The organism is uncultured Microbulbifer sp., from assembly GCF_947489355.1.
GTDB lineage: Bacteria > Pseudomonadota > Gammaproteobacteria > Pseudomonadales > Cellvibrionaceae > Microbulbifer.
In genome coordinates this window covers 1-57,671 of sequence record NZ_CANLDD010000021.1, presented here as the reverse complement: position 1 = coordinate 57,671, position 57,671 = coordinate 1, and the positions used below count along the sequence as shown (strand labels likewise).

Sequence of the window (57,671 nt, the reverse complement as noted above, 5' to 3'; positions counted from 1 at the left end):
CATGCTCTACAAACAGTCGTACGGTCGCTTCCCCCATACCGCTTGCGCCCCCTGTAACTATGGCTGTTTTTCCAGCTAGTCTTTTCATATCATCGACCCATCTAATTTATAATATTTTTTGTTCTGGTATGATTTATACTATGGTTTTGCTCTTTTCGTAGGTAAACCATTTCTAATGTCGTATTACTTTGAATTTACAGATTTCAGCAATCCACTGACTTGATCGGATTATTTTCGACTAGAAAGTGGATCAGTGTATTCATAAGGTATTATTTTAATACATATAAGCAGCCGTTACACCGAAGGTTTTTGGATCACCAAAGTTTGCTAATTCATCTAAACCGAAAGGTACTGCGGTGCCACTAAAGTTGGTGGTGAGATACTCTTCATCGGCTAGATTTTTGCCCCAGAATGTGAGCTTGATTTCATGTTTATCTGCGTGGTTCAGCGTAAAAGACAAGGACGCATCGATAACTGCGTACGAATCCATCACGACACTATCAGCACTATTCACTGAACTGTGTCGACCCCCTCCCTGATAGTTATAGCCAAGATACGCATCTAGATTCCATTGATTGAAATTCGAAGTATAGTTGAAAGCAAGTGTGCCCGATTGATCAGGTGCATAAGCCAAGCCATCAATCAAAACGGCATCAGGCAGTCCAGGTATCGAAACGCTCCCAACACCCAAATCGCTCTCCAGTAAACCAAGACTCAAGGATGTTCTGAGGCTTTCGGTTAGGGCAATCTGTAAATCCGCTTCGGTGCCATAAATTTTAACGCCATTAATACCAATAAAGTCCCGATCAGCACTTCCTATGCCGGTTTGCACACTCGTTTGGTAATTATTGACTTCCATTTGAAAAACAGCTAGGTTCAGCCTCAGGCGAGAGTCGATAAAGTCGCCTTTAAAGCCAAATTCATAAGCTAACGTTTCTTCTGGTTTGAAACCGACTGTATACAATGCTAAATTCGATGATCGAGTAGATGTGCCACCCGATTTATACCCGGAAACAACCTTGGCATAAATGCTGCTATTTTCATCAATGTCATAGGTAACTGTGAAGGATGGATCAAAATTACTAAAATTCCGATCGTAGGATGCACCAAGAGGTGCACTCTCCGCGAAAGTAGGTGAATTCGGGTTGAATCGAAATGCTCGTCGACTATCCCTAGCAAAACGTGCACCTAAAGTGTATGTCCAGGGACCTTCATTTGGGGTGTAAGTTGCCTGCCCGAATACTGCAATAGAATCATTTTCAGAGTTGGTGAATTCAAATGCTCGTGCTATATTAAAAGAAGTGCCAACTAAATCAGAGTATGCTTTATCTGAATAGTAGTAGACACCCGCAATGTATTCGAGTGTATCCGTTGAACCAATCAATTGGATTTCTTGTGTCGTTTGTTCAAAATCCAGGGTACGACGTCCCTCTGAGGTTGCACCCAGAGGCACTGCAGGAACAAGAATAAACCCCTCTGGTAATCCTAATGCTGGCTCAGCCAGGGCGATCCCGATTGCACTTCTTACAGCTGGTGCACTATCATGGAAGAAACTGCTATTTACTGCTCGATAGCCTGTGATTGATTTAATGATTAAATTCTCAAAAACATTCCAGGTCAATGTGAGGTTGTGGCCATCCACTTCTAACAGGTTGTCCTGCAGTGGCCTCACTGCTGTTACGCTATCCAGGCGATCCATTTGCGCTGGAATGTCATGTTCCGCTACGCCAATAAGATTGACAAGGATATTGGGTGGGAGCGCCGGATTTAACAATTGTGAAAGAATTGGTCCTGCAAGCACTGAGGTCAGATCTCCCCCTGCAATCACCTGTTGATATCGACTGGTATCTTTTACATCAGAGGTATCGTAGGCATAATCCAGTATAAAGTTCTCAGAGATATCGCTGATAAATTCAAGCCTATAAGCCTCTCGATCTTCTTCACCATAGTCAAGAGAATCACCTATGGCTTCAACAGTGCCATCCCTTTTTGATATCAATGCTGATAGTTTAAGGGCAGATGTTTCCCCAAGTGGAAAATTGACGCTGGTTTTGGTTTTAAAATGGTCGAGATTACCGCCAGTTAATACCTGCTTAAAGCCAAATTCTTCCAGCACAGGTTTAGTAGTAATTAAATTAACAGCGCCACCGGTAGAGTTGCGGCCATACAGGCTTCCCTGTGGTCCTCGTAAGATTTCGACACGCTGAAGCTCAACAATTTCTGAGCCAGATCCAATCGAAGAACCAACATAAACTCCATCGATATACAATGCCACGGAAGGATCTTGTGTTATCTGTGTATCCAATTGACCAAGCCCGCGAATCATTAATCGGATTGTATTCTTGTCAGAAGGAAAAGGAGATACTGATAAGTTGGGCACATTAGTTCCAAGATCGTAGAGTTCATCTATACCACGTTGTTCAAGCCCCAGTTCGTCAAAAGCAGTCAACGAAATCGGAACCTCCTGTATCGATTCTGATCTACGTTCAGCGGTAACAGTTATTTCTTCGAGAGTAAGCCCCTCACCATAAGCGGGATTAAACACAAGTAGCGTTAGTAGTATGGCACCTGCCAGTAATGGGCAAAATGATATTATTGTTGTAATTTTCATACTAATTATCCCCTGTTCTATTATTATTAAAATATTAGTCAATGACTGCTCTATTATCCTGCTGTTCCAGTGATTATAAATCCTTATTATCTTCCTTGGCATGAAACATCAATGGCGCTGAAGAAAAATCATTATAAAGACCAAGTTTCTAACATGCCAGGATACTATCTTTGATTAATGTAAGATAATAATACTGCCCGCGAAAATCAGTAAAGCTATATTGTTACTCCGTAACTTCTCTAAGCTGTTTCCAGTTTGAATAAGAGCCCGCACTCTTAATGTGAAAGAAATACTGGAATATTGTATCTTATGCAAAATTTTATTCTGACTGTTTAACCAATTTTTGGATGGCTCTTGAAATGTTTAAATTTATCAGTCAGTTGTTCGATCTCTTTTAAATGATGCACAAGCTTTTAATTGCTTTTAGAATTCGTATCGCTTGGTACTTTTTTCAATGGGTGAAATTTCTTTGGCAGCTCATCGAATCTATAAAAATGTAGCATACTGGCTGCTGCTCTGGGTGCGCTTCAGGTAAAACTGTTTGCTATGCCCGGCTCACGGTCTGGCATCACATAATGTATTATAATGTTTTCAGTCGCATGAAGGATTTTTACAGATCCGTTTTCACTGACAAGCAGTTTTCGTTTCCGGGCAGGCAATTCAGCCTGATGAATATGAGTGATGAGCATTGCCGTATCAGCCAGTTGTTGGTTATTTAATGATTTCAGAATTAATCACAACCATTCTGGTAACGTGGAGATTTTATGGTATTAATCAGAGAAGGTGCCCCGAGTGGTTACTACCGGTTCAGAAGATACTCCAGAGCGCGCCGTGAATATAACCCTGTACGCTTGTAATCGACATCGATGCCTTATGTGATTCCGAGGAAGAGGCGTTTCTCCTCTCCTGTCTTACTAGTGGGTCAATGTTACAGCATTGTCTAACTCTTTAAACATTCAGAATTAGCCCACTCATGCCCGCTGACACCAGAACATGCTCAACATTCCTTACCTGATTAACGGCACTTCCACGCAACTGCCTCACCCCTTCAACAATGTTATTAACGCCGTGTATGTACGCTTCACCAATAAGGCCGCCATTCGGATTAACTGGAATTCGACCATCCAGGGCGATATTCCCTTCACTTACAAAGTTTTTACCTTGTCCGTAATTGCAAAAACCAAAAGCTTCGAGTTGCATTAACACAATCGGTGTAAAGTGGTCATAGAGCATCGCCACCTGAAAATCGCCTGAACTCAAATTCGATTGCCGATATAGTTCTTTGCTCAATAACAGCGCTTCCTTAAATATCGATAACTCTCCATGATAATAATTGGTGACAACTTCAACGCCGTGAGGCACCATTTGCGAGGCGGCCTTTATATTCACTGGTGTTTGCTTTAGCTCGTTCGCCCGATCATTACTGGTTATGACCATGGCAACTCCACCATCACTCTCTTGGCAACAATCAAGTAAACGCAGGGTTGGCTCTATAATCCACTTTGACGCCTGATGTTCTTCCAAGGTAATGGGTTTTTGATAAAACCAGGCTGCAGGGTTTGTTGCTGCATGCTTTCTCATTGTAACGGAGACATGACCAAGATCGACATTACTGACACCATATATATCCATGTACCGCTGTAGGTTCATTGCCATCCAACTGGCCGGCGTCAGTGCACCAAATGGCATACTCCAAGTCATGAAATCAGTACCAGAACCCGGCCCGCCTGCCGTCGTTTGTGCCTGGCCAAAGCGTTGCCCAGAACGTTCATTCATAGCACGCCAAACAACCACCACGTCAGCCAATCCTGCGGTTATTGCCGCCGCTGAGTGTGACACAACACCACAAGCTCCACCTCCACCGTGAGGTACTCGAGAGGAAAAACGTAGGTTTTCAATACCAAGCGATCGCACCAGGTCAATGTCTTCATTATTGTCAAGCGTAAACGTACTCATACCATCGACATCTGAAGGCGATAAACCGGAATCATCAAGTGCCTGTTTGATACATTCGCAAGCGAGTTGCAGCTCACTTCTACCAGAGTTTTTTGAAAACTCAGTTTGGCCGATCCCCACAATTGATGCATTCAGCTTAGTCATGGATACCCTCAGCGTCCGATTGCAGTGGGCGAAATTGATGAATAGTCTTACCACCGATTGTCTTTACAAAACAAACCTCAAGTGCCATTCCGGGCTTTAACTCACTAGTCTGGCACTCTATCAAATTACTTAACAAGCGGACACCACCAGATAAATCCACCAGGGCAGTAATTAACGGGTATTCAAACATCGGAATTTGTGGGTGGCGAGGTATGCACCAGCTATATAATACGGCCTTACCGTCTACTGTTATATGGTTGTGCTCAAGGCTATGACAATGGGGGCACATCGGACGCGGTGGGTGCAAGAAGGTTTGGCACTGAGCACATTGTTGAATCTGCAATTCATTGCGATTAAGCGCATCCCAAAAGAACTGGTTTGCAGGGCTCGGTATAGGATCTGGCCGCATCACTTTATTCAGTGCTCTTTTCGATTAATACTTAGTTAAAGATATGCCAACGGGAATCACTGAGCCCATAATATTTTTCCATAATTGCTCCCACCGGCCACTTGTTTGGGTGTGGGCTCTGATCCTTAATACAGCAGCGGCACTGCCATGCTTCCACCTCATGCCGGTATTACATAAACGCCGTTTAACCAGTGTTTTACTGGCAGATTCTGTGGCCCCCGAGCTTATTGGCCAGCTCTGTTTGACCGCTTGGGAATAACGCATAAGCGTATGATTAACCTTTAGATAGCTGATCGCTTGATAATGCTTTTCAATGAGTGAGATTGTTTTTTTTGGTAGCTCAGCTGACTCCAAATAGCATAGTAACCGACGGGCAGCGCCCTGCTTATGTTTCAATCGGTGCAGCCATTCCTCCAGCCATATTTTTCTCTGGGATTCATTTTTGGGAAACAAGGCGTAGGAGACATTCGAAATGTATTCAGATAAATGGTAAAAATCTAAAATCCGAAAAGCGGTATGTTTTTTCAGAAAAGACCAGTTGTCCCGAGTAGCATCTGTGATACCAATGTATTTGACTTCAGGATAAACCACTTTGACCTTCTCAATTTCCTGTTCTAGCTGATCCAGAAAACCCGCTCTGTCATCTTCAGAGACTGATGCCGTGTATATGGTGTGAAGCCGATGTCCGGAATCATCATACAAGCTAATTGTGCCGCATATTGCTTCACGCCATCCGTCATCGCACAGTAGCTTGCAAGTGCCATCAAGGCTGATAGAGATTGCAGATACAGATACATCCAGCTTGGGGAGTTCATACCCGGTTCCCTTATAGGTTTCAGCAAGAGAACCAACGTCATCTGACAACCGCTTGATGTATGAGCGAGCGAGATCTCGATTATGGTTGAGTGCCAGGTCTTCCTCAACAGCCGGGGCAGCCATTTTACTGTATTTCCAAGCCACCATTTTGGCCAGTTTCGGTGTTGCCGAACCCACAATTCTGGCATTAAAGTCAAGCGGTGAAAATGTAGAACCGCCACCACTGCCCTGATACACATCTCTTTTTAGTGAGACAGCCCCATAAGGTGTTTCATAACATTTAGCCACTTGATGCTTATAGGTTAGCTTACGTCCATTGACGATGACAGGCTTACGGCCTGGTATCTCGTAATGCGTCAGAATCTCAGCGGTACCCCGCTTGCCTGCCTCATTAAGGGCTTTTTGAAGATCTTCTTCACTGGCAAGCAGGTTGTCTTGCTGGATGGGAACTTCAATCTGAATGGTTATAGTGTGGCTGTTACGCGAAATTTGTGTTGTGCTCATTGCAGTATCAGGCAGTTGATAGTTATTTTATTGTATTATTCAGAGAGGACACTCACTTTGTTATAACTTGATATAAAATACTTAGCCTTGCTGAATTTTCAGTGGATACATATAAGAGGACTCATCCGAGACAACCTGTTGCTCAAATAACGCTGCCTGACCTGCTTCGTCATATCCCAATTCACTGAGGATCTCTCGAGTTTGCTCGCCGACGATCAATGGTCCACTTTTTGCCAACGCAGGGGTTGCGGAAAAATCATAGGGAACACCGACCTGACCAACCTTGCCAACCACCGGGTGTGGAAAGGATGTCAGCCAGTTGCGGTCCAATAGGAAGGAATCACTCCGCCACATATCACGGCTGAATTTGTTGTCGGCCATCTCGCAGGGAATACCTGCACTGTCGAGTCGGTCAAACCACTCTTTGGCGTTACGAGTTTGAAAACGCTCCATGAGTATTTCAGTCAGTGCCTGATCGTTTTCGCGACGTGCCTGGATACTGGCGAAACGTGTATCGATGTTTAATTCAGGAATTTCAAGCTGCACGAACAACTTTTCCCAATGTTGTTCATCACTGAGTGCTATACAAATATAATCATCCAGGGTCTTGTATAAACGGTAGCCTGCACTAAAACCCAGCGCATCGCGTGTCATATAAGGTCGCTGCACGGCGCTGCCGTCTTCTTTCGCAAGAATATGCGAGGCATTAAAGAGGTGGGCATTAATAATGGACGTATCCACAAATTGCCCCTTGCCGGTTTTCTCTCGCTCCAGTAACGCCTGGATAATAGCATTGGCTGCCAGATATCCGTTGCCTGTATCGCCAAGGGTTGTCAGGCTCCAATAGGGCCTTCCACCGTTACCACAGGCACCATCTTCCCATTGTACTCCGGTTAATGCTGAGCCAGTTTGATCATTTCCTGGCAAATTTTCTCTGCGGCTCTTCTCAAACCCTCGTGTATGGCAATAAATTAACCTGGGATGGGTCTCCCGTAAGGACGCGTAATCCAGACCTTTGTTCTCAACGGCCTTGTAGCGCATATTGTGAATCACAACATCGGCTTTGGAAATTAACTGCTTGATAATTTCAACACCCTGGGGATCACGCATATTAATGGCGATGCTATCTTTGCCGCGGTTGGCCGACATTGCGATTGCGTTAGAATGCCAATACCAATCGTAAGTGGCATTTACCTTGATAACGCGTGCGCCCAGATCAGATAATAACTGGGCGCCAAACGGACCTGCAATCGCCAGCCCCAAATCAATCACGGTAACGCCCTCGAGCGGCTGCTTTAACAACGCACTGCCAAAGTGGTCGGTCGCCAGCGTTTGCCCATCAGCCTCTTGCCGTACTTGTTCAGTATGCTGTCCAGATGCCGCATAGCCCTGCTTTACATATGCCTTATGGTTTTCCAGAGAGTAAAGGTTACCCACCTGATGTGTAACACCGTATGTTGGATCGTCAATTTTGGCCACACAGCCATCTTGTAAAAACAGCTCATCACTTAAAGCTTCTTCTGGTGAGCGTATTTTTTGGATACATTGTCCGGCTACCTCACCTGCTGCGACCCACTCGTCGGCAGTGAACTTCTTAAAAGCCTCTACCAACTGCGGATAATAGTGGTCAAGCACCAACATGTCGTCCATTGCAGGCATGATCCGATCCGGGTCGTTGCGTGATGACATATCCGGCGCTGGGTCCAATGCGCTACCACGGGAAGCGCCAAGCACAAACCGGGGATTTGGCACCCAATTAATTATCCAGCGGCCATCAGCACATTCAAAATTTCCGCGTGGTGAGCGACTATCATTGATCCATGTGGAAAAATGCGGCGCATCAGGGAATTCTCCATAGCTGTATGCCAGTGTTCCAGCCGTCAGTGCTCCCTGCATCAAACTGGTTTCAACCCACTGGCCAACCCCCGTTTTTTGGCGCACTAAAAGTGCCGCATTAATGCCAGTCATAGCGGCGTAAGCTGCGCCCAGACTGGGCCAATAGGTACCCGTAAAAAGCGGACCATCGCGGTCCTCATGACGAGGACCAACCACACCATCAGGCGCAAATTGAACGTCTGCGAATGGCGCTTCATGCCCTTTTACATGGTATTGCGCGCCAACACGACCACGTTGCTCAAAGTGCAAGCCAAGTTTGGCGGAAACCAGCGCATCGACAGCGGGGCGATCTGAATAAGGGGTATCCCGCCCGTAGCCTGTGATAGAACAGACAACTAATGCTGGGTTAATCCGCTGCAAGGACTCAAAATCCACCCCCAATTTTTTGGCAACACCCGGCGAATAACTCTCGACCAAAACATCTGCGCCCCTAACCAATTGATAAAACAGATCAAGCTCAACAGAATTTCTTAGGTCATAGCAGGCGCAACGTTTACCTCTTTGCCATACATGGTATCCGAGCTGTGACTCTCGATTGGAATCGCCGTCAGGTCCTTCTATCTTGATAACTTCCGCGCCATTGTCAGATAAAACCATAGTGGCCATCGGGCCAGCAATGCCCTGCGACAGGTCGAGAATTTTAATTTTATCGAGTACTCCAGCCATACTCTATTCCTAATATCCTTATCTGTTGTTTTATACGTCTTTTGACAACCATATCACTTTTCGTATAAATTTTGCAACTATTTTACGATTGGTATCACTATTTTTGCTAAAATGACATATGATCGTATTAATGCATCAAAATTAATGCAGCACATAACAACCAAAGGAAGGCCGGGCCCACAGACAAAAAACCTCGACCTTTGCCGGTTTTAGAGTGTTCTCTTTGATTAATACAATAAAACAGTCATCAACTGTCCGACACTGCAATGACCACAGCTCAAATTTCTCGTAACAGCCCCACTATAACCATTCAGATTGAAATTTCTGTCCGGAAAGGCAACCTGCTTGCCGAAGAAGACAGTCTTCATAAAGCTCTTGATAGGCATGATTATCAGGGCAGTGGCGGCAGATCTATATCCTCCATGCTTGATTTTAATAGCGGTGTTGTGGGTTGGGCAACGACGAGACCGGCAAAAATGATTGCCCCATCAACTGGGAATGACCTCGAAGGCAATCCGAATCGGAGGCTGATTCGTTTATACATGAAACAGTGGTCGGATGGCGTTGATTTAAATGCTGAAGTCTTTAAGACCGTTGAACGTGAACGCTCCAAACTCGAATCACCCGTATCGTCAATCTCTATCTGCCTTGATGGCACATGCCAGTCGCTATGCGAGAATGGATGGCAGGATGCACTGTGCGCCACAATCACCCTGTATGCTGCGCGCGGGCTGCGGCTTCACACCAACTACACGCCGTCATCTTCTGAATCTGGCACGGCTGGTTCTCGGGATCGGTTTGAACAGAGCCTTGAGAAATTAAAGCGCTTTATCTCGCGGCCATTTACATTGGTTTCGCAAATGGCAGTCGGGACAACAGGTCTTTGCTAAAAAATTACCTCTTTTCAAATTATACAGTTTAATCACATTAGGGGGGTGGTCCTTAGTCAAAGAAGAAGCCGATGGAAGCAGTTATGAGAAAATATTATTGACCCATTGATTCCCAATGGCATATCTTCAATGATGTATTAGGAAGAAAGAATACTCAATTCATTTAATTTGGTCTTTTGTGATTGGCTTTATCTTTAGCACAATCAGTCCACCTTAAAGACAAATATTATTTGTATTTCCAGTAGTTTATGCTTGTGTCAGTACCACTTAGATAAGTCTGGACAACTCTTATATATTCAAGTGCAATGATTATTAAGTTCAAAAAATAAAATACTTAAACACTTATAGCTTAAATGGCAAGTTAGAAAAAGTATGTAAGGTATGTAATTACCATATAGTGGTAATCAAATTAATTTAATTCGCCGCTACAGCGTCTCACTAGGGGAGGGACGTCTCTGGATACTAAATGGGAATAATGGCGCATAATAAAAGGTATAAAGATAAGGATAAATCACGATGCGGAAACTCCATAAACCACAAAATTTAAATATCAATTATATTCGTGAGAGTGACAAGGTCAGTTCTTTCGTATCTCCTTGGTATAACCCCACTGTATTTTATCTTGCAATGAGTGCTGCCGCGGTCAATGCTCAGAGTAATGAAGAGATAAATAATAAACACATGGCCATGGAAGAGGTAATCGTCACTTCGCAAAGAATAGAGGAGAACATCCAAACTGTCCCTATCGCCGTTACCGCGCTTACTGACAAAGCACTAGGAGAATTAAAGATTGAACGCGGGGATGAATTATTAAGAGCAACCCCTAATGTCACCTTCTCCAAAGGTAATTTTAATAGATACAACTTTTCCATCCGTGGCGTCGGTACCAAGTCCTTGTCTGCCAGTTCTGATCCCGCCGTAGCAGTGAGCTTTAACAATACACCGATGCTGCGTAATCGACTATTCGAGCAAGAGTTCTTTGATGTGGACCGGGTAGAGGTACTACGCGGCCCACAGGGGACCCTGTATGGGCGCAACGCCACTGGCGGTGTGGTAAATATGTTACCGCGGTTTCCAACACAGGAATTCGAAGCCGACATTAAATCGGAGGTTGGAAGCCACAACACCAGGCGCATTGGCGGCATGTTCAATCTACCTTTGGGAGACAACTTTGCTGCGCGTTTTTCTGGTGCGATGACCAAACGTGATGGCTATGATTACAACACCGTTACTGGCAACGATGTTAATGACCGAGATCTATTTTCGACAAGGGTCATTTTTGAATGGACACCCACGGAAAAAGTGAGGGCAAATTTAATTTGGCAGCATTTTGAAGAAGATGATAAGCGTTCCCGTACAGGCAAACAACTTTGCACTCGGGATGAAGGGCCTGCTAGTGTTGGAAATCAAGAAATCCCTGATGATAATGAAATTGCACTGCACTTTACTCAAGGTTGTAAGCCGGATTCTCTATTTGCGGATGAAGCCTATGGCGCGCCCAACGCTGATACGCTTGCGAATTATGCTTGGCTAAATCTTGCTGTAGAACTAAAGGGTATTGATAAGAATGGCCGTGCGCAAAGGCTATATGATGCAGATGGAAATCAACTTAGGTTGTTTAATGGAAATAAGCCATATGGCGGCGTTAATCAGTCAAAGGATCTGCGCGAAATTGCGACAAATTACGATCCTAAGTTTAACGCGGAAAACGATTTAATACAGTTAAATATGGAATTTGCTTTGGCTGATACGTTAACGCTGTTTACTCAATCTACTTATGCTAAAGATGATTACCAGAGCATTCAGGATTATAGTCGTTATCAATCCAACCCTATCTTTACCGAAGTGCCTGATGTTGTTTATGATAGAAGGGGCAGAGTGCTTGATATAGTGGAGTTTCCGACAACCTCTGGTGGGGTCTATATGGATCCACAGCTCGGCCCTTCCAGTGGAATAGAGGCAGTGGATTTAAGCCGGTCTGATAGCGAACAATGGAACCATGAGTTGCGTATACAATCGGCTTACGACGGTAATGTTAATTTCTCTTTAGGGGTAAACTATCTAGATTTCGAAACCTCGGATGATTATTTCTTATTTAATAATCTCTATAATGCTATGGCCGAATTCTATTTGCATCAATTTGATGAAGAATGCACTGACGAAGTTGAGGGCCCCTGTATGTATGTGGATAAAAATGATCTAGATAATATAGACGAAGAAGGGCATAACTACTTCTATGGTCCAAACGCCGTTGCGACCCGCTCCTATGCCGCATTCGGTGAGTTCTATTGGCAGCTTTCAGAGGATGTTAAACTCACTACCGGAGTGCGCTATACTGCAGACAGTAAGACGACGACACCTTACCCAACTCAAGTGTTACTGATGGCTGGACCTAATGGTGAAACGGATGAGGTAATTACTGGTGGTACTGTACGTCGTGGCCTGGAAGCTGATCCTGAGGTAGTACAAAGATGGGATGAATTTACCGGTCGTGCAGTATTAGACTGGCAAACAGAAACCCCTTTTACTGACGAGACGATGTTCTATCTGTCTGTTGCCCGCGGTTACAAGGGCGGTGGTACCAATCCGCCACGAATAGGTATTGATCCTGAAATAGCCCAATACCGCGAGGCCAAGAAAACTTTTGACCCGGAATATGTTAATGCGTTTGAATTAGGGACTAAAAATAGCTTGTTAGAGAATAGAATGACACTCAATGCCACAGTTTTCTATTATGATTATAAAAACTACCAGATAGCAAGGATTTCTGATCGCTCTACGATAAACGAAAATTTCGATACCACGTCTTTCGGTTTAGAGTTGGAAACGCTATGGCAGGCTACCCAGAATACTCGATTTAATGCGGCTTTGGGTTATTTGAAAACTCGTGTCGGAAAAGGGGAAAAATCTGTGGATGTAATGAATCGTACCAACGGAAATGAAGACTGGATACTGTTACGTCCTTTTTTTGCATCACCTTCAAGTTGTATCGCACCCACAGCATTGGTTGAGGAAATCCTTTCCGATCTTAAGGATAATCCGTTTGGAAATGCCCATGCGAATCTTTTCACGTTATGTCCAGGCATGAGTGGTGGTCTTGTGCTTGACCCCAAATACAATTACGATCCGCTTGTCGATGCCCCCAATCAAGGTCGTGGCTGGGATGCCGATTTGAGCGGCAACGAACTGCCTAATTCACCCAACTATACTTTCAACTTTGGGATGGAGCATATTGTTGGGATACAGAACTGGGACTTAAGGCTACGCGCCGACTATTACTATCAAGGAGAAAGCTATGCGCGTGTCTATAATACCGAGTACGACCGTTTAGAGGATTGGGACAATCTTAATGTTTCGGCGACGCTGGTCCAACCCGAGTGGGATTTACAGGTGGAACTTTACGTCAAAAATGTCTTTGACGATGCACCTATCGTCGATGCCTTTACCAATGCCGATGATGTTGGCCTTAGCACTAACGTGTTTACCCTAGACCCCCGTATTATTGGCTTAAGCGTATATAAAGCTTTTGGTAACTAAAAAACGCCGGCAGCTGTATTTGGACCATAACCGGTCACAGTGCCACTGTATTCATTTTAAACTGGCAGAGTGTTGGCCTACCAGTAGGGCAGGAGGGAAGAATACCCTTCGCCCAGAATCGTATGAGGCGTGGTTATCAATTACGGTCGTACAGGGATGTAGTCACTGTGCATCCTGGAAGAGGGGTATTCTTTCCTTCCGAACCGGTAGTAATTCTTTTTCAGGCTTGTTGATGGTGATCTGAATTTACGCTCTTGTGTTAATGAAGTAGTTAACCGGGAGCGTGATGTTGTGCCGCAGTATTTTACTTAACTAATAAGGAAAAAAATCATGCGTTTGAATAAAATATGCACCGCAGTGTTCTTATCTATCCTCGCCAGTTTGTTTGTCGGGAAGGCTTATGCGGAGACGTGGTCTCCTACTGGCAATGGCAATCTGGATGATATTGATGGTCTAGAGGTGAAAAAAGGAATAATCGAATTGACCTGCAAGCTAACAGGGGAAGTCACTTTAGATGGTTCAAATGCCACTGTTGATAATTTAGTGGTTTATGGTGGCTTCCTAAATATTTGCAATAACAGGGTCATATTAAAAAACATTGATCCTTCGATGGGAACTAGCTTCAATATGGAAGGTATGGCGAGTAATATCGTTACTATAGAAAGTGTCTATGCTGAAGCCCCCATCGGTGGTGACTGCTCTGGTGATTTAACCGGTACCTTTGATCAAGCTACAGGTATACTGACTTTCATCAATGCTACACTCCCTGGTGTTTCTGGTGCGGCGGACTGTGAATTTTCAGGCGAGCTGGCCACATTCCCCGAGGCTTCTTATACTATTCCATAATGAGTAACAAAATTAAGTAACTAATGAGCGTCGTTGGCTGTATGTGCCTGCGGCGTTTTTTATACTCAAGGGTATCTCAATAAACCTAGTTTTTCTTAATTTTATCGCCGTGTGCCTCCATTGTTCGATGTTTATGGGCACTAATAAGTAATTTTTTTAAAGGTACCCTTAATATACTTCAGGGGTTGGTATAAAAATGTTGGAAAAATATCTACACATCACATTCAATACTCAAGTATACCCACTGGAAAACCAGGAAGTTTCAGTATTTACAAAAAAATAGTGTGCCGATAGATTGTTCTACCCTGGTTGTCCGAGGTTCTGTTGTCAGAATTATAATTATCTTGCATTCACAGTAAGAGAGTATTGCGCTAAATTTATTTCTGATGTTGAACGTAAAAGGACTGACCTAAATTTAGCGACTGCCAATTAGACTTGGGCAAGGGGTTTGCGCTTGATGGGATTAAAGTTGCTGCTTAATCACCGCTAGGGCTTGATCGATATCTTCATCCAGTAGTCTCCCTTGCTTCAGGTACACGACTTCGCCACTGGCAGAGAGAACGATAATCGCGGCGCTCTCTTTTTTTAAACCCCACTGCGAACGGATTTTACCGTTATTATCCAATACAAACGTCGTTTTCGGGTGCTTGATTTTATTATGTTTGATCTTACTGGTCACTAGGTGACGAGTACCCCACAGAGTGTCGTCTAAATTAATAATCGTGGTGCTGTGGAGTTTATCGCTTGCAATATTCTCGGCAGTTAGGCGATCTGTAAATGGTTGAATCAACTTATTGGCCGAACTACGACCCGCCATATGTAAAATAAGATTGGCTTTGTCATCACTTAAAGCACTGACATCCCAAGGGCGATAGCGAATAACATGCTCTCTGTTAATGAGTAATTCACCTTTGTCGTTAACCGATGACATGGGTAATGGTTGATTGATTTCCAATGCTGAGAGCCCGTGACTGGTAATGAGGAAAGCACTTAATAGTACTATTTTTATCATTGTATTATCCATTGAATTTTTATTGAATTACCTTGAGGCAAACTTTCTTTTATTTGCTGGGCGCTATTATAAATCTGTTTCAGAATCATCATTTTGGTAGGGTTAATAGCACATTATTATTCTGCGGTTTCGATGATATTGTCAATATGGCATTAGCTATCAAGGCCACGTAGTAATGCTCGGTGCGCGAGCTGAAGCTACAGGTAACGCAATCTCCAATAGTCAGCTGAAGGTGGGGATGCGTTCTGAGAGTGCCCTGCAGTGGGTCTTGATGAAAGTCAAGGTGCAGGGATTATCTACTCGAAAATGGCCAAAGTCAGGGCGGCAGCGGAGTCGATTGCACGGTACTGTTAGTGATGGGTGTAGAAGACTCGGGGAAGCGGAATCTACGCAGTTGCTTTGTATCACTATCAGAAGCTGAGCCCCACTGGAGCGCTTTCTTACAGACATTGGTTAAGCGAAGCTTGCAAGGGATTACAATAATAGCGAGCCATGCACACGCAGGATCGCGTTCAGCGCGTAAGACGAATTTCAGCAGAGTTGTCTGTTCCACGTGTAGCCACACGCTTTCCCTACCAAAGTCGTGCTTACGCCGGGTCTCTACCGTGGCAATAGCAATCACTGAAGCCTGGCAGACTGGAAAAACGTAGCTAACGCAATAAAATTCGGCGATCAGACAAGAAAAATTGAGAGAATGAAAGTTGCTTTATCCGGGGGATTCTAATGACGCTCGGGTACTTGATCTGGCTCAAGGAGGCAAGGAGTTACCCAATTCGGCCAATGATATCATGAGTTTTGGGGTGGTTCATGTGATTGAAATACAGGATTGGGACTGAATGATACGCGCTGACGACGACTATTAAGGAGAGATTTATGCGCGTGTCTACTGTGTCATTGCGCATATTATGGAGCCCCTAATGAAAAAATATCTCGTTTTTAGCTTTTTAACGAGTGTCTCGACAGTTTAGCGGGAATGTACTGTGGGTAAGAACCAGGAGCATAGCGGATAGATACTACCGGCTCATAAGGAAAGAATTTCCCTCTCCCAGGACACGCTGTGAATACACCCTTGTACGCTCGTAATCGGCATCCATGCTTCATACGATCCTGGGAGAAGGGTATTCTTCCCTCCCGCTTTACTAATAGGTTTGACGCTGCAAATCGTACTTTTTTTGTAGAAAAAACCCACTTTTTATGCAACTATAACGTGACGCTTTACCATGGGGGCTTAACCCTTTGGTTGGTGGCTTGTGTTGCAATCACAAATCAATCAGATATGCTGCTTTTTCTTCGAATCATCCAACACCAGATGCAGTTATAATTCATACAATTTTCATGGGATATCAAGCTTGGAGCGTCAAAGAATGATCGTATTAAAACCAGGTACACGTTTAAAAAGCGCTGTTTGCGAGACACAGATCATGCTAGTGAAAGGGAGGGGTGAGCATGATCTTTGTTGCGGAGGCATTGCCATGCAAGCATTGAATGCAATGGGCTCACCCACGACCCAGCTTGATTTTGACTCCCCATTTGCCGCTGGAACACTTATGGGTAAAAGGTATGTCAATAGTGACGGTAGTATAGAAGCTCTTTGTACCAAAGCGGGCCTGGGGAGTTTATCATTGGGCCCCAATCTGGACAACTTATTACAAATAAAGCAGACAGAAGCGCTTCCGGCTTCTGACTGATAACACGCAACGAATCCAGCAATGAAATACTGGCCTGTCAGCTGGCCCATTGGAAGCAAGGGCGCTCGAAGCACAAAGAATAATCTACCAAAATAATGAAACTTTATCCTGGGAATTTTTTGATCGATCAGTTTCTATCTGGTGTGTCTGGAGCCTACGCAAATCAACTGCTAACCAATTTTGGCGTTGTAGTCCGCCGGGAATCCAACTTACCAGATAGTCATCCCGTTGACGATTGGTTAGCGAGTGGGCTGCTCGACTATAGGGATGGTTCACTAGCAGAACCTCTTTGTCCGGTTCCTTTAGCCAGTTGTGCTATCGCTGCCATGAAATGCTTTTGTGTCTTATCAGGTCTGCAAGCTCCGATTGCCGAACAGGGCGCAAAAATACTGGGCTGTCGCTCAATACTCACTGGATTCACGCCAAAGGGCACACAATCAGCTGGGAAAAGCTGCCACTTAATACCGTCTCGAGATGGCCAAATCGCGCTTAATCTTGCTCGTCACCAGGACTGGGAAGCCCTTGCGGCATTATTTTCCACTGAATCGTCAGTTTCCAGTTGGGTATCTGTGCGCCGGCACGCAAAACATTTTTCATCCAAACAATTGCTAGATACTGGCCGCTTACTTGGCCTGACGATTGCCGATGCACTCGCATCAGATTCGAGTACACCAAACTGGTTTCATATACCCTTTGCTATTCAGACTAAAGAGCAGGGATTTAACCAAAAACCCTCGAAACAATCACCCCTGATTATAGATTTGTCATCTTTATGGGCGGGGCCCTTATGCTCATACCTGTGGCAACAGGCTGGAGCCCATATTATAAAGGTGGAGAGCACTGCCCGCCCCGATGGTGCACGACAGGGAAATGCTGAATTTTATCAATTGATTAACCAAGGTAAGCATTCCGTCAGTCTGGCACTTGATACCCATCAGGGACAACAACAACTGAAAAACCTAATCAGACAAGCGGATATTGTTATAGAAGCTTCCAGACCCAGAGCATTGCGACAAATGGGAATCCACGCTGAAGCCCTGTTAGAAAGCAACCCCGGCTTAACTTGGCTTAGCATCAGTGCCTATGGTAGATGCAAGACCGCACAAAACTGGCCGGGCTATGGTGACGAGACGGCTGTAGCCGCTGGCCTCAGCCATATTATCTATCAAGTGTGCGGAGCATGGCGTTTTTGTGGTGACGCCATCGCCGACCCACTTACGGGGCTCCACGCTGCTCTGGCAGGCTGGGCTGGTTGGCGATCAGGGGGCGGCAAGCTCATTGAACTCTCCCTGTACAATGTTGTTAGACACTGTATTGCAGCCACCGCACCGCAAGATAACGACTACCGCCGCCGTTATCGAGCGTGGAGGCGTTATTTAGCGCAAATACCTGCTCGCCCAAGACCAAAAATACTGAAAGCACAGCGCGGCACCGCTGAACTCGGAAAACACAATCACTTGTACCTGCACCCAAAATCAACCTTAGTAAAAAACTTTTATGATTCCAATCTCGCTGCTATATGAAGAATTCCGCGCTCATTATAGACAATGTAAATCGATACTCGAAAAACGACATTGCGAGCGAATCGCGTTGTGCGGTACATATTTTGGGTGGCAAAATTGTGGACATCACTCCGCCCTTTCCTGAGCCTTGTGGCATCAATATAATCGACGCCAGGGGAGCAACTTTAATACCTGGTTTACATGATCATCATATCCACCTAAGTGCTTATGCAAGCTCTCTGACTTCACTAGCATGTGGGTCGCCGACCCTTGAAACCAGGCAGCAACTTATTGACCAAATCTGCCAGTATGGCAAACAACGTCCTGGCGAGTGGTTGCGTGGCTATGGGTATCACCCCTATCTCGCTGGCGATATTGATCGCGACTGGTTGGATCAACATGTTCCCGATAACCCGGTCAGAATTCAGCACCGCAGTGGCCGCTTATGGGTACTGAACAGCTTGGCTTTGCGCCAACTTGGACTGATAAAGCAAACTAAACTGGCTATCCCGCAGGCCATACCGAAGGGTGCCGAGATCATCAAAGGTCGTTATACAGGCCGGTTATTTGAAGAAGATGCCTGGTTGAGCGCACAACTCTCGCAGAAAATGCCGGGATTCAAACCTGCCAGCGAGAAACTGGCCAGTTTCGGCGTAACCGGCATCACCGATTGCAGCCCACGAAACTCTACTAATGAATTTGATTACTTTCAGCAATCGCAACTAAACGGAGAGTTGCAGCAATCAGTGCGCATGATGGGTGATAGTAATTTAATTCAGGCTGGCTATAGCCCACGGCTGAAAACAGCTGAATTAAAGCTGCATCTACTGGAGGCCAAGCTGCCGGAGTTTGACCATATTTGTCAACAGGTTCGAGTCAGCAGACAACAAGGCCGCAGGGTTGCAGTTCACTGTGTTTCTCGAACTGAGTTAGTGTTTGCACTCACAGTACTGCGCGAATGCGGCACATCGAAGGGGGACCGCTTGGAGCACGCCGGGGTTGTTCCCCCTGAGCTTATGCAACGTATCACTGAGCTGGAGTTATCCGTCGTCACACAGCACCATTTTCTCCGGGAGCAAGGTGACCGCTATCTTGAGCAAGTTGAGCAGGACGACCAACAGTGGCTGTACCTTGGGCAGAGCTTTCTATCTGCTGGGGTGCCGTTGGCGGCGGGTTCCGACGCACCCTTTGGCAGTGCCGACCCCTGGATTTCAATGGATTCTGCAGTGCGGCGGCAAAGCCGTAGTGGGGTTTTAATGGGTGCACAAGAGCGCTTAACGCCTGAACAATCTCTGGACCTGTTTATCAGTTGCCCACAGCTTCCAGGGCGACGATACCGACACATCGAGATAGGTGAACAGGCTGACCTGTGTTTGCTCGATGCGCCCTGGCATTTCGTACGTAACGATCTCAATAGTCGACACTGCCGTGTAACTATCAGCAGCGGTCAGATCATTTATGAAAAGGACAACTAAACGGTCGCTTCAATATCAGTGGGAAAAAGCACCCGCCAATACTGTTATTCCGTCGGTGCTTTTTACCGAGGCACCAGGGTGTGCAAGCTAGAACGTTTGTACGCAATTTGCCCCGTAGGGCTATGGAGATCGCCTGATGCTTCCGTACTCTGGCTGTGATGGAAAGGCCACTGAAGATAGATCTGGCTTAGGTGGTAATAACAAATCCTCAAATTATTTACTCAGGTTTATTCTAGCAAGGTCATACATTTCATTCAGTTTGTACAAACGGACTACTTTCAATCAACAATCGAGTCGATTAAGCCCCACTCCAGCGCCTTTTTTGTATTGATCTTCTTGCCCGACAGCGCCAACAAAGCCGTACGGTGACGACCTATTCTACGGGCAATACTAATACAGCCACCAGCACCTGGCATTAAGCCAAAGCGCAATTCCGGCAACTGAAAAAAAGTCTTGGTATTCGCGGTTAAATGACACGAAAATGCGGGCAATTCAATTCCTGAACCAATGCATGCGCCATGCAGGTGGCAGTGAATTCGATGACTATTGCGTGCAAACAGGTACGCAGGGTTGGTTTTACAACGAATACTATGCGCTGCTGCCGGGTCAGCCGCCAAGCCAAATTCCTTTAACGCGCCACCAATGCTGAAACATTGGCCAAGTCCACACATTTCCAGTCGTATGATCGATGTATCCACTTCTAGCAAGGTCAGCACTTCTAATAAGGCATCACGCAATTCAACTGTTAGAGCATTATGGAATTCGGGACGATTTAATTTTGCATAAACGATATCATTCCTGCGCTCCAACAAAATGGGTTCGCCTTTTGAGTCAGTAATTCTCTTTGGGGGCTCAGATCGCCCTGCAAGCCAATTTTGATAGTCACACCCGGACTGCAATGTCGAATAAGCCAGGGATTCAATCAATAAACTTTGCGCAATCGACATGCCCTCTGTCACACGCAATACCTGCACTAGTAACAGTGCAGGTATGGGAGCTTGGTTGATTTTGCCAGCTAATTGTTGCGCAGCAGGCAAGTCAGTGACGATCACATCCGCGTTGTTTATTTGCTCATGCGTATAGTTTATGCCTTGCGCAGACAATGCGATAACGGGCTCTGCCTGCTGGCCCAGCCAACCTTCGACCTTGGGTATCTCGCAGGCAGGAATAATCACTGCAGACGGTTGTGAATGAGATTAAATATCTACAACCTCTAGGCATCGATATAAAATTGTTGACTGAATTTTCGCCACAATCGAATGGGACCGTCACCGTCACATAACAATGGTTCTGGCCGATATTTTTTATTATTCCAGACAAGCATATCAACTGACTCAAAGCCGGCGGAATCTTTCCCTTCAGCTTCACCAATCGAATGTTGGTATAGAGTCTCGGCCACTTTACGTTCTTGTGAGTCTTCGGGGTAATCTTTAAAAGTAAAGTGCATTCGCGTCCGCGTCAGTTCAGAGTTTATCGGCAGTCCGGTAGAGAACATCAGCATTGAAACACCCTGCTGATTATGGCGAAGTTCTTGAATACCGGCACCATGACATTTTCCAACAATGTATCCACCACCTATGTCAAAGTTAAAATTGTGTCCATCTATCGACGCCTCTACCGGCGGAATGACTGGTGATCCATGTAAAAATTTTAAGTGCGCGTTATCAACACTGTTCTCTCCGATCTCCTGCAGGCAGGTCCCTATATCCCACTGGCCGTGCCTTACCGGAATATAACCTTCTGATTCAAGCTCTGGAATCGTCGGCACCTCAAACATGGGTTCTTCACCTTTTGGGTGATACCAGACAAATATCAAATCATATCGTTCCTGAGTGGGCAGGGAACGCAAGATTGGCTTTTTCTTTGCAATACCCGGCATCACTTTTCCATAGGGAATTTTTTTACACCAGCCCTGATTGTCATATTCCCAATGATGGAAAGGGCAGCGAATATTGTTCCCGACCACTTTGCCACCATGCCCTAAATGTGCGCCAAGATGCGGGCAAATAGGGTCAGTTACACCCACCGAGCCATCTTCGCCACGAAACATAACCCACTGCTGATCAAATGCTTCGATGTTTTGAATCTCACCCATCGCCAGATTTTCTGATAATTCTATCACGTACCATCCGTATGGTATGGGAAATGGGCAGCGCTCGAGCTCAGTGGAGGTTTGTACAATCTGGTCTTTCATATATTCACCTTTCACCTATTGTTGGTTTAGTGTTGTGAAGTGCGATCGGGGGCTTGGACCGCCATAAAAAACGCTATTGTCTAAGCTACAATTAAGACTCTAACGATGAATTAATCTTTTCGAGCAATGCATCAATCAAGAAATGCCCTGCATTTACGGCTACGGCTTTTCTGGGTGCGTTACCGTTTGAAATTCCAGCGCGTCTTTGTATTTGAGCCTCTAATTCCAACTCTGTAACTGCCGCGCCGATAGACGCCTGGCACACGGCTACATAAAGCTGTTCAGCATTCTCTGAAGACATACCTGCGTGGAGGATTTCCCGGTTAAAACCTGATTTCAGCCTTTGACTGGTTTCAACACCAAAGCCTCCCTCCATTAACTGGCTGATTACCTTGGGCTGCCGGATCATTGCCTGGCGTAAAGACTGGTAAAAACTCCGTATATACTCTTTGCGGTGATGCCCATCGCGTTGAGGTAAATCGAGATTGGTCAATAACTGGTCTACCACCAATTGCTGCAATTCATCTCTATTCGCTACATACTTATACAGCGTCGCAATACCAACGCCTAACTCGTCAGCCACCTGTTTCATAGTGATCTTGTCGGTACCCAGACGTAAGGCGGCATCAATGATTTTCTGGCGACTAATACTTCTTGGTCGACCAACTGAATTTGGGACTTGATTCTTTAGTTTTTGCATTTTTTGATAATACCGAATGCATTTCGGAAATACAATCACAAATAATAAACAACAGTGTGAATGCTGACCAAGTCCTCTTATCAACCAATTTGGGCACACAGCCATTGGAGCCAAAGGGGGTTAACCGGATGGATATAGGGTGGTGATGGAATACAGGCGTGAATCAAATGCTCAGGCAATCTGTAAGGTATTTAGTTCAGAAAATCAGGCCTGCGATACAGAAGTCCAATCTATATATCCGCCATGTTAATAAAACGCAGGAGAGTGAATCACAGTCAATAGATCTTGAATAAGGTAGCTGATATTGTGAGCCTGAGCGACGCCGACGCAACTCAATCCCATGGTACAGTTGCAGCACGTTTTTAAGTTTACGCCTTGCCCAATGGTCGCTGTTCTTCCCTTTAAAAAAAACCAGCAATTTCTGGGCTTTTCAGTCAATCATCAATTGCCTGGAAGTTGTAGCGAGCCTCTATGCCATAAGTGCGTGGATCACCAAAGTAACTAGTCGTCCAGCCAACACCGCTGCCGCCATTGGGGTCGATACGCTGATCAACACCACCAAAGGGGATAGTGTTAATACGGTAGTCCTCGTCGGTGAGATTTTGTCCCCACAGTGCAATTAGCAGAGTGCCACTGTCACCCAGCTTAATCTCGCTAATCGCCAGACGCGCATTGAGCAGTGCGCGATCACGCATTTTCGATGCCGCGTTCTGGTCTGGGTCAATGAAGGGCACGTAGTCATCGCGGTAGCTGTAATCTATGCGCAGATACCATAAGCCGAAGCCCGTCTGGGCAATGCGCCAGTCCATGCCGAGCGTCAGAGAGTTCTCAGGAGAGTAGGGTGTGCCGGCATCGTCTTTGTCGAAGTAAGTGAAGTCGCTGGGGAACTTCTTGTACTCTGCATCGAGGTAACCATAAGCCACAGTCAATTGCAGGCTTTCATGGACCAGCGCGACCGCTTCGACCTCCACGCCCTTTGTTTCGTATTCCGGTACGTTAAATATGACAGAGGAAGCGAATTTACCTTCAAAAACCGACAGCTGAAAATTGTCGAACTCGTTGTAGAACATGGCGCCGTTCAGCTGTAGACGTCCGTCCAGAAGCATCGATTTCAGTCCCGTTTCGTAGGCGGTGACTTGTTCATCGTTGTAGCCTTCATTGAACTCGGCGGGCACAGCAGCTTCGCCGTTAAAGCCACCTGACTTCCAGCCCTTGGCATAGCGTACATAGCCGTTGATTTCATCAGTGAAGACCCAGCTTAGCGCGACCGACGGTGAAGTGTTTTCGAAGGTGTCATTCGCTTGCGCGTCGAACATACCGGGGTGGACAATGTATTGATCCTTCCTCTCTTCGGTCCAGCGCAGGCCGGTAGTGACCGTCAGGCGGTCGCCGAACATTGCCGGACGCCAATCCAGTTGGCCATAGAGTGCAACAGAGTCTGTGTCCAGTCCATAGCGGTTATTTGAGGTTGGACTGCCAAAGGTGCCGAAGAAGGTAATGGGATTCAAGACGTCTGCATCTTCTTCAAAATAGTAAGCGCCGACCACGTAATCCAGCTGATCCAGACTGCCTGACAATTGCAGTTCCTGAGAGAGGGAGCTGTAGTCGACGTGTCGGCTTGAGTGGAAGATATCGATGGCAGTGCCGTCAATATCAATGGTGTCATCCCAATCCAGCTCCCGGTAGGACGTGATGGAACGCAAGGTGTAGCTGTCACCTCGCCACTGTAGGTCAAGAGCGTGGCCCGTTGATTTCGACGTTTCCTCTATCGCCCAGTCGTTGCTGCCTTTGTCGGCGCGCTCGTCGTCCTTGGTGAGGTAGGGCTCTTGCATGCCGGAGTAGAGGTAGGAGTTGCTGCTGGTCTGAGTCAACTGGCCAAAGCGAGGTTTGTTGTCCTGATCGCTGTGATCAAAGGTGTAGTTGACGCTCAGGTTGTCGTTGAGGTCCCACTGCAACGCCAGCCGCGTGGCTTGCTCGTCCAGGTTGTGAAATTCATCGCTGGAGGGTGATGCCGCCAGCGGGTTGCCAAGCTGGTCTGGGCGGTTGTCAGCGAAGCCGTCGCGCTTTGCCTGATAGAGCGTCAGGCTGCTTTTCAAGCCCTGCCAGTCGGGTGTGTTTATCGTCGTGCGCCCGGACCAATAGCCCTTGTGGCCCAATTCGGCGGTGAGGGAACCACCAAATTTGTTGCTTGGTTTACGAGTGATAAGGTTCACTGCGCCACCCACTGTATTTTTGCCGTATAGGGTGCCCTGGGGGCCGCGTAGCACTTCAACCCGTTCCAGTTCGGCGATGTCGAAGATGGCTCCCAGGTTCTTACCCATGAAAACGCCATCGAGGTAAATGCCTACCGAATTTTCCCAGGTAATGGCCGGGCTGATTTGTGAGGCGCCGCGAATAGCAATAGTGGCGGCAGTGGTGTTTGCGGGAGAGTCGACAATTTCTACATTGGGCGCATGCTGGCTGATATCTGTAACATTGGTAATACGCTGGCGTTCGATTGCCGCTTTGTCGAGTGTGGAGATGGCGATGGGAACATCCTGTACAGACTGCTTGCGCTTCTGAGCGGTAACTACCACTTCTTCCAGAGTGAGCATGTCTTGTGCGACTGCTGGCATTGCGAAAGTGGCCAGCATGGCGGCACTTGAAAGTAGTATCCGAGTGACCTGATGTAGCATAAAAAGTCTCCGGTTTGTCCTGTTTTTCTTATTTCCGGGGCATGATCGTGCACACGGGGCACGGACCCTGGAATACGTTATCAGCCCGCTGTTCTTTGTTCCTATTCAGGCAGTGGCAGATCGGCTCGCTCGGGATCAGAGGTTTGTGTTAAACGAGTCGTAATATAGAATCCGGCAGAGGCGGAGTGTATGTAAGTTTCATCAAATTTAACGTTTGAATTGGATGTATTGTTAGTGTCATTGACGGCCTCTGGGTTTTCTTTTCGAAATGACTCTCGGGTGGAAGGGTGCCGGAAGGGTTGCGCACTATGGATGTTCTTTCCGATTAATACAGAATTCAAGACAATCCAGCGGGAATCACTGAACCGATAATATGTGTCCATAGCTGCTCCCACCGGCTTCTTATTTGAGTGATATCCATTATTCTTATTACGACAGAGACGCTGCCGTGCTTCCATCTTTACCGAAATTTCATCAACGTTGCTTAATCAGCATTTTACCAGCAGCTTCTGCGACTCCCGAGCTTATTGGCCAGTGCTTTTTGGCAGATAAGTTGACTACAAATAGCACAACTGCCAATGGGTTGCCCCCTGCTTATACTGTAATCTATACAGCCATATCATCCGCAGAGCTTTATTTTTAGGAAGCAGGGCTTGGAAGGCATTCGATACGTCTTGAGCTTTTGACTGGTTTCAACATCAAGGCTACTCACCATCAACTGGCTGATTTCCTTAGATAGTCTGGTCAATGCTTGGCATAAAGACTGGTAAAAACCCCCTGGATAACCTTTGCAGAGATCCCCATCGTATTTGGGTAAATCAATATTGGCCAATAGCGGGTCCATCGCCAGCTACTGTCATTCACCTTTATTGGTCACTTACTTATAAAGTAGCGTTATACCAACGCCCAGCTTGTCAGCCACCCATTTTATAGCGCACTTATCGTCACTCAGGCGGCAACAACGATTTTATGGCGGCTAATACTTCTTGGATAATTAATCTAATTGGGGGTTTGACTCTTTAATGATTGCATGGTTTGATAATAACGAATACATTTCGGAAATACAATCTCAAATAAGAAGCAACAACTTGATTACTGACGAAGTCGACTGATAAAGCAACTTGGACACGCAGCCAATGGAAATAAAGGTTAAAACTCGAGAGGGTGAATCACAGTCAATAGAGGTCGAATCGGGTAGAAACCTAATGCAGGTATTGAGCGAAGATTTTGATGTGGCCGGAACCTGCGGCGGATCAGCATCCTGCGGTACCTGCCACATTTATTTGAATTCGATATGGGCTCCGATACTCGGAGAACAAACTGAGGATGAATCTTACATGCTGGAGGCGCTGGCCGATATGGTAGAAGTGCAGCCAGGCTCCCGTCTTGCCTGCCAGATCACGCTATGCGAGGAGCATAGCGGCCTGCAACTCGAGCTTGCACCGGAGGCATAACACAGCATCGCCACAGGTTGTCCTGGGTTGGCCTTGACCTGAGTCGCACCTTGGCTCGTGCCCTTTCCAGTGACTGAAGGTCTTTCTATGAATATATCCATGTTATTGCAGATGTCGGCACAAACATTTCCAAGCCGCATTGCGTTGACCTATAACAGTGAGCATTACAGTTACAAACAGATTTACGATGCTGCGCAGCAGGCAGCTCAGGTATTTCAATATTCGGGGTGTAGCTTTATTGCCTATCTGGATGTCAACACCCCGGCCGTTCCAATTGCAATTTTTGCTGCCGCCATCGCCGGCATCCCCTACGTGCCCCTTAACTATCGTTTGAGTAAATCCGAGCTTGAATCTTTGCAGGCTCGATTAGACAAAGCCTATGTTATCAGTAATCAGGTACCGGAATTCAGCTTACCTGACTACACGTATCAACTAACAGATGCGTTTTACCAAAACATGCTGGCGGCAGGTGAAACGGATGAAGCACTGCATCCGGCAACAGATTCAGAAGAGTCCATCGCCGTGCAATTATTTACCAGCGGAACCACAGGAACGCCGAAAGCCGCTTTGCTTCAGCATAAACATCTGATGTCTTATATCCTGAATACCGTTCAGTTTGCAGCAGCCGCTGAAACAGACGCAACACTGGTTAGCGTGCCGCCCTATCATATCGCGGGTATCTCAGCGATGCTCAGCAGCTTCTACTCCGGCAGGCGCATCGTCCACATGGAAAATTTTGACGCCATGGAGTGGATCTCCTTGTGCGACCGGGAAAAGGTAACCCAGGCCTTCGTGGTTCCCACCATGTTGTCGGAAATCATGGTCAAGCATAAACAAAAACGACAATCCCTAAACAGTCTGCAAGCTATCGCTTATGGCGGTGGAAAAATGCCCTTGCGCACCATCGAAGAAGCCTTGCAGCGCTTTCCCAATGTGAACTTTGCCAATGCCTACGGACTCACCGAAACCAGCTCCACAGTATGTCTGCTGAGTCCAGAACAACATTGGGAAGCATTCAAAAGCGATAGACCGGAAATGCGTAATCGATTGCAATCCGTGGGCAAACCAGTGCCCGGCATCGAATTACAAATTCGAAATGATGAAAATCAATCACTGGCAGCAGGCCAAGTTGGGGAAGTGTTTTTACGCGGGGATCAGATATCCGGTAAATATCGTGAAAAAGAATTGGTTCAATACGATGGATGGTTTCCCACCTGCGATCACGGTTATATCGACAAAGGGGGTTATCTCTATCTAACAGGTCGTGCAGACGACATTATTGTCAGAGGCGGTGAGAATATTTCGCCTGGTGAAATCGAAGCTGTTATCAGAGAGAGTCCGGCCATTTCAGATGTGGCAGTCGTCGGGATTGCCGACGAACATTGGGGCGAATCCATTGCTGCCGCCATTGTTCTCGCGGAAGGTCACTCGATTAGAGACGACGAAATATCCGTGGCGGTAACGGAAAAGTTGCGTTCATCCAGAGTGCCGAAAAAAATTGTTCGCATGAAGCATCTGCCCTATAACGAAATGGGCAAACTGCTTCGCCGAAAAGTCAAACTGTTGCTTGAATAACACCGGGCCAAATGCACCCATATACAATTAGGGAGGTAGAGGCACATGACAGACGAGCAAAACAATCAGTGGGACGAATCGGTTGACGTTGTGGTTGTAGGCACAGGTAACGGCGGTTTAACTTCCGCCTTATGCAATAAGCTTATGGGCGCTGGCGATGTCCTGATTTTAGAAAAGAGTGCCAAAATTGGTGGCACCAGCGCCACCTCGGGGGGTGGTATCTGGATTCCCTGCAGCCATTACGCCAAACAAGCGGGTGCCAAGGACTCTCTATCTGAGGCGCAGGAGTACCTCAACCAAACTCTGGCTGGCGAAGACGTGCCACCCAAATTAGTAACGGCCTACTTGGAAAATGGCCCCAAGATGCTTAAGTTTCTGCACGACAAAACCCATGTCCGCTATGAATCCCTTGGGCAATATCCTGATTATTACACAACTTTATCAGGTGCAAAACACGGGCACCGATCACTGGAGCCGCTCCCCATTAATGCTTCTGAGCTGGGTGATGACTATCGCAAGCTGACCTATACACACCATATGATGCGCCTGTTTGGCGTTATTCATTTCACTCAGGTAGAGGCACATCTGCTGGCGACCAAACTACCTGGATACCAAAAAGTTTTGGGTCGCATTATCTGGGACTATATCAAAGACATTCCCTGGCGCTTAAAGACTAGAATATCACGCAGGCTTTGTTGTGGCAGCGCAGGCATTGCCCGCTTGTTCCTGTCAACCAAACAGGCCGGCATTCCGATTTGGCTCAGAGCTCCAATGTCACGCCTGGTTGAGCAGGGCGGGCGTGTCGTCGGTATTGAGGTGAAGCGCGATGGTAGATTGACCAGAATTCAAACGCGCAAAGCTGTGGTGCTGGCAGCCGGGGGCTTTGAGAAAAACCAGAAGATGCGTGATCAATATCTGCCTAAGCCAACGAACACGGAATGGAGTGCTGGCACAACAGGTAATTCTGGCGATGCTATTACTGCAGGTCTTGACTTGGGCGCTGCTGCCCGCTTGATGGGTAACGCATGGTGGTGCACAACACTTTGTGTGCCAGATGAGCCGTCACCACGACTGAGCATTATAGAAAAATCTCTCCCCGGCTCGTGCGTGGTCAACAAAGCGGGGCACCGCTTTGCGAATGAATCACAAAATTATATGGCCTTCCAAAAAGCGCAATTTAAAGCACATTCTGATGACACCCCTTGCGCACCCGCCTTTCAGATTTTTGATGCACGCTTTCGCAGGAACTATATGGTGGGGCCGTTGATGACAAAATCAACCTTTCCGGATTGGCGTATTCCCAAAAAATGGTTTGACATGGGATTTGTGGGTAAGGCCAACACTATTGCTGATCTGGCAGTACAAATGGACATTGATCCCGCTGGGCTCGAAGCAACCATTAAGAAAATTAATCACTACGCAAGCACAGGTATTGATGAAGACTTCCAGCGTGGTGAAGCGGATTACGACCGCTATTATGCAGACCAAAAAATACAACCAAACCCATGCCTGGCAGCTATTGATGAAGGTCCATTTTATGCTATGCGTATTGATTCAGGCGACTTTGGCACCGCCGGTGGTTTGAGTACCAACACAGACGCTCAGGTACTGAGGGAAGATGGCTCGGCAATTGCTGGTTTGTACGCGATTGGAAACTGTTCAGCGGCGATATTACCAACTTACCCCGGACCGGGATCCACGCTGGGGCCAGCAATGACAATGGGTTATCAGGCCGCAAAAAAAATAACTGGTTACGCAGAATAAAGCCCGAGGGATTGCCGTGAGCGAGTACAAAACAATACCAACAAAAGCCATTAAGTTCAGCGAAGTAGAAGAGTGGCACTACAAAACGGATGTTTCGGTAATCGGTTACGGCGGCGCCGGCGCCTGCGCCGCAATTGAAGCTGCTGATGCGGGAGCATCAGTGACTATCATTGAGTTAGCCGCAGCCCCTGGCGGCTCCACCGCCCTGTCTTCTGCAGAAATTTATATGGGTGGAGATGGCGGTACTCGGGTACAGGCAGCCATGGGTTACAACGATACCAATCAGGCCATGATTGATTATCTCAGTGCCTGCGCTGGACCACAGGCCGATGCGGATAAGATCAAAGCCTATGTTGAAGGCAGCAGAGAGCATTTCAACTGGCTGGTTGAGCAGGGCGTGCCATTTAAAAATTCAGAATATAAGGAACGTGCCATCATGGCGCTAACCGACGATTGTTTACTATATACCGGCAGTGAAAAAGCCTGGCCTTTCAAAGATATTGCTACGCCATGTCCGCGTGGTCATAACCTTGAAGTCGAGGGTGACAATGGCGGCCCACTGTTTATGGAAATTATGAGCGCGGCGGTGACACGTAGAGAGATAAAGGTTCGCTTCAATTGCCGCACCTTGACTCTGATTCAGGACGAAGCCGGGTCGGTTCGTGGCATTCGTATTCGTGAAGATCTGCAAGAAAAAAATGTACTGGTTGAACGTGGCGTCATACTTTGTACTGGCGGTTTTGCAATGAACCGTGACATGCTCAAAAAATACGCGCCCAACCTGCTGCGCTGTAGCGAACCCATTGGCAATCCGGGCGATATGGGCACCGGCATTTTGATGGGCATGGGTGTGGGTGGTGCCGCTATCAATATGCACGAGGGGTTTGTCAGTGTCCCCTATTATCCGCCCGCCAGTTTAACCTTTGGTTTATTTATAAACGCGCAGGGACAACGTTTTATCAATGAAGATTGTTACCATGGCCGCGTAGGCGCTTATATTTTGCAGCAACCCGGTAATCGCGTATATCTGGTATGCAGTGGCGAGGATTATGGTGACTACGAGCAGATTTCCTATCTGGGCGCCTCGGTCGCGGGTACCGGTGAAACCATTATAGAGCTTGAGCAAGAGTTGAAGCTGCCAAAAGGCCAGCTTGTACAAACGCTGCAAACCTATAACAAACACGCTCAAAATGGCGAAGACCCTGTGTTTCATAAGTCCGCAGAATGGCTCAAGCCCCTGAATGCACCCTATGTTGGATTGGATGTCACACCTGGACGAGGTGCTTTTTACCCCTATTTTACTTTGGGTGGTTTGGACACCAAACCATCGGGTGAAGTCTTAAATCCTGAAGGTAATGTCATTGCTGGGTTGTATGCGGCCGGGCGTACCGCCTGCGGTGTACCGCGCCGGGGTGCAGGCTATAACTCGGGAATTTCTGTAGGCGATGCAACTTTTACTGGCCGAATGGCTGGCAGAGCTGCAGCTGCAAGAAACAAATACTAGTAAAGTAGGAGGGAAAAATACCCCTCTCCAAGGATCGTATGAGGCATGGATGCTGATTACGAGCGTACAAGGATGTATTCACAGCGTATCCTGGGAGAGGGGTATTCTTTCCTTCCGACCCGGTAGTAAGGTTGGAGAATACATCGGCTTGTTAGAAGAGGTACTAGATAATACAAGAAAAATATCATGCACCTATCCATCAAAATAATAGCGTTATTAACCCTCAATATTGTATGTTCTTCGTTAACGGCACTATCTGCCGATACACTGCTAAAATTTGAAATGCCAGCGCGCAATCCATATTTAGCAGATTCCAACAATGCGATGGCACACGGTGATTCCGCTCAGCAGGATGCCGTTTTACAACCGGGCCCAATGGGCCCAAGCAGAATCTTGAGCACGTCTGAATTGCAATATAACTTCAGTGGCCCCGGACTTATGGGTATCCTCACATCGGGTGAGTACGTCGATGGGCAGCGCGTTTTTTGGGGTAATGGTTTAGATCGTCTGGTGAAATTAGATTACCAAAGCTACCAGACAATCACTGAATTTTATTTACCCAACGTTGAACCCTATACCGAATCTCAAGCCGAAAAATCAATTGTCGGTTTCGACAAAAGTAATAGTGGATTGTTAGCCGTTATACGCGGTTTCATGGAAATATGGAAACTCAAAAATTTGTCTGGTTTATATACCGTACTTGATAAAGACCACAACTATTATGTCGGCAATAAGTCAGGTCTTATTCAGGTTTATGGCGACCAGAATCCGATGAACTCACGCTCTCCGATAATCAAACTCCGTCAATGGCAGCTACCTGATGAGGTAACAGGCCCTATTGTGGGTATTAATCTAACTTACGATGGGAGGTTAATCGTTGCTACTGAACATGGTTATCTGGTTGCAGTAAAGCGCGACTTTAGCGAGTATCAACGAGTTCGTATTCGACATAGCGAGGGTGCCGAGAACAAAGCAACACAACGCGCTGGTTATGGCTGGGTTCGCAACGGCTTTGCGATCGATCAAGAGGGTGGTATTTATATCGCCTCCCAGGAGCATATTCATAAAGTAGTATGGACTGGTGAGAAGCTGAGTACCGATATTTCCGATGGTGCCTGGACTGAACCCTACCTTAATCAGTGGAAACACGGCACTGGCGCCACCCCTTCGCTGATGGGTTTCGGAGAGGAAGATCAATTTGTGGTGATTACGGATGGCCAGCCCCAAATGAACCTTGTGCTGTTTTGGCGCAACGCTATTCCAGACAACTGGCAACAGTTGAGCAACACCTCCAGTCGCCGAGTTGCAGGGCAGTTACCGGTCAATATGGGTAAAACACAGGCATTCGAAATACAGACTGAACAATCTGTTGTTGTTGCCGGATATGGCGCACTGGTGGTCAACAATAATGCAAACAATAAACCCTGGTATCTACCCAAACAGGCAGTCAGCGTGCTACAAAGTTATTTGGGTAGCCATCCTGATCATCAGCCCTATGGTGCGCAGAAATTTAAATGGGACCCCGTTTCGCGCCAATTGCGAGAAGATTGGGTTAATCCATCAATTAGTTCTCCCAGTGCTGTCCCCATCGTTGGAATCGGTTCAAATATGGCCTATCTGATTGGCGCGCGTAATAATCAGTGGACACTCGAAGGATTGGATTGGGATACCGGTGTATCCAAATTCCATTACGTCATTGGTGGTCAACGCTATAACCCTTTATATTCTGCCACCTTAATAGATAATGACGGGAACATTCACTACGGCACCCCTTGGGGCCGCGTTCGGCTGATACCTGCGCAAGAGATAAGTGATGATTAGGCATTACGCCAATGTCAAAACCGAGAAACACAGATGAATAAAAAATGGTTTAAATATACAGTTCTTTTTTTAATATTGATTATTGCAGCGTATTTTTTGCTCTCTCGAACAACACGCTATAGCATTGACCGCAGCGAGGTCATTATCTCTCCCGATTCAATTAAGTCACAAGCCGAACATTATGCATTCGGCTACCAGCCTGAACTTAAATATTCAGAGGAGCGTAGCCCCTGTATTGTTCAATATCCACTAAAAAAAGCTTATTATGGCGATCTGCATGTGCATACCGCTATTTCAGCGGATGCCTATCCAGATGGGACACGTACCTACCCTGATGATGCTTACCGGTATGCCAAGGGTGCGCCCATCGCACTGCCTGTACCAGAGGGTAGCCCCCCACTCTCTGTGCAATTAGATCGGCCTCTTGATTTTGTCGCGGTGACTGATCATTCTGAAACAATGGGCGAAGGCTATATTTGTCGCAACGAAGGCAAGTTCCCCGGCTATTCATCCAAGGCATGTAAAACCTTTCGGCAGGGGGGGCAGCCGGGCATGCGTATATTTTTGACAGAAATGGCCCGTATGCGGCCTAAAAGAAATAGATCTGTATGCGGAGAAAACAACCAGGACTGCGAGGAAGCGACCAGAATTGTTTGGCGCGAAATGATTGAATCTGCTGAAAAGGCATACGATAAAACTGAAAACTGTAGCTTTACCAGCTTCGTTGGCTATGAATATACTCGCACGAGCAATAACAACCACTTACATCGAAATACCATATTTAATAATGCCTCCGTGCCGGATTTGCCTGCCACTTTTATTGGATATCCAGACTTACACAGTTTGCTCGGCAAGCTCGAAACCTCCTGTCGGCAAGATATTGAAACCTGTGATGTAATTTCAATACCGCACAATTCCAATCTTTCCGGGGGCAACGCCTTCAATCAAAAAGCTCTGCAAGGGTTTTCACAGGAAGCACAACAGGCTCACCGCAAACAGCGAAATGCATTTGATCGACTAGCAGAAATTACCCAACATAAAGGCACTTCCGAATGTCAAAACGGGTTTATAGATATTTTGAGTGATGAGGATGAATACTGCAACTATGAGGCAATCCGAAAACTCGGTAAGCTCGACAAAGCGATAGACCTCTCTACATACATTCCCCGTATGTATGATGTTATCACCAAAGAGTGTGAATCCGATGATATGGACCCCAAGGATAATTTCTATAAAGGTAACTGTCTTTCTTCCCACGATTTTTTACGCGGCGCGTTGTTAGAGGGTCTCCACGTGGAAGATCATCACCATGTTAATCCCTTTGAGTTTGGCTTCATTGGCAGTAGTGATACCCACCTCAGTACCCCAGGCCAAACAAATGAAGCGAATTGGTCAGGGCATATAGCTGATGAAACTACATTGGCGGACCGCTTAGGGGAGTCTATATTGGCCCGCTATAATAAGCGCAGCTCGAATCCTGGAGGTCTTGCTGGTCTTTGGGCAGTTGAAAATTCCCGCGATGCTTTATTTCAATCCATGAAACGTCGTGAAGCTTTTGGCACATCGGGCACACGGATAGCACCACGATTTTTTGTCGGCCGCTACCCTCCAAACCTATGTGAAGAAAAAAATTGGCTGGCGTTGGCTTATCAAAATGGAACGCCCATGGGCTCTAAATTGCCACCCCAAACAGAGGGGTTTCAGATGCTGGCACAAGCAACGCGAGATCCACACCCCTCTGCCAAGGGTTTGGAAAAACTACAAATTGTTAAAGGCTGGCTGGATCAGAGTGGACAAAAAAGAGTAAAAGTTATGGAGATTGCCACGATGGAACGAGCTGATTCAGAAGGCGATGATGTGCTGTGCGCTGTTTATACTGATTCAGACTACGATCCGTCCTTAAACACCTATTATTATTTGCGTGTTGCTGAAACCGAATCGAACAGATGGAGTTCTGCGCAATGCGAGGCTTTGCCTATACATGAGCGTCCCAAAGGTTGCAAAAACGATAGCCTTAAAAAAATACGTGAACTGGCATGGACATCACCCATATGGCTAACGCCTATGCAACCATAAAGCTATTACAATATTTTTATGAGAACTACCTATGGGATGCTTTTAAAATTAGCCGAAAAAAATAATACTCATAACTTATCGGGAAGGTTCCCCATGATGTAAGATTTTATTTTGACAATCCATTTTCGCAGTGATTCCAGCTATTCACTCATATACCATAGTCTTGAAATAGCAGTAAACATTCTTGCATCAGTTTAAACTTCACCTTCATTGAGGTGAAGTTCAAAAAAAGCGGCATCTTCTGCTTTGAGACCTGTGATCTTAAAGTGGATATTTCGAATATAAGTATCATCAAACCTCAATTGCTAAACCTGACATTGCCCCCATCTCAATCAACTTCATTGCGCCGATGCTGTCTTTTTGCATCATCAAATTGAAAGTGAGATTATATTGGGTGGTTTGAATCTTCCATTCATTGGCTTGTTTGCAGTAGCTGTCCAAATAATAACCGCCCATAAATTGGGTTACCTGTGCCTCTGTTTCGATCAATTGAAACTGCATGCGCCAACGGCCATTAGCGGAGTGTTGATCGGTTAATTTAATTTCTGGGGCAAGCCCGTGGTGCAAATCGATATGGCTTGGCTTACCTGTCATTTCGATAAAAAGCGCAATGAACTCGTTCAGATCAGTAAATTTTCCAATAAAACCAAAATCGATGAAAATATCATGCTTGGCAAAACAATCCTTAATTGCACTGACATCGCGTTGATCACAGGCAAACCAGTAACGTGCTTTTAACTGCTTGATTGCCTCAATATCTTCAAGAGTCTGAATTCGGTATTCTAAGTTACTCATTTCATACCCCAATAAATAAGAACCAGTATGGCTTGTATTTGGTAAGGTATTATTATCTTAGGATATTTTTTGTGCTTTACCCGTTTCATAATACTTTTTTTGTGAAATGACAATTTTCTTTTGCATCTGATGCATCGATTTCATAATAATTCTGTACAGAAGATCACCAAAAATGCCCCACTTCATTTCAAATTGCATGCAGTTGATTAACTTGGTTTCAAATTCAGAGACTGGCTCCAGTGCATATTGAAAACTGGCGTTTTTAAATAGAGGCGGTATGCCATCACCGCTATCACTGTGTAATTTCAGCGTGAAACCTCGACCCTCATCCCAGGCTGTTACTGTTTCTATCAGCGGCGCTCGATCACTGTAGACACGGCGGCTGGTGCCAACCCCTTCCTTTTGAATGCTGGTAATCTCAGCCCCCGTTAAACCGGGCACATAAAAATGTGGTTTGCCCAGGTCACGCATTTTCTTCCAGGCTTCCTCAACGCTCACATTGGCAACACAATTCACAGAAATAGTTTTCATTCAGTCGGCCTTGATCCTGTATCTGTCTGATTGTATTTAACCGGCCACTTCAAATAAACCGGCCGCACCCATACCACCGCCAACACACATAGTGCATACTACGTATTTTGCGCCTCGGCGTCTTCCTTCGATCAGCGCATGTCCCACCATCCTCGAACCGGACATGCCGTAAGGGTGCCCTATGGAAATTGCGCCGCCATTAACATTCAGTTTTTCATTGTCGATACGCAGATGGTCGCGGCAATATAAGACTTGACAGGCAAAGGCTTCATTGATCTCCCAGAGATCAATGTTATTCACCGACAAACTCTGTTGTTTTAACAACCTTGGGACAGCATACACAGGGCCGACGCCCATTTCTTCTGGCGCGCAGCCTGACACCGCGATACCACGATAAATACCCAACACCGGTAAATTGTACCGGGATGCATATTGTTCACTGGCAACAACACAGACTGAAGCTCCATCTGAAAGCTGCGAGGCATTGCCCGCAGTAATATACTTACCACGTTTGATGATTGATCCACCGCTATACACTGGCTCAAGCGAGTCCAGCGACGCCAGCGTCGTTTGTGGGCGATTGCCTTCATCGCGCGTCAGTTCAAGCTGCTCAAAAGACTCCTCACCCGTTTCTCTGTTGACGATTCTTTTATTTGTCGCAAAAGTAACCAACTCATCATCAAACAGCCCTTTCTCCTGAGCAACTGCCGTGCGGTGCTGACTTTGCAATGCATAGTTGTCCTGTGCGCTACGGCTAATGCCATACCGCTCGGCAACCAATTCTGCCGTTTCTATCATCGGCATATACATATGAGCCGATTGCTTAAGCACCGCTTTTGAAACTGCCCTATGGCTGTTTTTATATTTATTTTGGATTAGAGAAACTGATTCGACACCACCAGCGACTGCGACGTTCATCTCTCCAGCTAAAACACTTTTTGCAGCGAGACCAATAGCGATCATGCCAGAGGAACACATCCGATCGATTTGCATTCCGCTGACCGATTCAGGTAAACCAGCCGCCATCGCACTCAGTCGACCAATATTATAACCCTGTGTGCCTTGTGGCGCTGCTGCTCCCATAATCACATCATCAATATGTGCAGGCTCTAATTCTGCCCGTTTAACCGCTTCACGGATGACTGTACCGCCTAGTACAGGCGCTTCCGTATTGTTATAAGCTCCGCGATAGGCTTTGCCAATAGGGGTTCGAGCCGTTGCAACTATCAATGCATCACTCATAATTTTTTTAAACCCTTCTTTTACATTTCGCTTATAATCTTCTAATTGTAAAAGCGCGAGATGGTATCAACCACACAGGCTGGGCGTTCTTCACCTTCAATTTCAACAATGATTCGCACAACTACCTGCACGCTATCCGGCTTTGTTTCTGCTGCAATTACTTCACCCACACCACGAATTCGCTGCTCGACTTTGACTGAGTTAGGGAATCGAATTTTGTTGCAGCCATAATTTATTCCCATGCTATAAGTCTCAACTAGTAACAGCTCGGGTAAGAATTTACTCACCAGCGACAGCGTAAGATATCCGTGTGCTATGCACATTCCAAATGGGCCTATGGCCGCACGCTCAGGGTCAACATGAATCCATTGATGGTCGTCGCTTGCCTGCGCAAATTGATTGATTCTTTCCTGATTGATAACCATCCATTCGGTAGCTCCTAAAGATTGTCCGACCTGCTGCAATAAATCCCGGGGTTGTTTTACGCTTATCATGATTCACCCACCTTTTTCTCAGTTTATCTAGGCTCTTTGACTTGAAACCGATACGATTTCACCAGTCATATAAGAGCTGTAGTCAGAGGCCAAAAACATCATCACATTGGCAACCTCCCAAACCTCAGCCGCGCGACCGAAGGCTTCCTTACCGGCAAGCTCTTCAAGCAATTCCATCGGTGTGGTTTTCTTTAAAAATTCATGGAAAGCGATACTCGGTGAAACCGCATTGATACGCACCTTGTAATCGGCCGCCTCCATCGCCGCACAGCGGGTCAGAGCCATCACCCCGGCCTTAGCGGCGGCATAGTGGGTTTGTCCCTGCTGTGCGCGCCAACCCAGCACGGACGCATTATTGATAATGACGCCGCTTTTGCGTGCCTGCATTAATGGCAGTATCGCACGCATCATACGCATGGTACCCGTCAAGGTGATATCCAATATTTTGGACCACTGCTTATCGGGCATTTCAACCAGTTTACATGTGCCGCCCAAACCAGCATTATTGATTAACACATCAATACCACTATGTTGCTCCTCGGCCTTCTTGATCAATAACTGTACATCGCTTTCATTGGTGACATCACAAAGTTGACCAAACACCGGTATCTCCGGGTGGTTATTTCTTAATTGTGCCACTGCTTTGTTTAAGCGGCCCGCATGCGCATCACTGATTGTCAGGCCTCTACAACCTTCTTCAACAGCTCGTGTGGCTGCTGCAAAGCCAATACCCGCCCCAGCGGCGGCGGTGATCAGCACTGACTTGCCCGTCAGCAAATTATGACCTTCGACATAAGCAGGTGGTTCTTTTAATGCCATGGCTTTTTCTCCGAATTAGACTGCTGGTCTCGGTTCTCTGGGTAAGCCAAGTGCCCGTTCAGCAATAATATTGCGTTGAATCTGATTGGTTCCACCATAAATCGTGTCCGATCGGGTAAACAAAAATAGCGTTTGCAAGCGGCTTAAGTCATAGCCTTCGCTCTCGATAATATCTGCATCCGGCCCCAATATATCCATAGCCAAGTTGCCCAAATTGCGATGCCAAATTGACCAATAGAGTTTGTAAGTTATTGAGGCGCGATTCAGCCCGACATTGGTCGGGTCTGAAGACAAAGTACGCATTGCGTTATAACGCATAATCTTCAACCCCATATGGGCATCGGCAATACGTTGCCTAATACTTGGGTCTTTACTAGCGCCATTTTGTTTGGCAAGGAGAATAATTTCCTGTAACTCGTTTTGGAACAACATTTGCTGCCCCAGTGTTGAGACGCCGCGCTCAAAACCGAGTAGTTTCATGGCGACCTTCCAGCCTTCGCCAGGTTGTCCCACAATGCAATCCGCAGCAACCTGTGCGTCATCAAAAAACACTTCGTTAAACTCTGAAGTACCATTAAGCTGTTGTATTGGCCTGACATCGATACCGACTTGATCCATCTCAACCAGAAAAAAACCCAAGCCTTTATGAGCTTTACTCGTCGGTTCTGTACGGGCAACCACAAAACACCAATCAGATTCCTGCGCCAGGGAGGTCCAGACTTTTTGCCCATTCAAGCGCCATATTTGTGCGGCCGAATCGAACTCAGCCTTAGTGCTTACGTTGGCCAAGTCAGAGCCCGCACCTGGCTCCGAATAGCCCTGGCACCAAAACTCTTCGCCGGCGAGAATTTTTGGTAAAAAACGCTGTTGCTGCTGTTTGGAGCCAAATGCCATCAAAGTCGGTGCCACCAGGCCTTCGCCAATATGCCCGGCGCGCCCGGGGCCTCCCGCACGTGCATATTCTTCGTAAAAGATTACCTGTTGTTCCAGTGAGCAGCCACGTCCTCCAAAGTTTCTTGGCCAGCCCACGCCCGTCCATCCACCCTCCGCAAGCTTTTTCTCCCAGGCCACACGCTCTAAGAAAAACCTGTGCTCGTCGCCCGGTCCGCCACGAAACCGGATTGATTCGAATTCGCCACATAAATTTCTTTCTAGCCAGCTCGCTATTTCCTGACGAAACGCTTCATCCTCTGCGGTAAAACCAAGTTTCACCCGATATCTCCTAAGGAATAATCCTTAATTAAACACTCGATATCCCGCCGTCTCTCGAGTATGGTGATAAATTTTTACTTCGGTAATAAAGTATCGAAAACAATAGTTTGCAGTTTTTTAAATTAGCTGCATCTTCCGCCATCCGTAGCCATGAGTATGCAGCGAGGTTCTTATCGGATCGCGAATCAAGGGTGGCTAGTTTTTAGTGCGGTTGTCGGCGAGAGATGTTCGCCCATTTTATACTTTTTCGCTGATGCGCAACGTGCATTCCCGTTCTGAGTGCCGTTCAGTTATTTCGCCACGGATGTTATTTGGGTCACCACCAAGAGCAGAGTTGAACTCGATACCACTATGCCCGAGCTTGCCGCTTTCATTGCAGCTTAACGATAGAGATCCCGCACATAAAGAGAACGATACAAGTGATCCATTTTTGAACTTCCACACTCGCTGAATGGCTACTCAAGATCCTCTTCTGTATTCATACAGGGCTGATTATCACCGATCTCAGGCTCTGTGAAAACACGAAACTGAATTCGGAACTATTCCTTTTAATCCGGTGGTAATGTAGTGATGGTATATTGCGTACCCCTTCTTTTTCATGCCTATATTTAACCATCACAATATATTCGCCAGATTAACAAGCCGGTTTTCTATTGGTGGCGGCAATCCCCTTATTAGCTCATTTTTCGTCAATTTAGTTGTAGCAGGTAGTGCAGCTGAATGATCCACCGCGCTTGACAACAATGCCATCAAGCATATTATCTGTAGTGCCCTGCATAAGGCTGACTCCGCGACTGGGATTAAATGCGTTGTTGTAAATGTTGGCTTGTATGAAAGTTACTGTTGGCATGTCTAAACTTCGGTATTAAATGCCTTGGATTCAAATCCCAAGTACACCACAGCCTAAATAGCTATCAGTAAGGCACGAGGGAAGAATACCCTTTTGTCAGGATCAGATGAGGCATGGATGCCGATTACGAACCTACAGGGATATATTCACAACCCGTACTGGGAGAGCAGTATTTCGACATCCTCTTCGCGCGGTTTTGGCTGAACAGTTTCGTGTGCTCATCGCGGCTAACCGAGCTTTCTGCTAACCTCTTTTTCCACACCATTAAGTGATAAAGTTTAAGTTTGAACCTAAACTATTTTAAGGGGGTGAATCATGTATGTTAGAATTGTTGTTTTGTCAAGCGTTTGCAGTCACCGGGCTACTGGCCAGCAAGCCCCTCAGTGCAATATTTTCGTCTGCTAATTGTCCGGCATCCATAGAATTGCCTTGGAGGATAAGCCGCTTGCCAAGCATAAATTCCTGAGGGCTATTGACCGCATCCACAGCCAACAATTTATCCTCCTGAAGATAAAATACCGAAAAATGCCGGCTACCTTTTATATCTCCGCGTATCACTATATCAGTATAGCCTTGGCAAAGACCGGCGATCTGCAATTTCAGGTCATATTGATCAGACCAAAACCAGGGAAGGGCGGCGTAGGGTTTTAGCTTGCCGCACAGCGTGTTGGCAACCACCGAGGCTTGGTCTTGGGCATTTTGCACAGACTCCAAGCGCATTTGACGCTGATAAATAGGGTTGAAGTGTGAGGTGCAATCGCCTGCCGCTAAAATATCGACATCGTTAGTGCGTGCGTACTCGTCGACCTTTATGCCGTTGTCAATGTGCAGGCCGGCCTCGGCCGCTAATTCGACATTGGGGATCACACCAATGCCAATAATCACTATATCCGCTGGATAATCAGCTCCACTGAGACACTCCACCGATGCCACTTTTTTATCTCCGGTTATGGCTATAACCTGCTCATTGGTTACAATCTCTACACCTTCTTCACGATGTGTTCTCGAAAAAAAATCGGCGACCTCAGGAGCGGTAACTCGCTGTAGAATACCAGGCAAGGCTTCAAGCACGGTTACCTGCATATTTAGCTTGCGCAGTGCAGCCGCAGTCTCCAAGCCAATGTAACCTCCACCAATTATTACAGCGCGTTTATCACTGCCAGTAAATGGTTTAATTTTTTGGGCGTTATTAAGGTTGCGTAAATAAAACACCCCCTTTAAGTCGGAGCCGGGGATGTCGATTTTACGTACTCGTGCGCCAGTGGTAATCACCAGTTTGTCATACTCAAGGCTTGCGCCATCATCCAGAATCAGTTGTTTGTTGGCGCGATCAATGGAGGTTGCCGTCACACCCATGGAGATACTGATATTACTTTTGCGGTAGACTTCTGGTGAGCGGATTAGCATCTGTTCAAGGCTTTTTATGCCCGCAAGGTAGTCTTTGGATAACGGGGGACGGTGATAGGGCAGGTAGTATTCATTGGAAATCATTGATATAGTGCCAGCCCACCCTCTTTGGCGCAACACAGGGGCGAGTTGTGCTGCAGCATGACTCGCACCAATAATAATACATCTTTGTTTTGATTCCATTGTCGCGAGGCTTCCTGTTGGCAAAACAGAGTTGCGAGGGGCGGCCTATGGTTAATTACACCCAGCATACCCCTTTAATATAAAAGCAAACGCACTTATTTTACTCGGTTCTACAATTTTTATATTTGATAATCAAGCCGTATTCACAAAGCCATACTGTTTTGCCTGAGGCTTAAGTGAAGCAACGGTTTCATGCTTGCCCAGATCCCGTTCGACCATAAGGTGACTCGATTTGCGCACTGGTAGCGTGTCTTTCACGGCACGAGTCAGTGTTTCCAAAATATTTGCTGGGTCTTTGAGGTAGCCACTTCTTCGATAGTATCAACCAGCGCTTTAGCCTTGAGATGTTTTATCAGTCAGTCTGCGGGTATCCTGGACTTTTTTTTTACGGATTGGCGCATAAGTATTCAGATATGGATGCAATTTCGCTGCATAAGAGAATTAGACAGTAGAAAATTAGATCATGCAAGCCGTGAAAAATAGGCATTCGAGCGGTTCAGGGTGTAGAGGTTGGTGAAAGTTCGATGGTGGTGATAGCGGCGCTGGGGCGGCCGGGTCCCTGTATATACAATGGGATTGCAAATTAATGTAAAGGCAATATTGATGCCCTCACAGATTGTTGAAAAATCCCGGCATTGTCCATAAATGCCGTTTCCATTCTTGGGGAAATAAAAAAATACAGAATTTAATGATTTTGATGCCAAATTCACGATTTTCCCGGGGTGTCCTCGTGCGTTTTATTTTATCAGGCGGACCCTTCCGGCAGATTCACCCTCCGCGTTGAATTCCAACTGATGGATCTCATGTTGAAAAAGATATGGACCCGCGCCAATCCTCCCCCTTGATTTGACGGGTCAGGCTCACTGTTTTGCTCCAGCCAAATCCCTCTTCGATACGTCTTTTCACTTTCATACTAAGAAACCTAGCCGAGGCGTCAGCTGCTGCGGCTGTCGATGGCCGGACCACCGCGGCGCTTGTCGTTACGCGTTATGTGTGGGGGTACATTCTGCCGGAGCAGTTGCCCTCGATTGAATGCATGCACCCATTGAATCCCAATCCGGCAGCGTACATCGGGTGCGGGGCTATCTATAATGGGAACAGCCACCTTAAGCTGGGGGCAGTCAGGCAACATTCGATGGGAGGCTCTATGGAAACCACCGGGCATCACACCCTCAATGACCTCTTTGCGCAGCTGGGGCTGGCTTCAGAGGATGCGGCGATAGACGAGTTTCTGATCGCTCACAGCCTGCACCGGCACGAGAAATTGTCAGCGGCCCCCTTTTGGAGCCAAGGGCAGCGGGAATTTCTCGAGGACGCCATCAGGGACGATTCCGACTGGTGTGTCGCCGTTGACGAGTTGGACTCCCTGCTGCGCCACTGAAACGTTCCGGCTCCGGAGCGGGCTCTTCTCCATAGGGTATACTACGCCGAATTCAACCAATCAAGCCGGTGCCCGGGCGCCGGATGCTTAGTGATATCCGATGGAAAAACCGCGATTTCAAGCTGCCTTGCTGCACCCCCGTTACTGGCTGACCTGGCTGCTGTTTGCACTCTGGTTCCTGGTGGCGCAGCTGCCCTATCGCTGGCAGCTGCACATGGGCCGCGGCATCGGCCGGGCAATGCTGAGACTTGCGCCCAGCCGGCGTACCATCGCCGAGCGCAATCTCGCGTTGTGTTTCCCCAGGCTCGGCCAGGCCGAGCGCACAGAACTCCTGCACCGCAATTTTGAATCCAGCGGTATCGCCCTGATGGAAACCGGTATGGCGTGGTTCCGCTCGGCGCCCTGGCTGCGCAGGCGCGTTGCTATTGAGGGCCTGCAGGCCCTGCAGGCTCTCCAGGCAGAGGGGCGCGGGGTGCTGCTGATGGCCATGCATTTCACCACTCTGGAGCTGGGAGCGGCCTTGATGGGGATGAGTATTACACTGGATGGGATGTACCGGCCGCACAAAAATCCTGTTTATGACTATATGCAGCGCAAAGGGCGCGAACGCCATACCGCCGATGGCTGTGTCTACCAGCGCAAGGATGTGCGCGGGGTATTGCGCGCCCTGCAGCGGGGGCGTGCGGTCTGGTATGCTCCGGACCAGGACTACGGGATCAAACAGGGGGTTTTCGCCCCGTTTTTTGGTGTCCCGGCGGCCACAGTCACCGGTACATCGCGGTTTGCCCGGGTGGGGCGGGCCGAGGTGGTGCCCTATATGGTGACCCGCCTGGACGATGGTTTTGGGTACCGCCTGAAAGTGTACCCACCCCTCGAGCAGATCCCCTCTGGAGACGAGCAGCAGGATGCGGTCCTGGTCAACCAGTTTATTGAAGCGCGTATCCTGGAAGCCCCGGAGCAGTATATGTGGGTACACCGCCGCTTTAAGACCCGACCGCAAGGCGCGGCCAATATTTATGAAGGTGTGCGTAAGAAGAAAAAGAAACGCAGGCGCGTGGCGACCTAGTCGCACTGGCATAGATTCCGCGCCCTCAGTAACATACAGGTTCGATTCTGGCGGTGCTGTTCCAGGGCGAGCGCAAAGTATGAAGGAGTGAGAATGTTTACCGGCAGTATGGTGGCCTTGGCCACCCCAATGTTTGCAGACGGAAGCCTGGACTGGGATAGTTTGCGCAACCTGGTCGAGTGGCATATCGAGCAGGGTACCCGCGCGCTGGTTACCGTTGGCACCACGGGGGAATCCGCCACACTCGATGTGCATGAGCATGTGGAGATGATCCGGCGGGTCGTGGATCAGGTAGCGGGCCGCATCCCGGTGATCGCGGGAACAGGTGCCAACTCTACCACAGAGGCCATCGACCTCACGGAAAACGCCACCCGGTGTGGCGCCGACGCCTGCTTGTTGGTGACGCCTTACTACAATAAACCGAGCCAGGAGGGGCTGTACCAGCACTACCTGGCCATCGCCAGGGCGGTGGCGATCCCGCAGATTCTCTACAATGTGCCCGCACGCACGGCTGTCGACATGCTGCCTGATACAGTGCTGCGCCTGGCGACCATCGGCAATATTGTCGGTATCAAGGAAGCGACCGGTGATCTGGCGCGCGCCAGGGTGTTATTGGATACCCTGCCCGAGGGGTTTGCCGTGTACTCCGGTGACGACAGTACCGCTTTGGAGCTGATGTTGATGGGGGGGCACGGCGATATCAGCGTAACGGCCAATGTGGCGCCCGCTGCGGTGGCCCAGATGTGTGAGGCCGCACTGGCTGGCGATGCTGTCACCGCGCAGGCCATCGATCAGCGTATCCAAATATTGCACAAAGTGCTGTTTCTGGAGTCCAACCCGATACCGGTAAAATGGGCCTTGCGGGAAATGGGGCGTATCGACGGGGGAATTCGCCTGCCGCTGACCAGCCTTTCCCCCCAGCACCATGCTACAGTGCGCGAAGCCCTGCGCAGTGCCGGCATACTCTGAACCCGCGAATTGAGAACGAATCAGGATAAGCTTTCATGAACAAATTGACCGTTGGAGCCGCGCTCTGTATTTCCAGCCTTACCCTGGCAGGCTGCGGTGTATTCGGCAACGATGGCTATTTCCGTGACCGCAGCAACGACTATCAGCAGGCCGACAGCCTGCCGCCTTTGCAGATGCCTGAAGGTGTCACTGCCAAGCACCAGGAGGAGCTCTACGAGATTCCCCAGATCGCCGCAGACGAGCTGGGGCAGGGGGATTTTGAAGTGCCCAGACCCCAGGCGCTTTCCATCAATGCGGGCCTGGACAGGGTTAAAATTCAAAAGTTGGGCGGTAACCGCTGGGTATTGATATCGCAACCACCGGAGGAAGTCTGGCCACAGCTGCACTATTTCCTGCGCACTTCGGGCCTGCGCGTGGAAATGTCTGATGCCAGTGCCGGTATCTTGGAAACCGCCTGGATGACCTTCAATGAAAGTCCTGAAACCAAAGACAAATACAGGCTGCAGATTGAAACTGGCGTACAGCCGGATACCACGGAAGTCCATGTGCGCCACCTGTCCGTGTCAACGGAAGCACCGGTGGGCGGCATGGTGAACTGGCCTCAGCACTCCACGAGTCCCGAGCGTGAAGGCTGGATGATTGACGAGATGTCCACTGCCCTGGCAACCGATACTTCCGGTGCCTCGGCCTCTTTGGTGGCTCAGGCCATCGGCGGTGATACGGTCAAGGTGCAGCTGCGTGAGCCGGTCGGTCACGAGCCCTATATCGCTATGGGTCTGGAGATGGAGCGGGCCTGGGCGACAGTGGCCCATGCGGTCAATGCCGGCGCCTATCGTCTGCACCGCGAAGATTCCGATATCGGGCTCTTCTACGTGACCTACGATGAGGACCGAGAGCTGGCCAACAGCGAGGAAGAGGGCGGTGGCTGGTTCTTCTGGAGCAGCGGGGATAAAGAGGACGAACTGGCGGAAAGTGCGGATCAAGTGACCCTGCAGCAGATTCTCGCCGGTATCGATCCGGATGCAGAGGTTGAGTCTCCTCTATTCAGGGAAATCAGGGGGCTGGGTGTGAGAGCGAACCCCGATGAGGCATATCCCGGCTATCTGGTCGTTATACGGGGCAACGACGACGAGATCGAAGTGCGCATCCGCGATACACGCGGCCAGCCCCTGTCCAGAACCAAGGCCTCCCAACTGTTGCTTTCTATCCAGCAGAACTTGATTTAATGGGCCTGCGCTTCGCTTCCCTGGGGAGCGGCAGCAGGGGCAACGGCACCTTGGTCGCCAGTGGCAGCCACAGTCTATTGGTGGATTGTGGCTTCACCATTAAGGAGACCGAGCGCCGTATGGCGCGGCTCGGCATATCCCCATCGGACCTCTGCGCGATACTGGTAACCCATGAGCACAGCGATCACCTGTCTGGAGTAGCACCCCTTGCGCGCAAGTACGGACTGCCAATTTACCTGACCCCCGGAACCCTCCGTGCCCGCAGTATAGGCAGGCTGCCCCAGGTACACCTGATTGAAGGGCACCAGCCGTTTACGATTGGCGATATTCAGGTTACGCCGGTGGCTGTACCCCATGATGCCCGTGAGGCTGCACAGTTTGTTTTTCGCAGTTGTGGCTGCAGTCTCGGGCTATTGACCGACCTGGGTACCGTGACCCCCCATGTGGAGGCGCATTTTGGCGATTGCGATGCACTGGTTCTGGAGACCAATCACGACTCTAGGATGCTGGCTCAGGGGCCATATCCCCGGCGCTTAAAACAGCGCGTCGGTGGTGCCTATGGGCATTTGAGTAACCAGCAGGCTGCCGGCTTTCTGCAGCGGGTGGGCTATCAGCAGCTCCAGCACCTGGTGCTTGCGCATATCAGTGAGAAAAATAATCAATTGGCGCTTGTCCAAGAGGCGCTGGCAGACGCTGTGGCTGGTGCGGGGAATAGCCTTTTTGCCTGCCAGGAAGCGGGATTTGGCTGGCTTGCTGTTGAGAGCCGTGGTTAATTGCCCCTTTCCCCTTAATCAATGGCCAGTTTGCGCCTCACTAAGCCGGCAACGTTTTGGCCCTGGTCGGGCTTGTCTGTCGCTGTAAATTGAGGGGGGACTCTATGGAAACACTCTTTGTTTACTTGCTGGTGGGGGCTGTGGCGGGCACCATCGCCGGCCTGTTTGGGGTTGGGGGTGGGCTGATAATCGTTCCGGCACTGGTGTTGGTTTTTACCACCATGGGCATCTCCCCGGAAATCCTGACCCACATGGCAGTGGGTACTTCACTGGCGACGATTGTGATCACTTCAATCAGCTCGGTGCGCACGCACCACCAAAAGGCCGCTGTGGATTGGCGGGTTTTCTGGGTAATGACACCCGGAATACTCCTGGGCTCCTGGGTTGGGGGCATAACGGCAGAACGCCTCTCCGGTGCCTGGTTACAACTGTTCATCGGTATTTTCGCTATCGTGATGGCCGTCCGTATGTGGCTGAGCGGTCTACACCACGGAGGGGGCTCGGAGGGCTCTGGTACATTGCCCGGCCCTCCTGTACTGATGACTGCGGGCGGGGTTATCGGCTGGGTCTCGGCAATATTCGGTATTGGTGGCGGCGCATTGACGGTGCCCTTCCTGTCGCGCTGCCGGGTAAATATGCAGCGTGCCATCGCCACTTCCGCCGCCTGCGGCCTGCCTATTGCGATTGCCGGCGCGCTGAGCTTTTCGGTGCAGGGCTGGGACAATACCCTGCTGCCGAGGTGGAGCAGTGGCTATATTTATTGGCCCGCTTTTTTCGGCATCGTGCTGGCCAGCACTTTTTTCGCCCGCTTTGGTGCCATACTGGCCCACCGCTTCCCCGCACGGCTGTTAAAACACGGCTTTGCCGCGTTGTTGTGCGTGATTGGATTTCGCTTTATCTGGCTGAACATTGGCCGCTTCTTATAAGGAATAACTGGTGGATGGCCCGCTATTAACTGCCTGCACCTTCTCCCTCCCAACAAGTGAATACCCCATCAGCCACTGTGGTTGGGGATGGTACCTTGTATCCAAGACGTGATGCATGCCCATGTACTCTGGTATCTGGTGATCAAAAGCCCGAGGAGGAACTTCTGGGCGCACAAAAAAGCCGCTGTAGACAGCGGCTTTCTGATTCTAATCCAGACCCGCAGTGCGGGTCAGCGGGAGGGAGGTACCCTCATATTGTTCTGGCGGTGGTTTCGGCGGGTTCGGCCGCTTGAGACACCTCCCCAAGACTCTCCCAGTGTTTTGACTTCAGGCTGATCAGCGCGAGGATAATGCCGATGCCGATGGTGAACAGGCTGATCTGCAGGTACAGATTCGGCATTTCAGCGACATTGTTCGGATCGAAGTGTCCCGCCAGCAGGCCTGAGAAGATATTGCCGATGGAATAGGTCAGCACGAATACGCCCATCATCTGGCCGGCAAAGCGGCGAGGGGACAGTTTGCTGACGGCACTCAGGGCCACCGGGCTCAGACACAGCTCACCAACAGTGTGCAGGAAGTAAGTGGTAACCAACCAGTAGGGCGCCACTTTCAGGCCCTCGGCGGCGTACTGGGCGGCGAAGAACATCACCAGGAAGCCGCTGGCCATAATGATTAGGCCGATGGCGCATTTCAGATTGTAGGAGGGGGTCATCATGCGCTTGCCCAGATTGATCCAGAGCGCCGCAAAGAAAGGGGACAAGGTGATGATGAACAGTGAGTTGAGGTTTTGGAACCAGGTCGCCGGTATCTCAAAGGTACCGATCAGGCGGTCGGTATAATCGCGCGCAAACAGGTTGAGAGAGGACCCGGCCTGCTCGAAACCCGACCAGAAAAAGGTGGAGGCCACGCAGATCAGGAACAGGGCCCACAACTTCCTTTTTTCTGATCCGCTCAGCTTGCCACGGTAATAGATGAAGGCGAAATAGGCGAGGAAAGTCAGGGTAAAGGCCACGGCCACATACTGGGCGGCTGTGACCGGATCGATGGTGATGACGCCCTGCATAGTCAAACCGGTGATCAGTGCAACAGCAATTAAAACGGCGCCAATGATGCGCCAGGCCAGCCTGGCTTTCTCCGCTGGCATGGGATTTTCCGGCTTTAAGCTGGCATCACCCAGGTTGCCGATGGTCCTGCGGTACTGAATCAGGCCGATGGCCATACCGACTGCCGCGGCACCGAAGCCCCAGTGCCAGCCGATATTCTCTCCGAAGTACCCACAAATGGTGGAACCGAGCACGGAGCCGATGTTGATGCCCATATAGTAGAGGGCGTAGCCACTGTCGCGACGCACATCTTGGGGTTGATACAGATGTCCCACCAGGGCACTGATATTGGGTTTGAGCAGGCCGGTCCCGGAGGCAACCAGGATCAGGCCAAGGAAAAAAGTGTTGTCACTGGGGATCGCCAGCACGATATGGCCACACATGATAATGATGCCGCCGTACCATATGGTGCGCTGCCCACCGAGCAGGCGGTCGGCGATCCAGCCACCGGGCAGGCCGAGAAAGTAGACCGCACCGGTGTAAAGGCCGTAGATGGCAGCTGCGGCGGCAACGGTGAAGGCGAGACCCTCCTCCTGCAGGCTGGCGGTCATAAACAGTACGAGCAGGGCGCGCATACCGTAATAGCTCATCCGCTCCCACATCTCGGTGAAGAACAGTGTGGAAAGCCCTTTCGGATGACCAAAGAAGCCACCGCTAGTCTGGTGTATATTCGACGACATAAGCTGAAGTTCCAGTTGTTATAGCTTTACTCAAGCATACCTTGGCAAGCCAAGATACTCATGGGTTTCAGAGGCATGTGAACGATTTCCGTTCATTGGCCCGGCAATCCATCCAGACCTTGGAAAATGATTCCATTTTCCCGTTGTAATTGGTGATGGAGGCCTCGACCATACGGTGGTTTCCTTTTACCACAAACCCCTCGGGCCGATCCGCTCTGGCAGCCCTGCCTCCAAGCACAATTGGCAAAGTGTAACAGTTGCGAGTGCAGCAGGCGACTCGTTACAGTTGCAACCAAACCGGTCATCGCACTGCTGTTCACAATCGGTCCGAAACATGTTAAATGCTCAAGCAGGATGCCCCGAACAGGGAAACCACAATGAGAAAAGCCCCGGTAATCTTGACCCTTTTTATGCTTGTGGGCTTTTTGGGGGCCTGCGCTGGCCAGCCGCTTGCGGAAAAACCGGCAGAAGTTGCGGTGGAGCACTTGCTGTCAGGTACTGCGATATTTGGCCGGCCCGTGAATGCCGTTGAATTGCCTCAAGACCCGGTGATGTCACTGACAGCGGAGATGCGCCGATTTCTCGCAGATATTGCTCCGGGTGCATCGCCACAGAGACGCCTGGTGACACTGATCAAAGCGTTTGAAGCGCAGAAATTCCATATTGAATACGATGAAGCCACCACCCTGACTGCCGCACAGACTTTCCATAAGCGGCGTGGTAACTGCCTGTCATTTACCCTGATGATGGTGGCGATGGCGCGGGAGCTGGGTGCCGAGGCCTACTTCAACCAGGTGGTGGTTCCCCCGGTCTGGAGCCACGACGAGGCCCAGACTTTCGTGGTTTACCGCCACGTCAATATGGTTTCGAAAGATCCCCGTGGCCGCCGCGTGGTGGATTTCAATCTGGCCGCTTATGATCCCGCCTACGACCAGCGCAGGCTGGATGACACCAGTGCTTTCTCGCTGTATTACAGCAATCGCGGAGTTGAGTTTATGCGTGCGGGCGAGGGTGAGAAAGCCTTTCTGTATCTGCGTAAGGCTCTGGAGCTGCGCCCCGAGATAAGCGATCTATGGGCTAACCTGGGGGCGTTTTACAGCCATTTTGGCCATTACTCTGAGGCGGAACAGAGTTATCGCCAGGCCTTGTATTTAAACAATATCAATCTGGTGGCTATGAGCAATTTAGCGCGCTTGTACCGCTACAGTGGCCGTGAAGGATTGGCCAATGCCTACGCAGAGCGTGCCCGCCACCACCGGGAGCGCAACCCCTACTACCTATATTACCAAGCCCGCGACGCCTATGAGCAGGGGGAATACAAGCGAGCTGAGAAACGTTTGCGCCGCGCCGTCTGGCACCATGATGACCACCGTTTCCACTTTCTTTTGGGACTGACAAGATTTCAGCTGGGGGATATGGCCGCATCCCGGCAGAGTTTCAAGGAGGCTTTTGCCCTGGTGAGTAGCCTGTACACAGCAAACATCTATAAGCGCAAGTTGGGCTTGTTATTGAACGGGTTTGCCCAGGCTAAGTCTGCCACCTCCCTACGATAAAGGGGGCTTATAATTTTGATGAAGGTGCCTAAATTTGCAATCAATGCCAAGCATAAATCCTACCATCTGTATACTCATTGCCCGCGAAGCAATGGTGAAACTGTCTAGAAGTTCCAGATTCTCAAAAGTGCAATTCAACCTGGAGTCGGTGACGCCATCCGTCTGTTTAACGCTACTCAATACGGCTGGATTCAGGGCGGGGGTAGCCTAAGTGTGCGATAAGAGGGGCAGCCAGAGTTACATAGTTAGAGACTCGAATTACTCCGATACTGATATTCGATGCCATTCCCCACTGAATAAAGTACGCTGTGGATTACGTTAGTCGAGGGTTCGCTGCAAAAACTTGAAGAGAATTGGAGCCGATATACGCTGGTTGCCCAGCAGAGACCACCAATGTTGCTGAAAAGGGGGCGAATTGGGGTTGGCATCTTAAACTTACTTTGGTTTTTTATATTGAAAAACTGATAAATTATTACTTTTTATGCCAAATTATTTAACTTCAGAGCGATAATTTTCTTGAGGTGACCGGATTGGCGCCCACAGCCCACAGCACAGACAGATAGTTACTCTAGCCCCCTGTAACCCTGTAACCCTGTAAGATGCAACATTGTACGCCACTAGTTGGCTGTCATAGAGAAAGAATCAAAATTAGATGTAAGTATAGAATAGTATAGGTTATTCTAATATGGCCATAAAGAAGGCTCTCCGCCTTTGCTGGTAGGTAATTTGTCTGGTTTTTTGCAAGCGCTGATCTGGCCTGCTCCCTGATGAATCGCATGTTGGCCTACGGGCCCCTAGTTAGTAGTGGGGGTGGGGGAAAGTGAATGTGTGAGAGGTAAGGCTCACTGGCTGAAGTGCAGAGTGCCGCTACTAGCTACTATAAATATCAGGTATGCTCCGGATTTGACAATAACTTTCTTGCATGACTAAAATGCCACAACAGAAAATTTTCTAAAAAGAAAATTGTTCTTTAAGTATAGGGGTGGAGGCAAATTTTTTCTGTCCCGCGATGGTTTGTTGGGGAATCTTAGATGCATTCTTAGCCAGATCTTAGAGTCAATCTTGCATTTGGTGAGTATGCAGTCTATCAAATCTACCATTGCTATTTTTTTAAAAAATAGTATGTTTTGAGGGGTTCCTTCCGCAAATCGTCATGAAGTGTGTTGGGAGGGAAGTGACTACTTGGGGGTGCTCACTTCCTGAAATCGCCGTTAATGGCAAAAGACTATAAATCCAACAATCTAGAGAGGATTGACAATGAAAAAGAACCTCCTGTCTGTAGCTGTAAAGGGGGCCTTGGGCTTTACCGCAGCTGCGATTATGCTTCCAACTATGCCTGTTTTCGCTCAGGAAGATGCGGAAATGGTAGAAGAAGTTGTAGTTACTGGTTCGAGGATTAAGCGTATTGATCCCGAACTCGCCGTACCAGTGCAAGTTTTTAACTCCGATTACATAAAAAATTCTGGTGCTTCCAGTATTTCGGAATTTCTGTTTACGGCAAACTTTGCCGGACCCAGTATATTCAATGAAAACTCAACGCTCAGTCAGTCAGCTGGATCAGCAAGTTTCGATAGCCGAGGCTTTGGTACTGACTACGTCCTAGTCTTATTGAATGGTCGAAGGCTGCCAGCAAACCCTCAAGGTGGCAGTAATGCGACCAACCTGAATCTCGTCCCAATCGCTGCTGTAGAGCGTGTTGAATATCTGTCTACCGGTGCTTCTGCCATTTATGGTGCAGATGCGGTACAGGGCGTAATCAACGTGATCACCCGCTCCAACTTTGACGGTATGCAGGTCGAACTTCGTACCGAAGCTATGGACAACGGTGATGCAGCTAAAAACAATTTCTCTTTTTCCACTGGTGTAACTGGCGATAAAGGCTGGCTGATGGCCTCTGTCGATTACCAGACCCAGGAGAGCTTAAGCGCTAATGGCTTGCCATTAATCGGCTCGGCAATTTCTCCTACCGGGATAGATGGACGCAGCCCGACCGGCTTGCCTGGTACCTATATCGATAATGATCTTGATATTTCTTATCCGGCCGCTGACTGCCCCGATGGCAATGCTCGTGCGGCTCAGTTCACCTCTCAGGGGCAGGACTGCTCGTTTGATGTAGGTCCTATTTACGAAGCTATTCCTTCTCAGGAGCGCTATAATTTCCTGGCTTCTGGTGAACTGGAAGTGGCAGAGAATATTACTGCCTACGGTGAGTTTCGTTTCAGCCGCAACTTTACTGAGGTTCGCAACGGTGCAGCACCGGCTTTCTTTGAGATCACAGGGTCAGATTCCCTTGGGAAAGTGGATGAGCAGCTAGGTACTGATCTCGCTAATTCTAGTGAAGTATATATTTTGCGCCGTGCGGTCGACGCGGGCCCTAGGGCTACCGACAATACTAACACCGCATTTTCCTCCGTCTTTGGAACCCGCTTTGATTTCAGCGGCCATGAACTGGATGTTAGCTTCCAGACTGTTGAGTCAGAAATGAATCGGATTGGAGTCGGTGGTCAGCTGTCTACCACCGCAATTGAAGAAGCTGTCGCCAGTGGTTTATTTGACCCAACTCAAACTTACTCTCCAGCGTTCTTTGATGAAAACGGCTTAGCGGTCTCCACTCAACGCCAGTCAACTGGAACAGAAAGTACATGGACTGCGAATCTCAATGGCGAGTTGCCTTTCTCTTTGGGGCAATCTCAGCTTGGGTACTCAGTTGGCGCCCGTTACAAGGAAGACGAATTTAATGATCGTTCTGACGCACTATCTACATCGGGAGATATTGCTGGTGGAGCAAGCTCCAATGGTTTTGGAAAGCGCGACAACACCGCCGTATATGGTGAGATTGCCTTCAATCCACTAGAAAGCCTTGAGATTTCACTGGCGGCGCGCTATGACGAGTATAACTGGGAAGGGTTGGGGACGAGTTCCGGTGATGATGCGACCACTTGGAACCTCGCCGCCTCTTACCGGATATTGGATAACTTGATGGTTCGCGGCTCCGGAGGTACGGGTTTTAAAGCTCCCACGCTTGGCGACTTGTTCCTAGGGCAATCCTTCGGAGTAGTCACTGCTGTTGACACAACGATTTGCAACGCGGCAAAGTCCTCGGGTTCGACTCCAGATGAGATTGCTAACGCATGTCGTCAAATCGAAATTCGCTCTGTATCTGGAGGCAATCCTATACTCGAGACCGAAGAGTCTAAAAACTACAGTTTCGGTATCGTTTATGAGCCAATCGACAATATGCTCTTGGCTGTTGATTACTACAACATTCAAGTCGAGGGTAAAATCGGATCATTATCGGTACAGGAAATCGTAGATAACGAAGCAGTCTACCCAGACCTCGTAACCCGTGTAAATGGCTCCTTAAGTGTGCCAGGTGCCGAAGTTCGTTCAAACCTGCAAAACTTGAGCGAGGAGAATGGCGAGGGTATCGATTTCTCAGGTCGATACAGCTTTGACTTGGCAGGTGGAACTATGTTTGCCGACTTCCGTGCAGCCTACTTGATGAGCCATGAGCGTCAAGCCTCAGACGTTCAGCCTCTGTGTGAGGACGCAGGAACAACCAGCGAGCCAGAGTGGCGCTTCAATAATCAGTTGGGCTGGTCTAGAGACAAGCTTTCTTTGGCTCTTACCGGTCGCTATATTGGTGAAACTGAAGACACAATTGGCGGGCGCGATACTGCTAATTTTAGCTGCTCCCCGGGCGAAACCAGCCGTGTTGAAAAAGTGGATAGCTACTTCGAGCTTGGTCTGAGAGGCTCTTATCAGATTACTGACCAGACTGATATCACCTTGGGCATAGTCAACCTAACTGATGAGGAGCCTGTCTTCTCTGAAGTAGCAGCAGGCGGCTGGCCCTGGTATGACCAAGCCACGTATGATCCACGAGGCACCCGTTGGTACCTCAGCCTAAGCCATAGTTTTGAATAATCTCTTCTTAACCCAACAAGCTTGGTAGTTGGGTGGGTATTGCGGCGCAGGGAAGTAGCGCCGCTGGCCTATTAACGGTTTAAACTCTTGAGTTACAGGTAATTTTGCATGCTTGTATCGGTACTTCAAGAGCGATAACAGAGTAGGTCATTGAGGGATTGTTTGATCTTCAGATGAGCAGAAAATATATAAGCCGCTAAATTTTAGCGGCTTTTTTAATGGCGCTGTTATCACTGTTTATAGAAGAACTCTTGTCAGGTTTGGTCTTCGGGCTGTTGAGTAAACCTCGGTTTTTAATCGACAGAAAATTCACATGATTTTTTGTTGTTTTTAATTTAAAGATTTCTCAGGTTTTGAGGCGCAATAGTTAATAATTGCCAAAAACAGATTGTTTTGTTTTTATGTTTACGCGGATTCAACCTTGAGGCGCATACCGCTTATGCGGTTTGCGTCGCCAAATAATTATCCATTAAATTTCCAGTGTTTCAAAACTAAATGTTTTCCTTGGTCGATTATTTAAATCGTATACCACTGCATTAACCTCGTAAGCGCACAGAAAATGCCGCTCTTTGATTCACTCTGCAACGTAACCGCTCATTGTAGAGTGAATCACCCCGAGCCTCTCGGAGGCTAACTTTCTTGAGAGAATTAGCCAATGAGCAAACAACCTGGGTACTCTCCCGGAGTACGGGAGCGCGCAGTTCGCACGGTGTTGACCGGCGAGCATGAACATAAATCGGTAGTGTTCAGAATTCTGTGTCATTTCTTTATCATTAGCAAAAAAGAGATGACCTATGACCAAACCTACTTTCGATATGG

General features: G+C 48.2%; 40 protein-coding genes (1 of these 40 running past the window's edge). 21 read left to right on the top strand and 19 right to left on the bottom strand.

Annotation, left to right across the window (positions count from 1 at the left end; all coding sequences use genetic code 11):
* From Q1A48_RS10700 to Q1A48_RS10680, 6 genes are all read right to left on the bottom strand, one after another.
* On the bottom strand, window positions 1-88 hold the beginning of the coding sequence (locus Q1A48_RS10700; protein ID WP_299944564.1) for a glucose 1-dehydrogenase. 683 nt of this gene lie to the left of the window's left edge; 88 of the gene's 771 nt are visible here — the first part of the coding sequence; the start codon lies at window positions 86-88; its stop codon lies off the left edge, out of view.
* A 186-nt stretch (window positions 89-274) separates the two neighbouring features.
* Window positions 275-2,611 (bottom strand): TonB-dependent receptor, encoded by a 2,337-nt coding sequence (locus Q1A48_RS10695; protein ID WP_299944562.1) that lies wholly within the window; start codon window positions 2,609-2,611, stop codon window positions 275-277.
* Window positions 2,612-3,559: 948 nt separating this feature from the next.
* Entirely contained in the window at window positions 3,560-4,711 is a 1,152-nt protein-coding gene (locus tag Q1A48_RS10690) for a lipid-transfer protein (protein WP_299944561.1), read from the bottom strand.
* On the bottom strand, window positions 4,704-5,120 hold the full coding sequence (locus tag Q1A48_RS21825) for a zinc ribbon domain-containing protein (protein WP_366523402.1): 417 nt from the start codon (window positions 5,118-5,120) through the stop codon (window positions 4,704-4,706). The genes Q1A48_RS10690 and Q1A48_RS21825 overlap by 8 nt, the downstream gene beginning before the upstream one ends.
* A gap of 24 nt (window positions 5,121-5,144) precedes the next feature.
* A complete protein-coding gene (locus Q1A48_RS10685) occupies window positions 5,145-6,440 on the bottom strand; it encodes an ISKra4 family transposase (RefSeq protein WP_299944559.1) in 1,296 nt (431 codons plus the stop codon).
* Window positions 6,441-6,521: 81 nt separating this feature from the next.
* On the bottom strand, window positions 6,522-9,002 hold the full coding sequence (locus tag Q1A48_RS10680) for a CoA transferase (RefSeq protein WP_299944557.1): 2,481 nt from the start codon (window positions 9,000-9,002) through the stop codon (window positions 6,522-6,524).
* Window positions 9,003-9,268: 266 nt separating this feature from the next.
* On the opposite strand from Q1A48_RS10680, the gene Q1A48_RS10675 reads away from it, so the two are divergent.
* The 3 genes from Q1A48_RS10675 (at window position 9,269) to Q1A48_RS10665 (ending at window position 14,275) form a co-directional block, all read left to right on the top strand.
* A complete protein-coding gene (locus Q1A48_RS10675) occupies window positions 9,269-9,892 on the top strand; it encodes a hypothetical protein (protein WP_299944555.1) in 624 nt (207 codons plus the stop codon).
* A gap of 516 nt (window positions 9,893-10,408) precedes the next feature.
* The gene (locus Q1A48_RS10670) at window positions 10,409-13,429 is read left to right on the top strand and encodes a TonB-dependent receptor (protein ID WP_299944553.1); all 3,021 of its coding nucleotides are present in this window, start codon (window positions 10,409-10,411) and stop codon (window positions 13,427-13,429) included.
* A gap of 330 nt (window positions 13,430-13,759) precedes the next feature.
* The gene (locus tag Q1A48_RS10665; RefSeq protein ID WP_299944550.1) at window positions 13,760-14,275 is read left to right on the top strand and encodes a hypothetical protein; all 516 of its coding nucleotides are present in this window, start codon (window positions 13,760-13,762) and stop codon (window positions 14,273-14,275) included.
* 463 nt (window positions 14,276-14,738) lie between these two features.
* Here Q1A48_RS10665 and Q1A48_RS10660 read toward each other — a convergent pair whose 3' ends face one another.
* Window positions 14,739-15,287 carry a YtfJ family protein gene (locus Q1A48_RS10660; protein ID WP_299944548.1) on the bottom strand — a complete coding sequence of 183 codons (549 nt, stop codon included), beginning with the start codon at window positions 15,285-15,287 and terminating at the stop codon, window positions 14,739-14,741.
* A 347-nt stretch (window positions 15,288-15,634) separates the two neighbouring features.
* Between Q1A48_RS10660 and Q1A48_RS21820 the strand changes: the two genes are divergently transcribed.
* The 4 genes from Q1A48_RS21820 to Q1A48_RS10645 all read left to right on the top strand — a co-directional run bounded on the left by Q1A48_RS21820 (window position 15,635) and on the right by Q1A48_RS10645 (window position 19,952).
* Window positions 15,635-15,937 carry a transposase gene (locus tag Q1A48_RS21820; protein ID WP_366523403.1) on the top strand — a complete coding sequence of 101 codons (303 nt, stop codon included), beginning with the start codon at window positions 15,635-15,637 and terminating at the stop codon, window positions 15,935-15,937.
* A gap of 714 nt (window positions 15,938-16,651) precedes the next feature.
* Window positions 16,652-16,975 carry a hypothetical protein gene (locus Q1A48_RS10655; protein ID WP_299944546.1) on the top strand — a complete coding sequence of 108 codons (324 nt, stop codon included), beginning with the start codon at window positions 16,652-16,654 and terminating at the stop codon, window positions 16,973-16,975.
* 95 nt (window positions 16,976-17,070) lie between these two features.
* Window positions 17,071-18,498 carry a CoA transferase gene (locus Q1A48_RS10650; protein ID WP_299944544.1) on the top strand — a complete coding sequence of 476 codons (1,428 nt, stop codon included), beginning with the start codon at window positions 17,071-17,073 and terminating at the stop codon, window positions 18,496-18,498.
* The gene (locus Q1A48_RS10645) at window positions 18,495-19,952 is read left to right on the top strand and encodes an amidohydrolase family protein (protein WP_299944542.1); all 1,458 of its coding nucleotides are present in this window, start codon (window positions 18,495-18,497) and stop codon (window positions 19,950-19,952) included. Before Q1A48_RS10650 ends, Q1A48_RS10645 begins: the two co-directional genes overlap by 4 nt.
* 278 nt (window positions 19,953-20,230) lie before the next feature.
* On the opposite strand, the gene Q1A48_RS10640 is transcribed toward Q1A48_RS10645, so the two are convergent.
* The 4 genes from Q1A48_RS10640 to Q1A48_RS10625 all read right to left on the bottom strand — a co-directional run bounded on the left by Q1A48_RS10640 (window position 20,231) and on the right by Q1A48_RS10625 (window position 25,521).
* The gene (locus tag Q1A48_RS10640) at window positions 20,231-21,127 is read right to left on the bottom strand and encodes an enoyl-CoA hydratase/isomerase family protein (protein ID WP_299944540.1); all 897 of its coding nucleotides are present in this window, start codon (window positions 21,125-21,127) and stop codon (window positions 20,231-20,233) included.
* 38 nt (window positions 21,128-21,165) lie between these two features.
* A complete protein-coding gene (locus Q1A48_RS10635) occupies window positions 21,166-22,146 on the bottom strand; it encodes a Rieske 2Fe-2S domain-containing protein (protein WP_299944538.1) in 981 nt (326 codons plus the stop codon).
* A gap of 91 nt (window positions 22,147-22,237) precedes the next feature.
* Window positions 22,238-22,846 carry a TetR/AcrR family transcriptional regulator gene (locus Q1A48_RS10630; RefSeq protein WP_299944535.1) on the bottom strand — a complete coding sequence of 203 codons (609 nt, stop codon included), beginning with the start codon at window positions 22,844-22,846 and terminating at the stop codon, window positions 22,238-22,240.
* A gap of 434 nt (window positions 22,847-23,280) precedes the next feature.
* Window positions 23,281-25,521 (bottom strand): TonB-dependent receptor, encoded by a 2,241-nt coding sequence (locus Q1A48_RS10625; protein ID WP_299944533.1) that lies wholly within the window; start codon window positions 25,519-25,521, stop codon window positions 23,281-23,283.
* A gap of 1,136 nt (window positions 25,522-26,657) precedes the next feature.
* On the opposite strand from Q1A48_RS10625, the gene Q1A48_RS10620 reads away from it, so the two are divergent.
* The 6 genes from Q1A48_RS10620 to Q1A48_RS10595 all read left to right on the top strand — a co-directional run bounded on the left by Q1A48_RS10620 (window position 26,658) and on the right by Q1A48_RS10595 (window position 35,715).
* Window positions 26,658-26,975 (top strand): 2Fe-2S iron-sulfur cluster-binding protein, encoded by a 318-nt coding sequence (locus tag Q1A48_RS10620; RefSeq protein WP_299944531.1) that lies wholly within the window; start codon window positions 26,658-26,660, stop codon window positions 26,973-26,975.
* Window positions 26,976-27,062: 87 nt separating this feature from the next.
* Window positions 27,063-28,550 (top strand): fatty acid--CoA ligase family protein, encoded by a 1,488-nt coding sequence (locus Q1A48_RS10615; RefSeq protein ID WP_299944530.1) that lies wholly within the window; start codon window positions 27,063-27,065, stop codon window positions 28,548-28,550.
* 45 nt (window positions 28,551-28,595) lie between these two features.
* Complete coding sequence (locus Q1A48_RS10610; RefSeq protein ID WP_299944528.1) at window positions 28,596-30,314, top strand: FAD-binding protein; 1,719 nt, start codon at window positions 28,596-28,598, stop codon at window positions 30,312-30,314.
* 16 nt (window positions 30,315-30,330) lie between these two features.
* On the top strand, window positions 30,331-31,818 hold the full coding sequence (locus Q1A48_RS10605) for an FAD-dependent oxidoreductase (RefSeq protein ID WP_299944526.1): 1,488 nt from the start codon (window positions 30,331-30,333) through the stop codon (window positions 31,816-31,818).
* 186 nt (window positions 31,819-32,004) lie between these two features.
* On the top strand, window positions 32,005-33,639 hold the full coding sequence (locus tag Q1A48_RS10600) for a hypothetical protein (RefSeq protein ID WP_299944524.1): 1,635 nt from the start codon (window positions 32,005-32,007) through the stop codon (window positions 33,637-33,639).
* Between the two features lie 33 nt (window positions 33,640-33,672).
* Window positions 33,673-35,715, top strand: coding sequence for a DUF3604 domain-containing protein (locus tag Q1A48_RS10595; protein ID WP_299944523.1), 2,043 nt, complete (start codon window positions 33,673-33,675; stop codon window positions 35,713-35,715).
* Window positions 35,716-36,006: 291 nt separating this feature from the next.
* Here Q1A48_RS10595 and Q1A48_RS10590 read toward each other — a convergent pair whose 3' ends face one another.
* From Q1A48_RS10590 to Q1A48_RS10560, 7 genes are all read right to left on the bottom strand, one after another.
* Window positions 36,007-36,510: a nuclear transport factor 2 family protein gene (locus Q1A48_RS10590; protein WP_299944521.1), complete on the bottom strand. Its 504-nt coding sequence runs from the start codon at window positions 36,508-36,510 to the stop codon at window positions 36,007-36,009.
* Between the two features lie 57 nt (window positions 36,511-36,567).
* A complete protein-coding gene (locus tag Q1A48_RS10585; RefSeq protein WP_299944519.1) occupies window positions 36,568-37,041 on the bottom strand; it encodes an SRPBCC family protein in 474 nt (157 codons plus the stop codon).
* 36 nt (window positions 37,042-37,077) lie between these two features.
* On the bottom strand, window positions 37,078-38,283 hold the full coding sequence (locus Q1A48_RS10580) for an acetyl-CoA C-acyltransferase (protein WP_299944517.1): 1,206 nt from the start codon (window positions 38,281-38,283) through the stop codon (window positions 37,078-37,080).
* A gap of 41 nt (window positions 38,284-38,324) precedes the next feature.
* Window positions 38,325-38,777: a MaoC family dehydratase gene (locus Q1A48_RS10575; protein WP_299944515.1), complete on the bottom strand. Its 453-nt coding sequence runs from the start codon at window positions 38,775-38,777 to the stop codon at window positions 38,325-38,327.
* Window positions 38,778-38,804: 27 nt separating this feature from the next.
* Entirely contained in the window at window positions 38,805-39,596 is a 792-nt protein-coding gene (locus Q1A48_RS10570) for an SDR family oxidoreductase (protein ID WP_299944513.1), read from the bottom strand.
* Window positions 39,597-39,611: 15 nt separating this feature from the next.
* Window positions 39,612-40,808: an acyl-CoA dehydrogenase family protein gene (locus tag Q1A48_RS10565; RefSeq protein ID WP_299944511.1), complete on the bottom strand. Its 1,197-nt coding sequence runs from the start codon at window positions 40,806-40,808 to the stop codon at window positions 39,612-39,614.
* Between the two features lie 1,189 nt (window positions 40,809-41,997).
* Complete coding sequence (locus Q1A48_RS10560; RefSeq protein ID WP_299944509.1) at window positions 41,998-43,248, bottom strand: FAD-dependent oxidoreductase; 1,251 nt, start codon at window positions 43,246-43,248, stop codon at window positions 41,998-42,000.
* A 1,147-nt stretch (window positions 43,249-44,395) separates the two neighbouring features.
* Between Q1A48_RS10560 and Q1A48_RS10555 the strand changes: the two genes are divergently transcribed.
* The 6 genes from Q1A48_RS10555 to Q1A48_RS10530 all read left to right on the top strand — a co-directional run bounded on the left by Q1A48_RS10555 (window position 44,396) and on the right by Q1A48_RS10530 (window position 49,589).
* On the top strand, window positions 44,396-44,629 hold the full coding sequence (locus Q1A48_RS10555) for a DUF2789 family protein (protein ID WP_299944507.1): 234 nt from the start codon (window positions 44,396-44,398) through the stop codon (window positions 44,627-44,629).
* Between the two features lie 100 nt (window positions 44,630-44,729).
* Window positions 44,730-45,695, top strand: a complete 966-nt coding sequence (lpxL, locus tag Q1A48_RS10550; protein ID WP_299944506.1) for an LpxL/LpxP family Kdo(2)-lipid IV(A) lauroyl/palmitoleoyl acyltransferase — start codon at window positions 44,730-44,732, stop codon at window positions 45,693-45,695.
* 93 nt (window positions 45,696-45,788) lie between these two features.
* Window positions 45,789-46,664: a 4-hydroxy-tetrahydrodipicolinate synthase gene (gene dapA, locus Q1A48_RS10545; RefSeq protein WP_299944504.1), complete on the top strand. Its 876-nt coding sequence runs from the start codon at window positions 45,789-45,791 to the stop codon at window positions 46,662-46,664.
* A gap of 35 nt (window positions 46,665-46,699) precedes the next feature.
* A complete protein-coding gene (gene bamC, locus Q1A48_RS10540; RefSeq protein ID WP_299944502.1) occupies window positions 46,700-47,890 on the top strand; it encodes an outer membrane protein assembly factor BamC in 1,191 nt (396 codons plus the stop codon).
* Window positions 47,890-48,663 carry an MBL fold metallo-hydrolase gene (locus tag Q1A48_RS10535; RefSeq protein WP_299944500.1) on the top strand — a complete coding sequence of 258 codons (774 nt, stop codon included), beginning with the start codon at window positions 47,890-47,892 and terminating at the stop codon, window positions 48,661-48,663. Before bamC ends, Q1A48_RS10535 begins: the two co-directional genes overlap by 1 nt.
* 104 nt (window positions 48,664-48,767) lie before the next feature.
* The gene (locus tag Q1A48_RS10530; protein ID WP_299944498.1) at window positions 48,768-49,589 is read left to right on the top strand and encodes a sulfite exporter TauE/SafE family protein; all 822 of its coding nucleotides are present in this window, start codon (window positions 48,768-48,770) and stop codon (window positions 49,587-49,589) included.
* Window positions 49,590-49,839: 250 nt separating this feature from the next.
* On the opposite strand, the gene Q1A48_RS10525 is transcribed toward Q1A48_RS10530, so the two are convergent.
* Complete coding sequence (locus Q1A48_RS10525; RefSeq protein ID WP_299944496.1) at window positions 49,840-51,372, bottom strand: peptide MFS transporter; 1,533 nt, start codon at window positions 51,370-51,372, stop codon at window positions 49,840-49,842.
* Between the two features lie 377 nt (window positions 51,373-51,749).
* Between Q1A48_RS10525 and Q1A48_RS10520 the strand changes: the two genes are divergently transcribed.
* Window positions 51,750-52,925 (top strand): tetratricopeptide repeat protein, encoded by a 1,176-nt coding sequence (locus Q1A48_RS10520; RefSeq protein ID WP_299944494.1) that lies wholly within the window; start codon window positions 51,750-51,752, stop codon window positions 52,923-52,925.
* 1,257 nt (window positions 52,926-54,182) lie between these two features.
* A complete protein-coding gene (locus tag Q1A48_RS10515; RefSeq protein ID WP_299944492.1) occupies window positions 54,183-56,852 on the top strand; it encodes a TonB-dependent receptor in 2,670 nt (889 codons plus the stop codon).
* Window positions 56,853-57,671 lie beyond the last annotated feature (819 nt).

What these genes read in the sequence shown, in the direction of transcription:
- Q1A48_RS10645 (WP_299944542.1), top strand. Translation starts at nt 18,495, where the DNA reads ATGAAGAATTCCGCGCTCATTATAGACAATGTAAATCGATACTCGAAA.
- Q1A48_RS10635 (WP_299944538.1), bottom strand. Translation starts at nt 22,146, where the DNA reads ATGAAAGACCAGATTGTACAAACCTCCACTGAGCTCGAGCGCTGCCCA.
- Q1A48_RS21825 (WP_366523402.1), bottom strand. Translation starts at nt 5,120, where the DNA reads ATGCGGCCAGATCCTATACCGAGCCCTGCAAACCAGTTCTTTTGGGAT.
- Q1A48_RS10620 (WP_299944531.1), top strand. Translation starts at nt 26,658, where the DNA reads ATGGAAATAAAGGTTAAAACTCGAGAGGGTGAATCACAGTCAATAGAG.
- Q1A48_RS10535 (WP_299944500.1), top strand. Translation starts at nt 47,890, where the DNA reads ATGGGCCTGCGCTTCGCTTCCCTGGGGAGCGGCAGCAGGGGCAACGGC.
- Q1A48_RS10600 (WP_299944524.1), top strand. Translation starts at nt 32,005, where the DNA reads ATGCACCTATCCATCAAAATAATAGCGTTATTAACCCTCAATATTGTA.
- Q1A48_RS10650 (WP_299944544.1), top strand. Translation starts at nt 17,071, where the DNA reads ATGAAACTTTATCCTGGGAATTTTTTGATCGATCAGTTTCTATCTGGT.
- Q1A48_RS10625 (WP_299944533.1), bottom strand. Translation starts at nt 25,521, where the DNA reads ATGCTACATCAGGTCACTCGGATACTACTTTCAAGTGCCGCCATGCTG.
- Q1A48_RS10530 (WP_299944498.1), top strand. Translation starts at nt 48,768, where the DNA reads ATGGAAACACTCTTTGTTTACTTGCTGGTGGGGGCTGTGGCGGGCACC.
- Q1A48_RS10580 (WP_299944517.1), bottom strand. Translation starts at nt 38,283, where the DNA reads ATGAGTGATGCATTGATAGTTGCAACGGCTCGAACCCCTATTGGCAAA.
- Q1A48_RS10665 (WP_299944550.1), top strand. Translation starts at nt 13,760, where the DNA reads ATGCGTTTGAATAAAATATGCACCGCAGTGTTCTTATCTATCCTCGCC.
- Q1A48_RS10690 (WP_299944561.1), bottom strand. Translation starts at nt 4,711, where the DNA reads ATGACTAAGCTGAATGCATCAATTGTGGGGATCGGCCAAACTGAGTTT.
- bamC (WP_299944502.1), top strand. Translation starts at nt 46,700, where the DNA reads ATGAACAAATTGACCGTTGGAGCCGCGCTCTGTATTTCCAGCCTTACC.
- Q1A48_RS10555 (WP_299944507.1), top strand. Translation starts at nt 44,396, where the DNA reads ATGGAAACCACCGGGCATCACACCCTCAATGACCTCTTTGCGCAGCTG.
- Q1A48_RS10610 (WP_299944528.1), top strand. Translation starts at nt 28,596, where the DNA reads ATGACAGACGAGCAAAACAATCAGTGGGACGAATCGGTTGACGTTGTG.
- Q1A48_RS10675 (WP_299944555.1), top strand. Translation starts at nt 9,269, where the DNA reads ATGACCACAGCTCAAATTTCTCGTAACAGCCCCACTATAACCATTCAG.
- Q1A48_RS10685 (WP_299944559.1), bottom strand. Translation starts at nt 6,440, where the DNA reads ATGAGCACAACACAAATTTCGCGTAACAGCCACACTATAACCATTCAG.
- Q1A48_RS10630 (WP_299944535.1), bottom strand. Translation starts at nt 22,846, where the DNA reads ATGCAAAAACTAAAGAATCAAGTCCCAAATTCAGTTGGTCGACCAAGA.
- Q1A48_RS10515 (WP_299944492.1), top strand. Translation starts at nt 54,183, where the DNA reads ATGAAAAAGAACCTCCTGTCTGTAGCTGTAAAGGGGGCCTTGGGCTTT.
- dapA (WP_299944504.1), top strand. Translation starts at nt 45,789, where the DNA reads ATGTTTACCGGCAGTATGGTGGCCTTGGCCACCCCAATGTTTGCAGAC.
- Q1A48_RS10590 (WP_299944521.1), bottom strand. Translation starts at nt 36,510, where the DNA reads ATGAGTAACTTAGAATACCGAATTCAGACTCTTGAAGATATTGAGGCA.
- Q1A48_RS10575 (WP_299944515.1), bottom strand. Translation starts at nt 38,777, where the DNA reads ATGATAAGCGTAAAACAACCCCGGGATTTATTGCAGCAGGTCGGACAA.
- Q1A48_RS10585 (WP_299944519.1), bottom strand. Translation starts at nt 37,041, where the DNA reads ATGAAAACTATTTCTGTGAATTGTGTTGCCAATGTGAGCGTTGAGGAA.
- Q1A48_RS10695 (WP_299944562.1), bottom strand. Translation starts at nt 2,611, where the DNA reads ATGAAAATTACAACAATAATATCATTTTGCCCATTACTGGCAGGTGCC.
- Q1A48_RS10615 (WP_299944530.1), top strand. Translation starts at nt 27,063, where the DNA reads ATGAATATATCCATGTTATTGCAGATGTCGGCACAAACATTTCCAAGC.
- Q1A48_RS10660 (WP_299944548.1), bottom strand. Translation starts at nt 15,287, where the DNA reads ATGATAAAAATAGTACTATTAAGTGCTTTCCTCATTACCAGTCACGGG.
- lpxL (WP_299944506.1), top strand. Translation starts at nt 44,730, where the DNA reads ATGGAAAAACCGCGATTTCAAGCTGCCTTGCTGCACCCCCGTTACTGG.
- Q1A48_RS10560 (WP_299944509.1), bottom strand. Translation starts at nt 43,248, where the DNA reads ATGGAATCAAAACAAAGATGTATTATTATTGGTGCGAGTCATGCTGCA.
- Q1A48_RS10670 (WP_299944553.1), top strand. Translation starts at nt 10,409, where the DNA reads ATGCGGAAACTCCATAAACCACAAAATTTAAATATCAATTATATTCGT.
- Q1A48_RS10655 (WP_299944546.1), top strand. Translation starts at nt 16,652, where the DNA reads ATGATCGTATTAAAACCAGGTACACGTTTAAAAAGCGCTGTTTGCGAG.
- Q1A48_RS10570 (WP_299944513.1), bottom strand. Translation starts at nt 39,596, where the DNA reads ATGGCATTAAAAGAACCACCTGCTTATGTCGAAGGTCATAATTTGCTG.
- Q1A48_RS10525 (WP_299944496.1), bottom strand. Translation starts at nt 51,372, where the DNA reads ATGTCGTCGAATATACACCAGACTAGCGGTGGCTTCTTTGGTCATCCG.
- Q1A48_RS10520 (WP_299944494.1), top strand. Translation starts at nt 51,750, where the DNA reads ATGAGAAAAGCCCCGGTAATCTTGACCCTTTTTATGCTTGTGGGCTTT.
- Q1A48_RS10595 (WP_299944523.1), top strand. Translation starts at nt 33,673, where the DNA reads ATGAATAAAAAATGGTTTAAATATACAGTTCTTTTTTTAATATTGATT.
- Q1A48_RS10680 (WP_299944557.1), bottom strand. Translation starts at nt 9,002, where the DNA reads ATGGCTGGAGTACTCGATAAAATTAAAATTCTCGACCTGTCGCAGGGC.